The organism is Nostoc sp. FACHB-110 (genome assembly GCF_014697425.1).
Taxonomy (GTDB): domain Bacteria; phylum Cyanobacteriota; class Cyanobacteriia; order Cyanobacteriales; family Nostocaceae; genus Nostoc_B.
The window spans coordinates 576,716-634,386 of sequence record NZ_JACJRU010000001.1 but is presented as its reverse complement, the minus strand read 5'-3'; the positions used below and the strand labels follow the sequence as shown (position 1 = coordinate 634,386).

50 protein-coding genes, 1 tRNA gene, 1 pseudogene and 1 CRISPR repeat array (2 of these 53 running past the window's edge) are annotated in these 57,671 nt (G+C 40.7%); of the genes and pseudogenes, 32 read left to right on the top strand and 20 right to left on the bottom strand.

The window, feature by feature from the left end; all coding sequences use genetic code 11:
- Both H6G69_RS02420 and H6G69_RS02415 read left to right on the top strand, forming a co-directional pair.
- On the top strand, window positions 1-713 hold the 3' portion of the coding sequence (locus H6G69_RS02420) for a glutamate-5-semialdehyde dehydrogenase (protein WP_190681127.1). Its footprint begins 598 nt before the window's first position; 713 of the gene's 1,311 nt are visible here — the last part of the coding sequence; its start codon lies beyond the left edge, outside the window; it ends in the stop codon at window positions 711-713.
- Window positions 714-779: 66 nt separating this feature from the next.
- Entirely contained in the window at window positions 780-2,969 is a 2,190-nt protein-coding gene (locus H6G69_RS02415) for a pentapeptide repeat-containing protein (protein WP_190681126.1), read from the top strand.
- 190 nt (window positions 2,970-3,159) lie between these two features.
- Here H6G69_RS02415 and H6G69_RS02410 read toward each other — a convergent pair whose 3' ends face one another.
- Complete coding sequence (locus H6G69_RS02410) at window positions 3,160-4,359, bottom strand: Vps62-related protein (protein WP_190681125.1); 1,200 nt, start codon at window positions 4,357-4,359, stop codon at window positions 3,160-3,162.
- 808 nt (window positions 4,360-5,167) lie between these two features.
- On the opposite strand from H6G69_RS02410, the gene hisD reads away from it, so the two are divergent.
- The 4 genes from hisD to H6G69_RS02390 all read left to right on the top strand — a co-directional run bounded on the left by hisD (window position 5,168) and on the right by H6G69_RS02390 (window position 8,114).
- Window positions 5,168-6,457 (top strand): histidinol dehydrogenase, encoded by a 1,290-nt coding sequence (gene hisD, locus H6G69_RS02405; RefSeq protein ID WP_190681124.1) that lies wholly within the window; start codon window positions 5,168-5,170, stop codon window positions 6,455-6,457.
- A gap of 140 nt (window positions 6,458-6,597) precedes the next feature.
- A complete protein-coding gene (locus H6G69_RS02400; RefSeq protein ID WP_190681123.1) occupies window positions 6,598-7,368 on the top strand; it encodes a phosphatase PAP2 family protein in 771 nt (256 codons plus the stop codon).
- Between the two features lie 73 nt (window positions 7,369-7,441).
- A complete protein-coding gene (locus H6G69_RS02395; protein ID WP_190681225.1) occupies window positions 7,442-7,756 on the top strand; it encodes a hypothetical protein in 315 nt (104 codons plus the stop codon).
- A complete protein-coding gene (locus H6G69_RS02390; RefSeq protein WP_190681121.1) occupies window positions 7,746-8,114 on the top strand; it encodes a pentapeptide repeat-containing protein in 369 nt (122 codons plus the stop codon). The genes H6G69_RS02395 and H6G69_RS02390 overlap by 11 nt, the downstream gene beginning before the upstream one ends.
- On the opposite strand, the gene H6G69_RS02385 is transcribed toward H6G69_RS02390, so the two are convergent.
- The 5 genes from H6G69_RS02385 to H6G69_RS02365 form a co-directional block, all read right to left on the bottom strand.
- Complete coding sequence (locus tag H6G69_RS02385; protein WP_190681120.1) at window positions 8,111-8,923, bottom strand: DUF1838 domain-containing protein; 813 nt, start codon at window positions 8,921-8,923, stop codon at window positions 8,111-8,113. The genes H6G69_RS02390 and H6G69_RS02385 overlap by 4 nt on opposite strands.
- A gap of 21 nt (window positions 8,924-8,944) precedes the next feature.
- On the bottom strand, window positions 8,945-9,805 hold the full coding sequence (locus H6G69_RS02380) for a GGDEF domain-containing protein (RefSeq protein ID WP_190681118.1): 861 nt from the start codon (window positions 9,803-9,805) through the stop codon (window positions 8,945-8,947).
- A gap of 157 nt (window positions 9,806-9,962) precedes the next feature.
- Window positions 9,963-12,671, bottom strand: coding sequence for a CHAT domain-containing protein (locus H6G69_RS02375; protein WP_190681115.1), 2,709 nt, complete (start codon window positions 12,669-12,671; stop codon window positions 9,963-9,965).
- Window positions 12,672-12,942: 271 nt separating this feature from the next.
- A complete protein-coding gene (locus tag H6G69_RS02370) occupies window positions 12,943-13,959 on the bottom strand; it encodes a glycosyltransferase family 2 protein (protein ID WP_190681113.1) in 1,017 nt (338 codons plus the stop codon).
- A gap of 14 nt (window positions 13,960-13,973) precedes the next feature.
- The gene (locus tag H6G69_RS02365) at window positions 13,974-14,678 is read right to left on the bottom strand and encodes a C40 family peptidase (protein WP_190681111.1); all 705 of its coding nucleotides are present in this window, start codon (window positions 14,676-14,678) and stop codon (window positions 13,974-13,976) included.
- 6 nt (window positions 14,679-14,684) lie between these two features.
- Here H6G69_RS02365 and H6G69_RS02360 point away from each other — a divergent pair, with 6 nt between their 5' ends.
- The gene (locus tag H6G69_RS02360; protein ID WP_190681109.1) at window positions 14,685-15,623 is read left to right on the top strand and encodes a serine hydrolase; all 939 of its coding nucleotides are present in this window, start codon (window positions 14,685-14,687) and stop codon (window positions 15,621-15,623) included.
- Window positions 15,624-15,939: 316 nt separating this feature from the next.
- On the top strand, window positions 15,940-16,764 hold the full coding sequence (locus tag H6G69_RS02355) for a hypothetical protein (protein WP_190681223.1): 825 nt from the start codon (window positions 15,940-15,942) through the stop codon (window positions 16,762-16,764).
- A gap of 60 nt (window positions 16,765-16,824) precedes the next feature.
- Here the strand turns inward: H6G69_RS02355 and H6G69_RS02350 are convergent, their stop codons facing one another.
- From H6G69_RS02350 to pds, 4 genes are all read right to left on the bottom strand, one after another.
- A complete protein-coding gene (locus H6G69_RS02350; RefSeq protein ID WP_190681107.1) occupies window positions 16,825-18,138 on the bottom strand; it encodes an ABC transporter substrate-binding protein in 1,314 nt (437 codons plus the stop codon).
- Between the two features lie 192 nt (window positions 18,139-18,330).
- A tRNA-Ser gene (locus H6G69_RS02345) sits at window positions 18,331-18,422 on the bottom strand.
- A 257-nt stretch (window positions 18,423-18,679) separates the two neighbouring features.
- Entirely contained in the window at window positions 18,680-19,612 is a 933-nt protein-coding gene (crtB, locus tag H6G69_RS02340; RefSeq protein ID WP_190681105.1) for a 15-cis-phytoene synthase CrtB, read from the bottom strand.
- The gene (gene pds / locus H6G69_RS02335) at window positions 19,596-21,035 is read right to left on the bottom strand and encodes a 15-cis-phytoene desaturase (RefSeq protein ID WP_190681103.1); all 1,440 of its coding nucleotides are present in this window, start codon (window positions 21,033-21,035) and stop codon (window positions 19,596-19,598) included. Before pds ends, crtB begins: the two co-directional genes overlap by 17 nt.
- 213 nt (window positions 21,036-21,248) lie before the next feature.
- On the opposite strand from pds, the gene H6G69_RS02330 reads away from it, so the two are divergent.
- From H6G69_RS02330 to H6G69_RS02300, 7 genes are all read left to right on the top strand, one after another.
- Window positions 21,249-22,334, top strand: a complete 1,086-nt coding sequence (locus tag H6G69_RS02330) for a glycoside hydrolase family 3 protein (RefSeq protein ID WP_190681102.1) — start codon at window positions 21,249-21,251, stop codon at window positions 22,332-22,334.
- A complete protein-coding gene (locus tag H6G69_RS02325; RefSeq protein ID WP_313950116.1) occupies window positions 22,322-22,711 on the top strand; it encodes a hypothetical protein in 390 nt (129 codons plus the stop codon). Before H6G69_RS02330 ends, H6G69_RS02325 begins: the two co-directional genes overlap by 13 nt.
- 127 nt (window positions 22,712-22,838) lie before the next feature.
- Complete coding sequence (locus tag H6G69_RS02320) at window positions 22,839-24,485, top strand: radical SAM protein (RefSeq protein WP_190681100.1); 1,647 nt, start codon at window positions 22,839-22,841, stop codon at window positions 24,483-24,485.
- Between the two features lie 11 nt (window positions 24,486-24,496).
- Window positions 24,497-24,688, top strand: coding sequence for a CPXCG motif-containing cysteine-rich protein (locus H6G69_RS02315; protein WP_062287893.1), 192 nt, complete (start codon window positions 24,497-24,499; stop codon window positions 24,686-24,688).
- 19 nt (window positions 24,689-24,707) lie between these two features.
- Window positions 24,708-25,172: an SRPBCC family protein gene (locus H6G69_RS02310; RefSeq protein WP_190681099.1), complete on the top strand. Its 465-nt coding sequence runs from the start codon at window positions 24,708-24,710 to the stop codon at window positions 25,170-25,172.
- Window positions 25,173-25,359: 187 nt separating this feature from the next.
- Window positions 25,360-25,767, top strand: a complete 408-nt coding sequence (locus tag H6G69_RS02305) for a phage holin family protein (RefSeq protein ID WP_190681097.1) — start codon at window positions 25,360-25,362, stop codon at window positions 25,765-25,767.
- A 102-nt stretch (window positions 25,768-25,869) separates the two neighbouring features.
- A complete protein-coding gene (locus H6G69_RS02300; protein ID WP_190681096.1) occupies window positions 25,870-26,055 on the top strand; it encodes a YqaE/Pmp3 family membrane protein in 186 nt (61 codons plus the stop codon).
- Between the two features lie 181 nt (window positions 26,056-26,236).
- Here the strand turns inward: H6G69_RS02300 and H6G69_RS02295 are convergent, their stop codons facing one another.
- The gene (locus tag H6G69_RS02295) at window positions 26,237-27,019 is read right to left on the bottom strand and encodes a histidine kinase (protein WP_190681094.1); all 783 of its coding nucleotides are present in this window, start codon (window positions 27,017-27,019) and stop codon (window positions 26,237-26,239) included.
- A gap of 220 nt (window positions 27,020-27,239) precedes the next feature.
- Between H6G69_RS02295 and petJ the strand changes: the two genes are divergently transcribed.
- Window positions 27,240-27,617: a cytochrome c6 PetJ gene (gene petJ / locus H6G69_RS02290; protein ID WP_190681092.1), complete on the top strand. Its 378-nt coding sequence runs from the start codon at window positions 27,240-27,242 to the stop codon at window positions 27,615-27,617.
- A gap of 18 nt (window positions 27,618-27,635) precedes the next feature.
- Window positions 27,636-28,655 carry an aldo/keto reductase gene (locus H6G69_RS02285; RefSeq protein ID WP_190681090.1) on the top strand — a complete coding sequence of 340 codons (1,020 nt, stop codon included), beginning with the start codon at window positions 27,636-27,638 and terminating at the stop codon, window positions 28,653-28,655.
- 30 nt (window positions 28,656-28,685) lie between these two features.
- On the opposite strand, the gene H6G69_RS02280 is transcribed toward H6G69_RS02285, so the two are convergent.
- Entirely contained in the window at window positions 28,686-29,156 is a 471-nt protein-coding gene (locus H6G69_RS02280) for a DUF4385 domain-containing protein (RefSeq protein ID WP_190681089.1), read from the bottom strand.
- Between the two features lie 82 nt (window positions 29,157-29,238).
- On the opposite strand from H6G69_RS02280, the gene H6G69_RS02275 reads away from it, so the two are divergent.
- A complete protein-coding gene (locus H6G69_RS02275) occupies window positions 29,239-29,682 on the top strand; it encodes a VOC family protein (RefSeq protein ID WP_190681087.1) in 444 nt (147 codons plus the stop codon).
- Between the two features lie 52 nt (window positions 29,683-29,734).
- Window positions 29,735-30,010, top strand: a complete 276-nt coding sequence (locus tag H6G69_RS02270) for a hypothetical protein (RefSeq protein WP_190681085.1) — start codon at window positions 29,735-29,737, stop codon at window positions 30,008-30,010.
- Window positions 30,011-30,491: 481 nt separating this feature from the next.
- A CRISPR array of direct repeats spans window positions 30,492-31,345; the repeat unit is 29 nt; unit sequence AACCTTTTACCCCGCAAGGGGACTGAAAC.
- Between the two features lie 49 nt (window positions 31,346-31,394).
- Here H6G69_RS02270 and H6G69_RS02265 read toward each other — a convergent pair.
- The 3 genes from H6G69_RS02265 to H6G69_RS02255 form a co-directional block, all read right to left on the bottom strand.
- The gene (locus H6G69_RS02265; RefSeq protein WP_190681083.1) at window positions 31,395-36,719 is read right to left on the bottom strand and encodes a translocation/assembly module TamB domain-containing protein; all 5,325 of its coding nucleotides are present in this window, start codon (window positions 36,717-36,719) and stop codon (window positions 31,395-31,397) included.
- A 136-nt stretch (window positions 36,720-36,855) separates the two neighbouring features.
- On the bottom strand, window positions 36,856-38,028 hold the full coding sequence (locus H6G69_RS02260; RefSeq protein WP_190681081.1) for a sugar MFS transporter: 1,173 nt from the start codon (window positions 38,026-38,028) through the stop codon (window positions 36,856-36,858).
- Window positions 38,029-38,237: 209 nt separating this feature from the next.
- A complete protein-coding gene (locus H6G69_RS02255; protein ID WP_190681079.1) occupies window positions 38,238-39,410 on the bottom strand; it encodes a hypothetical protein in 1,173 nt (390 codons plus the stop codon).
- Window positions 39,411-39,735: 325 nt separating this feature from the next.
- On the opposite strand from H6G69_RS02255, the gene H6G69_RS02250 reads away from it, so the two are divergent.
- Both H6G69_RS02250 and H6G69_RS02245 read left to right on the top strand, forming a co-directional pair.
- Window positions 39,736-41,124, top strand: coding sequence for a CHAT domain-containing protein (locus H6G69_RS02250; RefSeq protein WP_190681077.1), 1,389 nt, complete (start codon window positions 39,736-39,738; stop codon window positions 41,122-41,124).
- Window positions 41,125-41,593: 469 nt separating this feature from the next.
- Window positions 41,594-42,391, top strand: a complete 798-nt coding sequence (locus H6G69_RS02245; protein ID WP_190681076.1) for a sulfite exporter TauE/SafE family protein — start codon at window positions 41,594-41,596, stop codon at window positions 42,389-42,391.
- 308 nt (window positions 42,392-42,699) lie between these two features.
- On the opposite strand, the gene H6G69_RS02240 is transcribed toward H6G69_RS02245, so the two are convergent.
- Window positions 42,700-43,353 carry a cadmium resistance transporter gene (locus H6G69_RS02240; RefSeq protein ID WP_190681074.1) on the bottom strand — a complete coding sequence of 218 codons (654 nt, stop codon included), beginning with the start codon at window positions 43,351-43,353 and terminating at the stop codon, window positions 42,700-42,702.
- Window positions 43,354-43,376: 23 nt separating this feature from the next.
- Here H6G69_RS02240 and H6G69_RS02235 point away from each other — a divergent pair, with 23 nt between their 5' ends.
- Complete coding sequence (locus tag H6G69_RS02235) at window positions 43,377-44,051, top strand: cadmium resistance transporter (RefSeq protein ID WP_190681073.1); 675 nt, start codon at window positions 43,377-43,379, stop codon at window positions 44,049-44,051.
- Window positions 44,052-44,080: 29 nt separating this feature from the next.
- Here H6G69_RS02235 and cysK read toward each other — a convergent pair whose 3' ends face one another.
- Both cysK and H6G69_RS02225 read right to left on the bottom strand, forming a co-directional pair.
- Window positions 44,081-45,043: a cysteine synthase A gene (gene cysK, locus H6G69_RS02230; protein WP_190681071.1), complete on the bottom strand. Its 963-nt coding sequence runs from the start codon at window positions 45,041-45,043 to the stop codon at window positions 44,081-44,083.
- A 173-nt stretch (window positions 45,044-45,216) separates the two neighbouring features.
- A complete protein-coding gene (locus tag H6G69_RS02225; protein WP_190681069.1) occupies window positions 45,217-45,672 on the bottom strand; it encodes an Rrf2 family transcriptional regulator in 456 nt (151 codons plus the stop codon).
- A gap of 308 nt (window positions 45,673-45,980) precedes the next feature.
- Between H6G69_RS02225 and cysE the strand changes: the two genes are divergently transcribed.
- Window positions 45,981-46,709: a serine O-acetyltransferase gene (gene cysE, locus H6G69_RS02220; RefSeq protein WP_190681067.1), complete on the top strand. Its 729-nt coding sequence runs from the start codon at window positions 45,981-45,983 to the stop codon at window positions 46,707-46,709.
- A gap of 214 nt (window positions 46,710-46,923) precedes the next feature.
- On the opposite strand, the gene H6G69_RS02215 is transcribed toward cysE, so the two are convergent.
- A complete protein-coding gene (locus tag H6G69_RS02215) occupies window positions 46,924-47,844 on the bottom strand; it encodes a ParB/RepB/Spo0J family partition protein (RefSeq protein ID WP_190681065.1) in 921 nt (306 codons plus the stop codon).
- A 590-nt stretch (window positions 47,845-48,434) separates the two neighbouring features.
- Here H6G69_RS02215 and H6G69_RS02210 point away from each other — a divergent pair.
- On the top strand, window positions 48,435-49,118 hold the full coding sequence (locus H6G69_RS02210) for a Uma2 family endonuclease (RefSeq protein ID WP_190681221.1): 684 nt from the start codon (window positions 48,435-48,437) through the stop codon (window positions 49,116-49,118).
- A 105-nt stretch (window positions 49,119-49,223) separates the two neighbouring features.
- Here the strand turns inward: H6G69_RS02210 and H6G69_RS33735 are convergent.
- Window positions 49,224-49,362: pseudogene (locus H6G69_RS33735) on the bottom strand (CRISPR-associated endoribonuclease Cas6); the annotation flags it as partial.
- Window positions 49,363-49,595: 233 nt separating this feature from the next.
- Here H6G69_RS33735 and H6G69_RS02205 point away from each other — a divergent pair.
- The 8 genes from H6G69_RS02205 to cas4 form a co-directional block, all read left to right on the top strand.
- On the top strand, window positions 49,596-50,204 hold the full coding sequence (locus H6G69_RS02205; RefSeq protein ID WP_199335659.1) for a DEAD/DEAH box helicase: 609 nt from the start codon (window positions 49,596-49,598) through the stop codon (window positions 50,202-50,204).
- 2 nt (window positions 50,205-50,206) lie between these two features.
- Window positions 50,207-52,249: a CRISPR-associated helicase Cas3' gene (cas3, locus tag H6G69_RS02200; protein ID WP_190681062.1), complete on the top strand. Its 2,043-nt coding sequence runs from the start codon at window positions 50,207-50,209 to the stop codon at window positions 52,247-52,249.
- Window positions 52,250-52,567: 318 nt separating this feature from the next.
- Window positions 52,568-52,876, top strand: a complete 309-nt coding sequence (locus H6G69_RS02195; RefSeq protein ID WP_190681060.1) for a hypothetical protein — start codon at window positions 52,568-52,570, stop codon at window positions 52,874-52,876.
- A gap of 132 nt (window positions 52,877-53,008) precedes the next feature.
- Entirely contained in the window at window positions 53,009-54,829 is a 1,821-nt protein-coding gene (locus H6G69_RS02190; protein ID WP_190681059.1) for a hypothetical protein, read from the top strand.
- Window positions 54,822-55,799 carry a DevR family CRISPR-associated autoregulator gene (locus H6G69_RS02185; protein ID WP_190681057.1) on the top strand — a complete coding sequence of 326 codons (978 nt, stop codon included), beginning with the start codon at window positions 54,822-54,824 and terminating at the stop codon, window positions 55,797-55,799. The genes H6G69_RS02190 and H6G69_RS02185 overlap by 8 nt, the downstream gene beginning before the upstream one ends.
- A complete protein-coding gene (locus H6G69_RS02180) occupies window positions 55,780-56,517 on the top strand; it encodes a hypothetical protein (RefSeq protein WP_190681055.1) in 738 nt (245 codons plus the stop codon). Before H6G69_RS02185 ends, H6G69_RS02180 begins: the two co-directional genes overlap by 20 nt.
- Window positions 56,495-57,508 carry a CRISPR system precrRNA processing endoribonuclease RAMP protein Cas6 gene (gene cas6 / locus H6G69_RS02175; RefSeq protein WP_190681053.1) on the top strand — a complete coding sequence of 338 codons (1,014 nt, stop codon included), beginning with the start codon at window positions 56,495-56,497 and terminating at the stop codon, window positions 57,506-57,508. Before H6G69_RS02180 ends, cas6 begins: the two co-directional genes overlap by 23 nt.
- A 136-nt stretch (window positions 57,509-57,644) precedes the next feature.
- Window positions 57,645-57,671, top strand: the start of a protein-coding gene (gene cas4, locus H6G69_RS02170) for a CRISPR-associated protein Cas4 (protein WP_242071948.1). It continues 585 nt past the right edge of the window; 27 of the gene's 612 nt are visible here — the first part of the coding sequence; its start codon is at window positions 57,645-57,647; the stop codon falls past the right edge of the window.

The window sequence follows — 57,671 nt, the reverse complement described above, 5'->3', positions numbered from 1 at the left end:
TAGATTTAATTATTCCTCGAGGTTCTAATTCTTTTGTGCGGTTTGTACAAGAAAATACTCGCATTCCTGTACTTGGTCATGCTGAGGGCATTTGTCATGCTTACATAGATAAAGCTGCTGACATTACCAAAGCAATTGAGATTACTGTTGATGCCAAAATACAGTATGCTGCGGCTTGTAATGCCATTGAAACTTTATTAGTTCATCAATCAATTGCGAGTGAATTTTTACCTAAGGTAGCAGCCGCTTTACAAGCTAATCATGTGGAATTAAAAGGCGATAACCGCACCTTAGAAATATTGCCAGAAATTAACCAAGCCAGAGAAATCGATTGGGAAACAGAATACAGCGATTTGATATTGTCGATTAAAATTGTAGACTCTTTAGAAGAGGCGATCGCACATATTAACAAATACGCTTCTCGTCACACCGACGTAATTATTACTGAAGATATCGCCACTGCTGAAACATTCTTTGGGTTGGTCAATTCCGCCGGAGTATTTCACAATTGTTCTACACGCTTTGCTGATGGCTTCCGCTATGGTTTTGGTGCAGAAGTTGGCATCAGTACCCAACAAATGCCTCCCCGTGGCCCTGTTGGTTTAGAAGGGTTGATAACTTATAAGTATCAAATAACTGGTGATGGTCACATTGTCGCTAGTTACACAGGAGCCAATGCCAAGCCTTTTACTCACAAGGATTATCCTTGTTAAATAACAAATGTTCTTTGTGTCTTTGTCGTTAAATTCTGCTGACAAAGACACAAATGCTATGAAATTATGCAAAGCTGTATTCACAAAGCTTGGCAATTAATCTTTGCGTTTTGCCTAGTTTTTTCAACCTTACTTATTCCATCGTCAGTTTTAGCTGCACAAACACTAGAACGCACACCTCTAACTCTCGAAATCTTGCAAGAAAAACTCCGCACACCCATACTCCGCGAAGGTAATTTAACTGTGGATTTGCGGCAAATGGTGATTGATTTGCGTCCTGAAAATGCCAGTTTTCGTGATAGTTTTTATCAATTACTCAGAAAAGAGTTACAAAAAGCTGGGACTAAAGCTTTAGGTTTAGATATTAGCAATTCTTTAATTCAAGGGGATTTTTTAGGTAGTGAATTAGGTTTACGAACGCCTTTATACATTCAAGCGATCGCACCAATTTTCACCCCAACAGAACAAGCACAATTAGAAAGTCTCCGTTTAGTATGTTTACAATCTCTCGCAATTGCTTTACCTACATCTAAAGATTGTCGTTCGCTATTAGCAACTGATTCAAATATATCGGGAGAAATTAATGTTTTTCGCGGTGCTTTAACTCTAGAAAACACTCGTTTTAACGGACAATTACAGTTTGCTAATACTTTTTTTCTCCAGTCTGTAGATGCTCAAAATGCTATATTTTTACAACCTACTAATTGGAGTGCAGCTAGATTTAGTCGTTTTGTAAACTTTACGGGGGCTAATTTTCGCCAACCGAGTAATTTTCAAGGTAGCATTTTTTTTGAGAAAGCTAATTTTAAACAAGTGCAATTTCAAGAACTTGCTGATTTTCATGGCAGCATTTTTCAGGATTCAGTTAGTTTTAATGAAGCTATATTTAAGCAATTAGCTAAATTTAGTCAGATTCAATGGCAAGGTAATTCTGATTTTTCGGAAGTGCGTTTTGCCAATCAAGCACAATTTACCAAAGCCAATTTTCAGCAGACTTTTTCTGTCGCAGAGTCTACTTTTGAACAAGCTGTAATTTTTCGGGAAGCCCAATTTAACCAACCTCTAAATCTTCAAGGTGCAGCTATTCTAAATTTAGCAGATTTTAGCGATGCCAGTTTTAGCAAAACTGCTTTTTTAAACGTACCGAGTTTAAGCTTTAATTCTAATCAAGCCAGAATTTTAGGTAACGTGGGACAGATTGGTAAAATGTTTTATGTGCCTAATTTGCAAGGTAATCAAAACGTCTTAAGAAATTTAGGGCAGAATTTTCGTCAGCAACAACAAATAGCCGATGCTAATCAATTAGAGTACACAAAACAAAGACTGAGATTAACACAATTAAGTCAAAAGCTAATTAGAACAAATATAAATAATGCTTCAATAAATCGGTTATTACATTTAGGTTTTTCGCCAACTCAAGTAGAAGCAATATTGAATCGTCGCGTTGTCCAACCTTTCCTTAATAGCAGTGAGTTACTAACTTTAGCCGATATCGATTTAGAAATATACAATAAATTAAAAAATAGCCTCAGTTTTGGTGAACCGCTTTCGTTAGGTAATTGGTTATTGCAAGCTTGGAGTTGGCTAGCTTTGAGTTTACTGCTGTTATTAAGTGGTTATGGGACAAATTTTTGGTTAGCTTTGGGTGTGGGTGGTGTGGCGATCGCTTATTTTGGTTTACTATTTTGGCTAGTAGACCGTTATCGTCGGCTGCGTCCTGTGGCTATTATTCCCACATATTACGAAACTGTCTCAATATTCATTGGTTTTAGCTGCTTAGAATTTTTGAGTTTATTGGCAATTTTTCGCAACGCCGAACAGCCTTGGCTAACGCTGGGATGTCTATTGATAATTATTATCCCTGTACCAATCACTTTAGTAATGCGGCTATATCAACAAGGACGCTATCACGATTTAATGGATGTTTCTTACTTTACTGAAGATGGCACATTTCGCCAATTGCGATTATTAATTGGACGTTTACCAGTGATTCCCAGAAACCAAACATTTCGGGAAAGATATATGCCATTGTTAGGCGATCGCAAATGGAACTGGCTGAATTATTATGACTTTAGTTTGAATAACTTAGTCAGATTAGGCTTTAATGATATTCGTCTGCGCGACCAACATTTGCCAGGAATTGTAGCAACTCTAGCTTGGTATCAATGGAGTTTAGGCATATTGTATATTACCTTAATTTTGTGGACACTTTCGCGCACTATCCCTGGATTGAATTTGTTGATTTATCTCAAATAAATACCAATTAGAAAAATGATTGAGACAGATGGATGGGTAGAACCCAGACTTAGACAGCAATTCCTCATCTAAAATTCAAAATGGTATAATAGGATATACTCATATCGAAATTTTAGTTGCACTGTCAAAGCAGAATTCAACAGTGCAACATTTTAGAACTTGATTAGCTTAGGGATTGATGATACTTTTCCTAGTCTGGATATTGGTCTTTTACCGTACTGTTAGCTTGGATTTCCCAAGAATTGCCTACTACTGACCCGTCTGATCTTCTTAAAGTAAATCGATTGGTTTTTGTCCATAAAGCTATAGCTTTATGTGGCGGTATATTATAAGTATCAGTGATTGTGTCCTCTCTCATTTGAGTAAAAGAAGAACTAGATTCAAAACCCATTTGTATACTGAATGTAGCTGACATCTTGGTTGAAGCTACACCCTCAATCCCTGCACTCGCTTCTGTTGTGATTGATATACCTGTCTGGACACTAAATGTTTGCGTGTCTGTTTTAGATATCCCAATTTTGACAGAATACTCTTTACTATCAGTGCTATCAGTTCTGTTAAAGACGTGCCACTGAAGAGTGTAAAATTCTTCTCTATCAAGACGATAAAACGGAGAATAATTTACTTTCCAAATTAAATCATGTAGATCGTCTTTAATCGCAAAGAAAGGAATCCAAACATAGTTTGCTAGCTGAGGTTCAGTTCTTGCAGCTGGTTCTTGGGTACTTACTAAAGTTGGCTGGCGATTGTCTATTTGATACTTCTCGAAAGGCAGTTTCAGTTTTAGGCAATTCATCACAGGATGACTATTTGGGCGAGTGTGAGAAGCCACACCATAAAAAGTACCTGGTGCTATGTAAGAATATTCTTCATATCCAGAAATAGGAGGAGAGTTAATTTCCCACGACCCGAAATCTGCATCTGCTTCTGTTCCCTTATCTATCCATATTTGGCTACCTGGTTGCCCTTGTACGACTAAATCTTGCCGAACACACCTAACTTCATCAAGGCTGGGTTCATTATAATTTAGAGTTGCAACTAAGCCTAATGCTACATAACCATTAGGTGGAATAGGTCTCCAAAAAGCCCCATCCAAATCTGCACCTGAACCTTTATCTTTCCAAACTAATTCATAACCTGTAGGACGAGCTAATGCTCCACTTTTTAATTCTTTGACAGCTACTACTACTCCTGTTGGAGTATTGTAATTAGCTTGTCCATAATGCCCAAGATTATAATATCCTGCTGGCACAACAGGTTTATAGTAAGCTCCATCATAGGCTCCACCACTTCCTTTATCCCACCAAATAAGTTCAAATTGATTTACAAGCTTAATAGCTAAGTCACCACAATTTAACTCTGTCTGGACTTTTACAGGTATAGCTACCATGATTTAGACTCCTAAATTAGTAGACTGTGAAAATGCTTGGTAATTTTCGTGGATTTCTGTACAAATTCACTATCAATAATTCATCTCCAGCAAAATATCATCACAGCACATACAGCCACTAACTTGAAGATTCTAGTGTGACTTGTACTTTTTGATAAGTTGCTTTCAACGTTTAGTGATGTTTGTACTTTTAGTCTTCGGAAATTTTTATGAGAAGACTAGAAAATTAAGCTGAAAATCTAACGGCAAGCAGATAACAGCTTGTTTACTGCTTATAAACTTTATAGTAAATGTACATTTGCTGTAGAAATAACTGACGCAATATTTCTTAATTCTGTAATACAAGTACTTATACTTTGCATAGAAACCTACCAAGAGCGGGCTTTCTGACCCACCCACCCCACCAGATGAATAATTGATTTCTGGGAAATGCTTGCTACCCTATTTTCAGAGACTTCCAACTAAACAAATATCCAATCATCAGAGCTAGCAGAGAGTTCAGAGGTAGACAAATATTTGTTTCAATATCTTTTCTTTGATGGTTGATGTTGCATCATTTAATTTCTGGCAGTCCTTAATTACCCAATAAAGGGTCGATGACCAAGCCCTGTTGGGGCAGGGTGTGGAGGAAGAGAGAGCATCGAACCACCCTTAGAAGCCCCCTCTTTCAGGATGATTGCACCATCTGGAGGTTCAAGCCCCGACCAATGCAGTCTTCACTACACCCAACACCCTGTTTTTGACACTAGGGGTAAACTAATCCTCTACACTAAATAAATATTGACCTTACTGCTAAAAAGTACTGTCCATGCTATTTCTACAAACTACCAACCAAGATTTTTCAGTTAAATTTCAAGCCCTAGTGAGCGATCGCCGCGAAGCAACGGTAGATGTTAGTGGTACAGTACATGGTATTCTCGCCGATGTCAAAGCGCGGGGTGATGCCGCAGTTAAGGAATATACGACGCGTTTTGACCATTTCAGCCCCGAATCTTTGCATCTGAGTGCCGATTTTATTGCTGAACAAGCAGCCAAATGTCCGGCTGATGTGAGAACTGCTTTAGAATTAGCAGCCGAACGCATCGGTACTTTTCACCAAAAACAATTGCCCCAAGATATTGGCTACACCGATACCGTCGGCGTAAAACTAGGGTTAAATTGGGTTTCGCTGTCCCAAGTCGGAATTTACGTCCCCGGAGGACGCGCCAGTTATCCGAGTTCCGTCCTGATGAATGCCTTACCTGCCAAAATCGCGGGTGTAGAACGCATTGTGATGACTGTACCCATGCCGCGCGGTGAAATTAACCCGGCAGTTTTAGCGGCTGCCCAAGTTGCTGGTGTGACGGAAATATATAGTATTGGTGGGGCGCAAGCCGTAGCCGCCCTCGCCTATGGTACAGAAACTCTTAAGCCTGTAGATAAAATTGTTGGCCCTGGGAATGCTTATGTAGCCGAAGCCAAACGTCAGGTATTTGGGACTGTAGGTATTGATAGCATCGCTGGGCCTTCCGAAATTTTGGTTGTCGCTGATGATAAAAATAATCCTGAGTGGATAGCCTGGGATTTATTATCGCAAGCCGAACACGACCCCAGCGCCCAATCAATTTTAATTACTGATTCTGAAAGTTTCGCCCACCAAGTTATCGCCGCCGTGGAAAAAGTTCTCACTAATTTGCCCAGCAAAGAAGTAGCGAGTGCTAGTTGGCAAAATCACGGTGCTGTCATTGTCGTGAGTGATTTGACACAGAGTATACCACTATTGAATCAACTGGCTCCCGAACACGTTGAGTTGTGTGTTGATAACCCGCAACTATTAGCTAGTCAAATTAAATGTGCAGGAAGTTTATTTTTAGGACGCTACACCCCAGAAGCTATTGGTGATTATTTAGGCGGGCCGAACCATGTCTTACCAACTTCCCGTTCGGCGCGGTTTGCTTCTGGGTTGAGTGTGTACGATTTCCTCAAACGCATTACTTATTTAGAATGCAATCAAGCAGCGTTGCACGAAATTGGCAAAGCGGCGGTGACATTGGCAGAGGCGGAAGGTTTACCAGCCCATGCAGGGAGTGTGGCTGTGCGTTTACAATCACCTAAATAGTGCTGAGTGCTGAGTGCTGTTAGCGGTAGCGGGGCGTTTAGCCCGTGCTGAGTAAAAAGCAAAATTAATTGTACTCAGCACTTTCAACTCAGTAATCTTGAAAAGGTTGGTCATTTCTTGTACAAAACACAAAAATTGATATGGAAGCAGAGAAAACATCTCCTACTCAGAGTAAGTCACTGGTTTCTTTTATCAAAAATCTGCTGGTTGCCCGTTGGCGATCGCTTTTGTTATTATTTGCTGCTATATATTTACCATTGCAGATATTTCAAATCCTTGCTACCCAGGTTTGGCAATATCAAGCTGGCTTTCCTTGGGATGTGCCAGTGCTTTTGGCAGTTCACTCTACAGCTAACCCCCAATTAGATGCGGTGGCGGTGGTGCTGACTAAGTTAGGTTCGTTTTGGACTGTGTTGCCAATTTTATTAACCATTGCCATCATTTTAATCTGGCAAAAACATTGGCGATCGCTAGTTTACCTCCTCATCACTGCATCTGGCAGTGCCTTTATCAATCGCACCGCTAAGGAACTATGGCATCGCTTACGCCCAGATTTATGGAAATCTCTCGCACCAGAGTTAGATTTTGCTTTTCCTAGTGGTCATGCGATGACGAGTACAACTTTGGCTGTGATTTTATTAGTATTAGCTTGGCGGAGTTCCTGGCGTTGGGCGGCACTAATTTTTGGTAGCTTATATATGTTAGCTATTGCGTGGACACGTCTATATTTAGGTGTTCACTTTCCCAGTGATATTATTGCTGGTTGGATGGTGGCGATCGCTTGGGGAACAGGGGTGAGTATGATTATTAAACCCTATCTGGTGAAAACTGTACCCGTTGTAGATGTGGAACCTGCGGGTGAAACATCGCTGTTAGCGGAAGAGAAAGAAGAGTTAGCGGCTACAGAATAAAAATATCTTAAGCACGATCGCACCTTTGCCTACCACGCAGTATCTTAAAAATATCAGTTGTGGGATAGCGATCGTGAATGTACAAGAATTCCTGCGATTAATCGATAAACTGGGTCAGTGTCCGCAAACCTTATCAAAACCACTACAAGCCTTATGGTATGACAAAAAAGGTAATTGGCATCAAGCTCATGAAATTGTCCAAAGTCTCAGCGATGCTGATAGTGCTTGGGTTCATGCTTACCTGCATCGCAAAGAAGGCGATATAAATAATGCACGTTATTGGTATCACCGTAGCAGTCAGTCGGAGTTTATTGGCGAACTCCAGCAGGAATGGGAACATATTACTTCTCAATTATTGCAGAAAGCTAACGTCACTCATGGATGCTGAACAATTACAACAACTTTACTCCGCCGGAGAAAGGTATTTTCCCGCCGCTAATTTAGCTAGGGTTAAGTTAATTGCTGCTTATTTACCAGGAATTAATTTATGGGGAGCAGACTTGAGTGGAGCTAACCTCGCTAAAGCTAAACTTTGGGGAGCAGACTTAAGTCAGGCTAACCTTGCAAAAGCGAATTTAACCAGAGCGAATTTGTCTGGGGTGAAATTGAAAGACGCAAATTTGCGCGGAGCAAAACTCAACTTTGCCAAGTTCTATGGCGCAGATTTAACTGGGGCTTATTATGATGACAGCACGCGCTTTTCTCGAGGTTTTGACCCAGTTAGCTATAAAATGCGGAAGTTTTAATCTTCGGCTGCGGGGAGGGGAAAAATTTCCCCAGCTAAGTAAGCATCAAAATTCTGCTGAAAGTACAGCCAAGAAGTCATATCTTCCCCATCGATAAATGCTTTTGGTGCTTGCTTATATAAAGGAACGCGGTGATTAATTTCCTCTTGGAGTAGTGGCGGTAATTGGTTGAAACCAGCAACTTTACTCCCATAAGCACTATAAATCAAATTACCAGGGCGATCGCTCATTTTCATCCACGGCAACCACTGACCAATGCGATCCCAACTTAACCTCAGTTGCGAAACTGAGGTTAATTCAGTATTAAATAAATCTGCGGTGGGAACGGTTAATTTAAATAATTCCGCCGCTTGATAAGTTGTAAAAGGACTATATTCACGAAATTTTGGATCTTCCGCCAAAGGGTTTGGATATGTAGGAAAAATATCAAAGACAAAAGTTGTACTATCGCCTTCAACTTGTGCCGGAAATTTACCTTGAAAATGACCTTGCACGGGATTATTAGCTACGTGAAGTACAGGGACAATTTCTCCAGTCCAAGGATTTTCCCACTTTGGCAAAATCTCTTCTGTTTCTGGATGTAAATAATAAGTCAATTCCCTAGAGGTAAAATCCCAACTACCTGCTTCTATCGGAATACATCTACTGACACTGACACCCAGCATTTTAAATAATAGTTTTCTTTTCTCACCTGGCACAAAACTATAAATTTTACCTTTCCAAGTTAAAAAAGTAGATTCGCTAGGCTCAAGGGAAGAACGAGTTTTTACCCAGCATTGAGCATCTAATTCTTGGACTTGTGACCCCATCTGATATCTCCTGACCAATAATTAACTTTCATCCACTAAGTTGGTGGAAAGTTCATGATGTAATAAATTTTTACCTTTTTTCTTAGCACTATACATCAAATCATCTGCCTTCTCTATCATTTGACTGACTGATGTGGGTGGTTTCAAAAAAGTAATTGCGCCCATACTAAAAGATACAGGCCAATTTTGTTGTTCCATAGAACCTGTCAGCGTATTTTTTAATCTATGTAATACTACTTCTGCGGCATCATAATCAGTGCGCGGTAGTAAAATGGCAAATTCATCGCCGCCAATTCTGGCAATTATATCTATTTTCCGGAGATTATTTTTAGCAGTATCAGCCACAGAACACAGCAGGCGATCGCCAACAACATGTCCAAACTGATCGTTAACTGTTTTAAAATTATCTATATCAAAATATGCAATCGTCAAAGGCTCTTTATGTCTTAAAGATTTATGAATTTCCAGATTGGCTAAATCTAAAAAAAACAACCTATTATTTAGCCCGGTTAAAGCATCAGTTCTAGCTAAGTTTTCTAAATTTTTTAAGATAGTTTTTTGTTGAGTCAGCAAAAAATTGGTAAATAAAAAAAATACTAAAATGACAATTGTATTCCAATAAGGTACTAAAGGATGTAAATAGTGAATATTTGATTTTGGATAGACAATTAAATTTGTAATCGCACTAATAATTGATATGGTTATCCCTGAACACTGATCGGAAAACCATGTGGCAATCCCAATCGGAATTAAGTAAAATATTGCTACAGAGATTTCTGGCGGTATGTAATAATCAATCAAACCAATAATAGCGGTTAATAAAATGCTGAGAAATATTGATAAGAATTTAGGTTGATTCTCTAATATTCTAATTAACTTCATATTTCCCCTCAGCTTAACTGCAAAAATTGTATGCAGTTCCTTGTGGGTAAAAAGCGTACCTTATTTTAGTTATTTTTTCACTAGCACATATATTGTCTAGTTTGTCAATAAATTGATAACAATAAAGTTTGGCAAATCAGCAATAACATTTAACTTCCTATTGCCAGTTTCCTACCAAAACATAAGGCGACCAATAATAAGGATGGGGTGGTAAATTTTGCAACTCTGGAAAAGGAGGATTTGTCTTCAAAGATTCTAAGAGCGAGACTTGAGCTTTTCTTAAAGCATCAGCTTGCGTGCTGCCTGATAGTTTCAGATTTTCGTAAAATTCACCCATAAATTGAGCGGTGGAAGCATCTCCCACTGGCCACAAAGTTGCAAGAGTGCTACGCGCACCGGAACGTACTGCTACTCCCGCCAAGCCTAAAACAGCCCGTTCATCACCTGTGGCGGTTTCACAAGCACTAAGTACCAACAATTCTATAGTTGTACCTGGTTCTTTTAACAAAGCACTTAACTCATTAATACTGATACTTTTACCATCGCCGGTAATAATAAAATTCTTTTCAGGATTAGAACTAAATAGCCCATGTGTGGCTAAATGAATTACCGGGAAATTCAATTTCAATTCTTTTTGAATAGTTTTAGCCGTAAACTGTTGATTAAGTAGCTTTTGCGAAGCCGGAAAAGTTGCTTTAATTTGAGCTAACTCATTCGGTACATTAATTAAGGCGGCGAAAAATGCTTCTCCTACTTGAATTTGTTCGCTGACTCCAGCCGCTAAAACTTTAAGTGGTTTTCTGGCTAATTTTTGCGGTTGAATTAGTTGCAAGCTAGGCACTAATGCCACACTATATTTTTCAATTAAATATTGTTTACCATCATATAGTGCGGGTATTGGCACTCTTTGGAATCTGCCGTTTAAGACAAATACTAATCTCTTAATTTGGCTATTTTCTAACTGTGGTTCAAAAGGTAAAATTAGCCAATTATAAACTTGGTTAAAAATTGGTAATAATATTTGCAGATTATCTCGCAATTCTCGAGGATTGGGGTTAGAAGTAGATAAAATATTCCGTGCAGAATTGTTGATAGTAACATTATCTAAATAATCATAGAGTTGATCGAGTGTCTCATTAACTGATTTTTCGTTAACCGGAATCACCACTTCCTGTAAAGGTTTACCTGATAAAGAAAGAATCACTTCTAAGCGGTCTGGCAAAACAATAGGATATATAACGGCAGCACGAGAATCAATATTATCAATTTGGACTGAGACATTTGTGGCTTCCGAACAAGGGTCTTGAAAGAAGTTATCCAGTTCGGCTAATTGCAAAGACTCTATGACTTGTCGGGCTAACTCGAGACGATTTTGAGGTTTTGTTGCTGGCGATTTTTGATGTTTAAAGTTCGGATTGGAGATAATGATAGAATTTAATTCTTCATCACTAATATTGGATGATAAAAGCAAATCTACTAACTCTATATAGACAGGTTTAACTTCTTGTAAAAAGTCAAACTGCACATCCTGATTGTTAGCATTTAAATCGCTACGCAGAGATTGAAGAGTATTAAAAGCAGCAGAATAAGCTGCGATCGCACCTTTAAAATCTGTTTGTTTACGTAATAAATTTCCTAGCTGAGATTGCCACAAATATGTAATTTCTCTCGCATCCCCATTAATATTTTGTTCTTGAGCCAATATCAATGCTTTTCGCGTTACCTGGGTGGCTTGGGTTAAATTGTTTTGTTGAGCATACAGTTTGCCTAGATATCCTAAGATGTATGTCTCAGCACGTTTATCTTGGATAGTTTGTGCTTGTTGCCAGGCATTGTTTAAGATAGGTTCAACTTTGTCTATTTGCTTACTTTGTAATAAAGATTCGGCAAAGTTAATTTGAGCATAAATGGCAGCGCGGCTAGGATTTAAACTCCCTAATTGTGGTGCAATTTGACTTTGCAATAATTCGGCATCTTGATTTAACTGCAAATCTAACTGCGCCAAAAATTCTTTAGCTCGTTGAATTAATTTAGATTCCCGAAATCTCGTCCAAGAAGCAATGCGCCGATTAGTTTGTTCACGCCACCATTTTTGTGTTTCTAGTAATAGTTGAAAGTGATTTAGTCGCGCTTGAATTTGTGGAATTATTGGTGCTGATGTGATTTGTGTAGCTTGGTTATAGTAGTTAATAGCTTTTTGATATGGTGCTAGGGCATCGGTTACAGATTTAGCGTCAATAATTTCTGTGACTACATCATAATCCCAGCGATCGCGAGTTTGATTACCCAAAGTGCGTTCGGTGTTGCCTAAACTTAGCAGCACAGCACTTTTTTCTGGTGATTCGGGTATGGATGACAGACTTAATTGTAAAATTTCTTGAGATTTTTGCAATAAACCTTGGCGGCGTAAAACATCTCCTAAGCTACGCAAGCCAATGGCTTGAACGAGAGTAAGGGAATTTTGCTGTTTTGCTAAGGTGTCGCGCAGTTGGGTGATTTGAGTGGAACTACAATCAGGATTGGCAATTGCAAAAGCCTGGAGTAAAGTTTTGCAAGCTTTGGGATATAGCCCTAAATCTTGCAAAGCCTGAGATTGGTTGATCAGGCTTTTATTCATACCTTCCTGATCGCCTATTTTCTCATAAGCTGCCGCCGCCGCTTGCCATAACTTGGCTGCTGCTTCTACTTCGCCGGCATTGTAGCGTTGTTGTCCTTCTCTTGCTAGTTCTAAGGCACTAGTTCCTGTATTCGCAGCTTGTCGCTGGGGATAATTTGACCAAGCTGGAATCGTGAAACTAGATAGTAACCCTAATAAAGCCGAAAAAATTAAGATAAGTAAGCGACGGCGCTGTTTAGCAATTCGCATGAGCAGGAAGCCGATATTAGTAGTAATTTAGAAAAATTGGCGTTAAATATAAATATTTTTCTTTTTGACTATTGGCTCAAATTGAGATTTTTGAGAGTAACTCTGTATTAATCTACCACTGCTAGGTAGTATGTTTGACTATTTCTCCAAATTTCTGAATGTGGAATCGGCCTTAAAAGACAATAGAGAAATCCCCATAATTAAAATTAGGGGCAGGCAAACCATATTCTTCGGGTCTGATTCTTTCATGCTTTGCCTGTTCCCTGATTAGTTAGTTAGGCTTTTTTGTCACGACTTCGCGCACACGATAGATTGGTCTACCTTGGGATTCGTGATAGGTACGCATCAGCAACTCAGCTAACAAACCAAAGCAAAATAATTGCACACCAGTTACTAGTAGCAAAACTGCCAAAATTAACAAAGGGCGATTACCAATCATCTCACCCATTGCCAACTTGATAAAAGTCAAGTAAATGCCAATTCCTAAGCCCAAAACCATTGAAGTCAAACCCAACAACCCAAAAACATGCATCGGGCGGGTGAGGAATTTTTTCATAAACAAAATTGTTAACAAATCCATTAACACCCGAAAAGTGCGGGAGATGCCGTACTTACTCCGACCAAACCGCCTAGCATGGTGACGCACTGGCATTTCGGTAATTCTTGCCCCTTCAATATAAGCCAGCGCTGGTAAAAATCGATGCAATTCGCCATAGAGGTGCATATCTGCCACTAATTCTGAACGATAGGCCTTTAAAGAACAGCCATAATCATGAATATAAACGCTAGTTGTTCGCCGAATTAGCCAATTAGCAATTTTAGATGGTAACAGACGATTGACCGCGCCATCTTGGCGTTTTTGCCGCCAGCCACTGACTAAATCGTAACCTTCATCCAGCTTTGCCAATAACATCGGAATATCAGCCGGATCATTTTGCAAATCAGCATCTAAGGTCACAATTGCTTTGCCAACTGCATAGTTAAACCCAGCAGACATCGCTGCCGTTTGCCCGTAATTGCGCCGCAAAATCACCGCTTTTAAATCACTGCGGCTTTGCGCTTGTGTTTTGAGAAATTCTGCCGAACCATCAGTAGAACCATCATCAACACAGATGATTTCATAACTAATGTGATTTTCTGATAATGTTGTAGCGATCGCCTCTAACAACAAAGGTAAACTTTCCACTTCATCGCGGATGGGTACAACTACCGACACATCCGGCACATTTGCCGAAATCGCCTCATCCTCCTCCTGTGCCATTCTCTCCCTAATTAACCCGCTCCTCATAACTCTCTGCGTCCTCAGCGTCTCTGTGGTTCGTAACTTTGTACAACTCTGCCAGCACCTCGCAGCTGCTGGTAATATGACCGACTGACCTCATCTCCCTGTTCCGAGAGAACGTCAATTCCAATCCCATTGCGTCCTTGAGCTTTTCCCGAACTATGGATGTAAGCGTTCTCCCCCAAATACAGCCCAACGTGGGTAGCTTTTTGGGGAGTACCAAAAAAAACTAAATCCCCTGGTTGCAACTGGGTAATATCAATTGGTGGCAAAAATGCTTCTTGCTGATAAGCATCCCTGGGTAGCCAAATTCCTACCGATGCAAACGCCGCCTGCATCAACCCGGAACAATCATAATTTGGCCCCAGCGTCCCGCCCCAGAGATATTCGTTAGCTTGCTGCATAGCTTGATGGGTAAAGGCAATGACCTGTGGCAGAAGTTTTTTAATCTCATCTTCCGACCATCTTGCTGCTTGATAAGGTACAGTAGCAGGTTGTAATAAACCCAAATCGGCAACAGATACCCACCCTGGATAATCATCCTCACACAAATACACCTCAACTGCGGCATCTTGATGATTTGATGTTACCTGTAAATGTCGCCCATTGGCGGCTTGAGTTGCCAAGCGGGTGCATTCAGGCGAATCATATAAATTGAGGTCAGCAAGACACTGATATTCATCCTCGGTCAAATTGAAGATTTGGGATTCTGGATTAGAGAGCATTATTCAATGGTTTTCTTCAAAAAAGACGAACAACTAGAAAATCTCGGTAATGGCATTTTAGAAGCAACTTGGGCAACCTTTCCGACCTTAGCCCGTAATCAAATTGCCCTGACTTGGATTGTGTATGATCCGCCTGTACCCGTAAATACTGGTGGTGCTTTAACTCCAGATGCCTTTTGGAATCACCCAGTTCGGGGATTTACTTATCGCGGCGTTGAGCGAATTTACCCCGCGAGTGTGGTTAAGTTATTTTACTTGGTGGCAGTTCACGAGTGGTTAGAAAAAGGCATGATCCAAGCTTCTAAAGAATTGGAACGCGCCTTGGGCGATATGATAGTTGATTCTAGTAACGATGCGACAAGTTTAATTGTAGATATTTTGACTGGTACGACATCAGGGCCAGAGTTACCGCCAGGGCCATTTGAAACTTGGAAGCAACAGCGACATATTGTAAACCGTTACTACCAATCTTTGGGTTGGGATGAGATGGAGACAATTAACGTTTGTCAAAAAACTTGGGGTGATGGCCCTTATGGGCGAGAACGGGCATTTTATGGCGAGATGTTCGAGAATCGCAATATGTTAACGACCAACGCGATCGCGCGTTTATTACATAGTATCGTCGGCGGTGTCGCCGTTGCGAGTGGGCGATCGCAGTCTATGATGAACATTCTTAAACGCAGCATTAACCCTGAAGATTTACCCAAAGATGTGGAAGAAGACCAAATCACCGGGTTTTTGGGTGGTGGACTGCCGCAAAATTCCCAAATTTGGTCAAAAGCAGGCTGGACAAGTCAAGTTCGCCACGATGCCGCGTATATTGAAATACCCAATCAACGTCCTTACCTACTGATAGTGTTTACTGAAGGTAAAGCCAATGCCAAAAGCCGGGAAATTTTACCCTTTGTCTCGCAATCAATAGCCCAAGCCATTAGCCAACTTTAAAATAATTCAACGAATCAAAATTGCTACTAGACCCACAAAATTTACCTACGTGTCTTTCCTGCAAAAGTCACCCCCGCAGGTGATTTTGGGTCGTGTAGCTGCGATTTTGCATCACTTCTGAGCAGTTCACTGCTCGTTAGTCCCCTAGCATCTACAGAAAAGCGTTGAAATCTTTAACATTTTCCTTTCCGTACCTACGTCCTTCTCAGGATGTAGGAAAGATTTTCTGATGTTAAAGTCGAAGTATTGCCCAATTTTGCAGTTTGATTCCGCAAAATTAGCGACTTTTGGCGGCAATATTTTGTTAGGAGTGAATGTGAATACTATTTTTTTGCGTAATGGTGTTGTTTTATTGCCAGGATTAGCTGCTTTTGCTGTTCTGTTCAGTAGTTTTGCGGCTATGGCTCAATCAGTAGATACTCAGCAGTTAACCGAATCTTCTACTACCGCCACGTCTCCCCATCAGACAAACGCGGAACTAAAGGTTACATCTGAAAATTTATCAATACTAACAGCCACAGAGTCAGCCAAAGCATCAGACTTAGCTGCACCACAGCAATTTCCTAGTGTAAATACTCAAACAGCTGCTAGTTCAACCCTGACACCAATTCCTGGGACAGTAGCAACCTCATCAGCATCTCTGACACCTGAAGCAGTTGAATCTAAAACTGAACCTGCGGATGTCAAAGTTGCCCAATCAGATATTGAAGTTGGTAGACCTACCCGTGGCGGCAGAAGCTATATCGGAGTTGGCTTTAATGTTGGTTTAGGGGGTGGAGACTCATCTTTAGGAGATGGCAACTTTGCTGTTCTCAGTAAAATTGGACTGACTAATGCTTTTTCCTTTAGACCTTCAGCTGTGTTTGGGGACAACACTACAGTGTTAATTCCCGTCACCTACGACTTTTCATTGCAACAATCAGATCCATTTAGCGAACCATTAGCTATCGCGCCTTATGTGGGAGTAGGGGCTGCAATTAAAACAGGCGATGATTCCAAAGTTGGTTTCTTAGTCACCGGTGGTCTTGATGTACCACTCACCTCACGCTTTACCGCCACAGCTGGTGTGAATGCTGGCTTCTTTGACCAAACCGATGTCGGTTTATTAGTGGGAGTTGGTTACAACTTTAGTAACTACTAATTAAGTTAAAAGTTAAAAATCAAAAGGCAAAAGAATTTTTTCTTTTGCCTTTTTCAGGAGCTACTTAGGTGTCACTTTATCAATCACGGTAATTTTACCGTCATCGCCTACACTCCAAACATCATAGACACCAAGCACATCACCATTAGCATCGATATCTACGTTGCCGCTAGCACCTTGGTAGTTAATCGTCTTCCCTTCTTTGAGTAACTTTAAGCCTTCACAAACATCTGTAACTTCTGTACCTGGGCCAGCAGAAACTTCTCGAATTTTACTAGCAATGCCAACACCTGTGTCGTTTTTAGCTGCTTGCGCTGCTAAAACTAGCAATGCTGCTGCATCCCAGGCTTGGGGTGCGTATTCTCCTGGGGAACCACCTTTTTTCTCTTTCCAGAGTTTGTTAAAGGCTTCTAAGGCTTTGCCATCAGAACCAGGTACTGTCCCTAACGCCCCAGTTAAGATGTATTTGCCATCGCTACCTTTACCAACTTGTTCGGGGAAGGTAGGTGATTTCACGCCATCGGTGAGCAGAATTTGGACTCCTTTGGTCAACCCTTGTTGATAGGCAGCTTTTAACAAAAGACTACCTGTTTCGGCGTAGAGTACAGCTACTACTGCATCTGGCTTACCAGCAAAAGCGGCTGCGGCTTCTGTATCAAAGGTTTGGGCTTTGGGGTCATACCGGACAGGATTATTTTTATTAACTACCGTACCACCTAATTTTTCAAAAGTTTCGACAAAAGCTTTTTCAAAACCAACACCGTAATCGTTGTTAATCACAACTGTGGAAACGCGTTTAAAACCTTTTTTGTTAGCTAATTGGGCTAATGCTAAAGCCTGATAGGTATCGGGGGGTGCAGTCCGCGCCCAATACCCTTTAAAGTCGCCTTTTTTCGCTTTATCAGTAAATACGGGACTAGTGCTACCAGGAGACACCAACATCACTTTATTGGGTACAGCAACGGAAACTGCCGCAGTTGAGACACTACTTGCAAAGGAACCAACTACACCAGCCACTTTATCCAATGTTGCTAGTTTAGTCATACCAGCAGCACCAGCTTTCGGGTCAGTTTGATCGTCTACTTCTACAAGTGTGACATTCTTACCATTGACTCCACCGCAGGCGTTGACAGTATCAACTAGCAAAGGCACAGAACCGACCATTTGCTGACCGATAGAAGCTAAGTCTCCGGTTGTGGGTAGTAAAGCACCAATTTTTAATCCGTCACCACTGCTGGTGGTAGTGGTTGTATTAGCGGCTGGGGTGGCTGTAGTGCCAGCATTAGGTGAATTAGGGTTGTCACAAGCTGCCATCAGGAAGCCTGTTGTTATGGTAACGACACTCAAGGCTAAGGCAGCAGTAATTCTTGGCATAATTTACTTTCACTCCTGTGATGTTCAGGAGCCTGAAAGTAAGATTCAAACTAGATTTCGGGTTAGCTCGATCTTAACAGACTCCAAGTGATAAATAATAGCATCCACCATAAGGAGTAGCCGTGTTTATGCCGACATTAATATTTATTTACAGACACACTATACTTTGAGTGTGTAGAAATCTCTCGAAAACGGAGAGGGAGGGATTCGAACCCTCGGTACGGAGTTGCCTGCCGTACAACAGATTAGCAATCTGCCGCTTTCGACCACTCAGCCACCTCTCCAGGGTCACGAATATTTATGATAGCAGATTTTTTGGTAAAGTCAAACAATTTTTAGAAGTCAGAAGGCAGGAGGTAAAAACATTACTGTTCCTAGATATTTAAGCTCTGAAAATGTCTTAATTTATGTGACTACAGGTATATGGTCAATAGTCATGAGAACAACTATTAACCATTGAATAGAAGGGCTGAAAGAAACTAAAAGCCTCTTCACTTCTGCCTTCTGCCTTACCTGAACGAGAAATATTCACGCCAACCACTTATAGTACTTGCGATCGCATCCAAGCTAAGGGTAAGGTACTTAATTTTTTGAGTTGCGGCACATAAGCCCGTTGGCTGAAAACATCATAGTCATTGCGTTCTATGGCATCCAAAATCTGTCCGTAGAGCATGGAAGCTGCCCAGACTGGCCAACGAGCGTCGGGTGCTAGATGGGTAATACCCTGTTCGGCTTTTGTATAAAACTGCCTCGCCCGGTCAATTTGAAATTGCATTAAGGCACGCCAACGGTCATCAACTACGCTTTGAAAGAACTCTTGCTCTGTGTAGTTAAATCGCGCTAAGTCTTCTAGAGGTATATATATGCGTCCGCGTCGGGTATCTTCGCCCACATCCCGCAGAATGTTGGTGAGTTGATTGGCAATGCCGAGGGCGATCGCTTCTTCTGTGGGATTATAGGGTGGTTTTTGTTTATCCCAAGGTGCTGTCTTAGCTTCAGTATTTACACCCATAATTGCTGTTGACATTAACCCCACAGTGCCAGCCACACGATAACAGTAGAGGTATAATTCCTCAAATGTCTCGTAGCGACTGCGGTATAAATCCATACGTTGCCCAGCAATCATATCCCGAAAGGGCTGAATATCTAGTGGAAACTTTTGTAAACTATCCACTAAAGCGACATCGTAATTTTCTTGTGGGTGTCCTGCAAAAATCGATTCTAGTTGCTGCTCCCATAGGTCTAGGGTTTCTGGCGTGGTAATTGCAGATGCAGGCCCATCTACTAATTCGTCTGTACGGCGACACCAAGCGTAAATTGCCCAAACAGCTTGACGCTTTGCCGGACTCATCAGCAAAGTACCAAGGTAAAAGGTTTTGGCATACTTGGCTGTAAGTTGCCGGCAAAGTTTATATGACTCGTCTACAGAGACCAGCGTTTTCATGCGCGCTTTGGAATCAGGCAGTTGCAGCATTCGTTGCAGGCGGTCGGGTTAGCGTTTGTAGGTTTGAGGCACTAGCCTCTGGCAGCGATTCACAAATCGCCTGCGCTGTTAGCTTACCAGAAAGTACGGCCCCTTCCATACTGCCTAGGTAGCGTTGCATGGTGTAACTCCCACTCAGAAAGAAGTTGGCGATAGGAGTTTTTTGGGACGGACGATACTGTTGACGACCAGGAGTCGCTTTGTAAACTGAACGCGGCGTTTTCACTACATGAGATTTCAACAGTTTGGCTGGATTTTCTTTTCCAAAGTGGTCGGGGAAAAGTTTTTCCAACTCAGTCATAGTTGCAGCCACAATTTCCTCGTCAGATTTGCTGACCCAATCTTTAGCTGGTGCTAGAACTAATTCCAGCATTGAGCGGTCTGGGTTAGCATATTCTCGACAAGTGTTGCTCATATCAGCATAAACGCTGAGGAGGGGCGATCGCGAGAAAAGTAGATGATCAATGTCTGTTAATTTGCGATCAAACCAGAGATGGAGGTTGACAACAGGTACACCTTCTAAGCCTTCTAGCTTTTGAAAGAATTCCATTTGCTGCCAAGGTTCGGGCAACATAACTTTTAAAGGATCAACTGACATCGCTGATACGTAAAAGTCTGCTGTGACAACTTCATCGGGTTCGCCGTTTAACCCGCGCAGCCAGAATTCTTTGACTGTGCCATCAGGGTTCAGCACAATTTCTTTGAGGGGGGCGTTGAGTCTAACTTCGCCACCACGCTCGGTAATGTAATCAACTATGGGTTGACACAATCTTTCTGTAGGTGAACCATCTAAAAAGGCAATTTTGGAGCCGTATCGCTCTTGCAAAAAGCGATTTAGTGCTGTTAATAAAATTGTCGAAGAAACTTCATCAGGGTTGATAAAAGTTAAAGCTTTAGAAGCAGCAATAAACACGTCACTTGCTACACGTTCGCCAACGCCTTGTCTTTTCAGCCATTCAGAAAAGCTGTATTTATCCATCTCTTCAACATACTTTTGACCGCGCACGATGGCTGGAAGCAGGCCAATAGCAAAGCGAATTTTCTGCTCCCAAGTCAACATATCATTGTTGCGCAGAATCGAGGCAATGATGTTGAAGGGAGATGGAATATCAGGAACATCAAATCGAGAAAGTGTTCCGGGTTTTTCTGGTTGATTAAAAATTAGTGTATGCTCTTTCCACTGAAGACGGTCTTCAATGCCCAACTCCTTGAGCAATTGCAGCATATTGGGGTATGCCCCAAAGAAGGCGTGTAACCCGGTTTCGTACCAGTCGCCGTCAGAGTCTTTCCATGCCGCTACTAGGCCACCCAATACGTCTCGACGTTCCAAGACAATGGGAGTGTGACCTGCGTCTACAAGATATTTCGCGCAGGAAAGTCCTGCTAGACCAGCACCAGCGATCGCTACTCGCATTTAAACCTACTGTTCTTCAATATTTCTTAATGGTTTTGTCGTTCTCATTATACGTTGCAATCCGTTACATTTAGCAGTGATTGTGCGATCGCTTGGGGAAAAAGTTCCTATTTTAGGGAATAGGGTTGTGGCAACAGGAAACAGTTCGGTAACTTCTGGTTACGTTAATTAATTTGTATAAAAAATAATTTAAAATTTAAGTAGAATCTTTTTATGACAGAATCACAGCAGCTAGAATTATTTGGCAATCACCTGATTATGGGGATTTCCGGGACGACATTAAACGATGATGATAAACAAGCTCTAAGTGAATTAAAACCAATTGGTGTCATATTTTTTGCCAAAAACTTTATAGATAGCGTTCCTTATGAGGTTTGGTTAGCCAGCTACAAACAACTAATCGACCAAATTCGAGAATATGCTGAACGCGATTCGATGTTTATGACTTTAGACCATGAAGGTGGACGCGTAGTACGCGCACCTTTACCTATTACGAGATTCCCTTATGCAACGCTTTTGCGATCGCAATCTCGTAAAGTAGCTAAAGCTACAGCAACCGAACTAAAATCACTGGGAATTAACGTCTCTTGGGCCCCTGTAGCAGATATTTACTCTAATCCGCGTAATCCTGTCATTGGGCCGCGTGCCTTTGGTAACATACCAGAAATAGCAGCCCAAGGTGCTGTGGAATATTATTTAGGGTTACAAGAATCGGGGGTTTTGGGATGTGCCAAGCATTTTCCGGGACACGGAGATACTAGCACAGATTCTCATTTAGAGTTACCAGTGCTGAATTTAACTGTACAAGATTTGCGCGATCGGGAATTGATACCTTTTAAAGCTTTAATTGCCGCGCAAATTCCCTTAATTATGACCACTCATATATTGTTTCCCAAAATTGACCCAGATGTGCCAGGAACTATCTCACAACCTATTCTGAAGCAGATTTTACGAGAAGAATTAGGGTTTGAGGGCGTGGTTGTGTCTGATGACTTGGATATGAAAGCAGTCTCAGATATGTTTACGCAAAGTGGCACTGTTGCACGCGCCTTTAATGCTGGGTGTGATTTGTTTATTGTGTCGCGCAATATCCACTCATCGTCTATTGAACGGACTTATTACATGGCGCAAGATTTTGCTGATTCTCTTACTCAGGGTAGTTTGCAGGAAGATGTAGTTACAGCCGCTAGGGAGAGAATTGAAAAACTGTTAGCACAAACACCACAATATATGGTTCATGCTTTAGATAAAGCTACATTACTACGACACGCGGAGTTAGCGATCGCTTGTACTTTTTAATAAAGCAATTACAAACTCTTTACCCTCTCTGCGCAACGACAGTCGCTACAACGGGACTTTCTCCTGATAACCCATTCCGAAAAGCGGCGTTAGAATTACTGTACAACTTGCAACAAAATTTACAATTTACGCAAAATCAAGATGAAGAAGATAGGGAGTTAGTTATGCGGTTAACACCACTTTATCAACAAGATAGAGAACAGGCGATACAGCAAGGTGAACGCTTAGTTGTGGAGAATTTGCTGAAGGTTCGCTTTGGTGAATTAGATAATCAACTACAAGCAATTATTGAACCTTTATTAGCTTTATCACCGGAAGAATTTACTCCTTTACTGTTGCAATTATCGCGGGAAGAATTAATCACTAGGTTCTGTTAGGTTATACTAGATAAGGCTTGTAAATTTACTTTTAAACGCAGAGGCTCGCGGAGGTAAACGCAAAGGTACGCAGAGTCTTTTTTTCGGTTTTTTAAGATAAAAATTGGAATCTAAAATCTAAAATTGCATGACATCATCTGTATTTGCTGCTGAAAGACTTTTATTTACTCCTACTACTCCTGATACTGATGCGATACCTTTAATTTTTGCCTTTCCTAATGAGTACAATGTGGGTATTACTAGCCTTGGTTATCAGATAGTTTGGGCAACTTTGGCAATGCGCGATGATGTGCAAGTGAGTCGCCTATTTACTGATATTCATGAACAACTTCCTAGACAGCCGGAAATTGTGGGATTTTCGATTTCGTGGGAATTGGATTATGTCAATATTTTAAATTTACTGGAATCTTTAGATATTCCGATTCGGGCAAAGTTACGCAATGATACTCATCCGCTAATTTTTGGTGGTGGCCCAGTTTTGACGGCTAATCCTGAACCTTTTGCAGATTTTTTTGATATCATTTTGTTAGGAGATGGGGAAAATCTGCTAGGTAATTTTATTGAAGCGTATCAAGAAGTAAGAAATGCTGATAGACAAATTCAGCTTCAAAGATTGGCACAAGTACCAGGGATTTATGTTCCGAGTTTGTATGAGGTGGAATATCACACACCGGATGGTGAGGTAAAGTCAATTCAGCCAATTGATGCAGATGTGCCGACAATTGTGCAGAAGCAAACTTATCGCGGCAATATTCTCTCAGCTTCAACGGTGGTAACTGAAAAAGCTGCTTGGGAAAATATTTACATGGTGGAGGTGGTCAGAAGTTGTCCGGAAATGTGCCGCTTTTGTTTGGCAAGTTATCTGACTTTGCCATTTAGAACTGCTAGTTTGGAAGGTTCATTAATTCCCGCGATTGAAAGAGGTTTACAAGTTACAAATCGCTTGGGATTATTGGGTGCTTCTGTAACACAACATCCAGAGTTTGAGGAGTTATTAAATTATATTAGTCAGCCAAAATATGATGATGTGCGGCTGAGTATTGCTTCGGTGAGAACTAATACGGTAACGGTGCAGTTGGCAGAGACTTTAGCAAAACGCGACACGCGATCGCTTACCATTGCGGTAGAGAGTGGTTCTGATCAACTGCGGCAAATTATCAACAAAAAGCTGCAAAATGAAGAAATCATCCAAGCGGCGATAAATGCCAAAGCTGGCGGACTCTCAAGTTTGAAACTCTACGGGATGGTGGGTATCCCTGGGGAAGAGGCGGAAGATTTAGACGCAACTGTGGCGATGATGCGGAGTATGAAAAAAGCTGCGCCTGGACTAAGGTTAAGCTTTGGCTGTAGTACCTTTGTCCCAAAATCCCATACACCATTTCAATGGTTTGGGGTAAACCGTCAAGCAGAGAAGCGGTTGCAGCTTCTACAAAAACAACTCAAACCGCAGGGAATCGATTTTCGCCCAGAAAGTTATAACTGGTCTATCATACAGGCTTTGTTGTCGCGGGGCGATCGCAGATTATCCCAACTTCTCGAACTTACCCGCGACTTTGGCGACTCCTTGGGTAGTTATAAACGCGCTTTCAAGCAACTTAAAGGACAAATTCCCGACTTAGATTTCTACGTCCATACTAATTGGTCAACATCTCAAGTCTTGCCTTGGAGCCACTTGCAAGGGCCGCTACCGCAGTCTACACTACTAAAGCACTTGGATGAGGCGACAAGTCATTTCCGTTCAGCCTCTAAGGAACTACAACCGTTAAATTCGTAGTCAAAATTTGAATGCAAACCACTGCTGAGTATTACTGCGCCTTTTGCGGCGAACCAAACTTAACCTTTATTGACTTGAGTGCGGGGGGACAACAATCTTATGTTGAAGACTGTCAAGTTTGTTGTAACCCCAATATTTTGTATATCAGGGTTGATGAAGACACCTTAGATATCGAAATTGATACCGAATACGACGAAGGCTAAATTTTAGGTTTTGCTGTTCATGCTGCACTTCAACCATTCATCTGTAATTAATGCGCCAATAGAAGTAGTTTGGCAATTTCACGAAAGACCAGATATCCTGCAAATGCTAACTCCACCTTGGCAGCCAGTCCAAGTAGTCCGGCGGGAGGGAGGGCTGGAAAAAGGTGCTATTACAGAGTTTCGTTTGTTTCTGGGGTTAGTACCTTTAACTTGGTTAGCGCGTCATACCCAATGCGAACCATATCACCTATTTGTTGATGAACAAATATCTGGCCCCTTTGAAACTTGGGTACATCGCCATGAATTTCAGTCGGAAGATGGCAAGACCAAGCTAACAGATGTGATTTCTTACTCCATGCCAGGGGGAGATGCGGTTGATTTGATTGGTGGCTGGCTAGTGCAAAGTCAACTAGAAGCAATGTTTCGCTATCGCCATTATGTCACGAAGCGAGAATGTGAAGGTAAAGGCGGCAACTGGTGGTGAAAATTGGGATTTGAAGCTAAATACTAGAAGGTAAAGTGAGTTTCCTGCTAATTTGTTGCAGTTTTGCCAAAATACGTCAACTGGTAGAAGCCTAATCTATCTTGCAAGAGAGGCTTAATCTTCCCACATTGTTCATGATAGTAGAAAGACATTCAAACAAACTATCACTGATTTTTAGGTAAAAAAAATGTTGGGAACATTTCTAATAACTCTAGCTACGGCACTCAGCTTACTAATTGTTGATTTAGTTGTGCCTGGTGTTAATATTGCTAACTTTCCTTCTGCTTTAATTGCTGCTGTAGCAATTGGCTTAATTAATAGTTCTGTGAAGCCAGTTTTATCAACCTTATCTTTACCTTTAAACCTTGTAACTTTCGGCGCATTTGCTTTGGTTGTTAATGGTATCTGTTTCGCGCTAGCAGCATTTTTAGTACCTGGGTTTAGCGTACATGGAATTATCGCTTTTATTTTAGGCCCAGTTGTTTTATCCTTGGCTAACACCTTTATTGGTAACTACTTTGCTGAAAGAAACTTGTCTTTAACTGGCAACACTACCAAGCCAGGTGAATTACCTCAAGGTAATCCTCAGCAATAGTAGCAGGGTCATTTTCTCGAAGGAAACCTCAGAATTAACATAATTCCTGAGACATTTCTAAACAATGTAAATTAATTAGTTTGTCAAAGTAGTAGAAAAACCATGAAATTAGTTCGTTATTTACTTGCTCTGTTAGTACCTCCTTTAGGTGTTTTTCTAACTGTTGGTATTGGCCCAACTTTAGTAATTAATATCTTGTTAACTCTTTTAGGTTGGCTTCCTGGCAGTATTCATGCAATTTGGGTACTGGCAAAAAGAGAAGAAGCATTTAATAGTGGTACTTATTAATATCGCTTCTACTCTCGAACTCTAGATACAAGCTTGCCATTAATCTCCTAGTACACTTCTCTCAATAAGGACAAAATTCAGGGTGGACTACACAAGTCCGCCCTTTTTATATAGTTAATATCACCGACTTCTTAAAAAAGTCGGTGATATCTTTTTCAGGAATTAATGGAGGCTGCTATATCTAGTTTTTATCTGCTGTGTCCTTTTCTTTAAACAAATCAGCAGTGGCGAGTAGTAACTCACGCAAAGTTTGTTTAATTTGCACTTCTTTTTTAGCTATAGCCGTACCTGCTTTACCTAGTTTATCTTCTAACTGCGATCGCTTTTGAGCAACTTGGGTAGCAACCACTTCAGCTTGTGGACGCGCTTGGTTATACCAAGTTTTTGCTTCTTCGAGATAATTTTGAATTTCTTCAGAACGTCCGCCATAACGCGCCGCTAAATTAGCACGGACAATTGCTAATTGGGCTTGCAATTGGGCGTAGCGTTTTCTTAATAAAGAAACTTCATCACTATCTTTGAGCGCGTTCACAGCCGAGTCAATGATGTTTTTGGTATCAGTAGTTGTTCCTGTATCTGTTTCTTGAATCTCTGCTAATATCACATCTACATCTTGTTGCAGCTTTTCTTCTTCACTATCGAGTTGCGCTTGCAGTCTTTGAAGTTCTGATTGAGTTTGAATGATAGTTTCGTGTCTTTTGCGGTTAACACCTTCTAAAGCACCTTCAATGGAAGCTGTTACTTCTTCTTTAATTTCTGTGCCTTTTTCTTGGAAGCTTTCAATTACAGCAGAAACCGCATCTTTTACAAGTCCACGTATTTCAACTGAACCTTCTTTGAATTCCGAAGCAACTTGAGAAACTGCTGATTTGACAATTTCTCGAATTCTTTCAGTCCGTAACTGACCAGTTTCTTTGGCTTGATTGAGGTCAGTTTGAATTTGTTCTTTGATATTTCTAACCATTTTCAACTCTGGGTATTTAACTAATTTGGATAAGTTTATTTAGTTTAGATTAGACATGGTGATACACTCATATTGTGGCGTACTCTTTAGGTATTAGGCACTTCCTTTAGATAGAAAGGTGGCATACCTAGTGGCAGTTTTATTCAGCCTAAATATTTTGTGTATCAATATGTGCATATTTATGAGAAAATTCATTTTGATTCATCGTTTATATAGAACAATGAGTAATGCTAAAAAAATAGTGATAAGACGGTCAAGCAACTTGGTGAAAAGCCTACCTTTGTTATGTTTGATTCTTCTATTGTTGACTACTACTTTTACTGCACCCGCTTTTGCTGCTGATACAGCGAACGGCGCACAAATATTTAGTGTTCATTGTGCTGGTTGTCATATTAATGGTGGTAATATCATCCGGCGTGGGAAGAATTTAAAAAAGCAAGCGCTCAAGAAATATGGTATGGATTCAATAGAGGCAATTACTAATATTGTCACCAATGGCAAAAGTAATATGTCTGCTTATAAAGACCGCCTCAATGAAAAACAAATTTTAGATGTTTCGGCTTACGTTCTTGAACAAGCTGAAAAAAATTGGCGTTAATCTATTCAAAAATAAAACATGACACTACCCGAACAAAGCCGTCTACAATTTACTGCTGATTTAAACATTTGCCGGATATTAAATGGGATGTGGCAAGTGTCTGGTGCACATGGCAGAATTAATCCCAAAGCTGCAATACAAGCCATGTTTCAATATGTGGATGCAGGTTTTACTACCTGGGATTTAGCTGACCATTATGGCCCGGCGGAAGATTTTATTGGGGAATTTCGCCGTCAGTTAATTGCTACTAGAGGTCAAGAAGCTGTAGCAAATATCCAAGCTTTTACAAAATGGGTTCCTCGTCCTGGCAAAATGACGAAAAAATTAGTTGAGGACAACATTAATATCTCTTTGAGGAGAATGGATGTTGAAGCTTTAGATTTAATGCAATTTCACTGGTGGGACTATCAAGATAAAAATTATTTAGATGCTCTCAAATATATGGCAGAATTGCAATCTGAGGGTAAAATCAAACATTTAGCTTTGACTAATTTTGATACAGAACATCTGCAAATTATCACAGAAGCAGGTATTAAAATTGTTTCTAACCAAGTACAATTTTCTTTAGTTGACCGTCGTCCAGAAGTGGCGATGGTGAAATTTTGTCAGCAGCATAATATTAAACTATTTACTTACGGCACAGTTTGTGGCGGTTTCCTTTCAGAAAAATATTTAGGACAGCCAGAACCGGGAAGCTTTAATTTAGGTACAGTCAGCCTACGCAAATATAAAAATATGATTGATGGTTGGGGTGGCTGGCGTTTATTTCAGGAATTGCTGGCTACACTGCAAGAAATTGCTGATAAATATCAGGTAAGTATAGCGAATGTGGCTGTACGTTATATTTTAGATAAACCAGCTGTCGGTGGTGTGATTGTTGGTGCGAGACTGGGTATATCTGAACATATCGAAAATAACGCCAAAGTCTTTAGTTTTATTTTAGACCAAGAGGATTGCGATCGCATCGAGCAAATCTCGCAAAAATCACGAGATTTATATCAGCTAATAGGTGACTGTGGCGACGAATATCGCCGATAATTCTTCCTTTCAGACTTCAGACTTCATACTTCATACTTCATACTTCTGTTTATGCTTGGCTAAAAGTTGGAGATATTTCTCATTCGTCTTCGCCTGTAACCATTTAGCTTTAAAAATAGCTGCTGATTCTGCTTTTACTTGGTCTACATCATAGGGCAATATTTCTTTTTTTGAACTTCCTTCTGCGGAAGTTTTTTTGTATTTTCTGCCGCTTTTGTGGTTAGCATAACGACGGGAACGAGTATAACCCATTTGAATAAACTTCCGCGCCATATCTGCCCCCACAAAATCTTCTTGTTCGAGATAATCTAGAAAAAGTGCGTAGATTTTTTCACTCGACTCTTTGGCAATTTCAGGTGTTTTAAACCGCCAATATGGTAGAATCTCTGACTTATATGGTTCTACCAATAGTACACCTTGCTCACCCTTACCAACACGATATAATTCAGGATGTTGGCGAAAATCGATTTTTTGGAAGTCTAAAGAATAATCAAAAGCCATAATAATTAAAGATAAACTCTTGCTTAGAGTTCACCTTCTACCTTAGTAAGGAATTTATTCTGCCCTCTTATCTAGCTGCTGTATGAAAAATATCCTTGCTCCTGGACACTTGCGAAAAGTGCATCATATTGCCCTCAATGTCAAAGATATGCAAGCTTCGCGCCACTTTTATGGTAGTGTTTTAGGCTTGCACGAACTAACAGGTAAGCAAGTCCCCGAAACTTTGGTGGAACTTGTCGCTGAGGGAAAAGTTGCCAACTTTGTTACGCCAGATGGTGTCATTTTAGATTTATTTTGGACACCAGACCTTAACCCACCCCATCCAGACCCAGAACAAAGTTTTACTAGAGCTTATCATTTAGCCTTTGATATAGATCCGCGATTATTTGAGCAAGCTTTAGCCGTTTTGCAGGAAAATAATATAGCGATCGCTCATGGCCCAGTTACTCGTCCTACAGGTAGAGGTGTCTATTTTTATGACCCTGATGGTTTTATGATAGAAATTCGGTGCAATCCTCAGCCTTGAAAGTGCTAAGTGCTGAGTTAGTAAATAAAATTTGTTCTCCTTTTATTTAGCAATGCAGATATATCAAGTTATCGAACAAGCCATCACAAAACCACCAATTCCCCACGAACCATACAAACAATCTTTAAAAGCCTGGGCGATGTATTGTCTACGTGATAGAGGTTTCAAAGTTGTTTATGCGCAAAATGCTGACTTTGCAGTAGAACTTAAAAGTGGCGATAAGCTGTATTTTAAAGTTACAAATAATTCTGAAGATGTAAACAGTTTATGTAATTGGATAGTTTGGGATAGTGGAACCAAAAATGTCAGTTTAATTCCGCAAACATAACCGTATTTAAAACTGTAGAGCAAGGCGTTGCTGATTAATGGGATGATTTATGTTTCGCGCATTCGCCGCCAGGCGTTCCGCTTGCGGTAGGCGCAAAAGCGCAAAAAAGCGGTAGTTTACTTTGTTAAAAAAGCTTAATTTATCCCGCGTTTATGCAAAGCCTAGAGCAAAAGCTGTTGGGTTTGATTGAGCGAGAGTACGGTGTTAAAGATTGACTCGAACTATAAAAAACTCGACAATCAAGGATACTCATCTTATGATTGAGTTATTAACTTGATGTTTGACAAACTGAAGCGGGGTCAAAAACCCTAGGAGGTTTGCCAAAATCGCCAGAACCTTGACAACATAATAAGTACAGCTTGTCTCTATTTCGAGAAGATGAGAATTAGTCGCAATAATCGCGGCTGAAATCGACCTATTTTTGAGGTTCGTCAAATCGCTTCTCAGGAAGCTTGCCCTGATTAAGTTTCAGCACCGGGCTGTTTCCATAACCTTTTACCCCGCAAGGGGACTGAAACGTTGAGTTGATTTAACCCTACTATCAATAGGAATATCAGGTTTCCATAACCTTTTACCCCGCAAGGGGACTGAAACATGAAGGTCTTAAAGTCATCATGGGACTTAACATCACGGAAGTTTCCATAACCTTTTACCCCGCAAGGGGACTGAAACCCTCAATGTCAAATACGCTATTGAGGATTTTATAAGTTTCCATAACCTTTTACCCCGCAAGGGGACTGAAACCCTTCCGCGGGCAAGTCTCCAGAAGTGACAACACTCGCAAGTTTCCATAACCTTTTACCCCGCAAGGGGACTGAAACGTCAATTGGATAGACTCACTAGGCAAAGAGTTAGGTTTCCATAACCTTTTACCCCGCAAGGGGACTGAAACAAGTAGAAATCCAGGTAACACGGCTCAGATGACGTTGTTTCCATAACCTTTTACCCCGCAAGGGGACTGAAACTACCCCAAGATATTCTTGATGGTATGCGTTTAGGGTGTTTCCATAACCTTTTACCCCGCAAGGGGACTGAAACGGATTTTTAGTAGCTTCAAATACTCTGAATAAACTCAAGTTTCCACAACCTTTTACCCCGCAAGGGGACTGAAACCACATTTTATTAGAACTAAGGGAAACTCAGGATTAAGTTTCCACAACCTTTTACCCCGCAAGGGGACTGAAACAACGGCAGCAATTTTATGAATGGGCAAGCTCACAAAATGTTTCCACAACCTTTTACCCCGCAAGGGGACTGAAACATAGAGAGAATGTATTCCTCGCACATATAATCTTGAAGTTTCCACAACCTTTTACCCCGCAAGGGGACTGAAACAATTTGATGAATACCCAATTTAAATGCTGAACGGCTTTTTTATCAACAACTAAAAGCGAGTTTCATAGTTCAACAATAATAGACTGTCATTATTTAAATCAGTCGAACCACGCAAGAGAATTTCGTCATTGAGGCGATAAAGCAAATTGTAGTTGAACGAATCATTAGTAGAAAAAGCCCGTGATAGAGAGACAGATAAGTTACGGTTGACGTTAAATACACCCTCTGCTGACAAATTGAGAACTGAAGAATTTCTGGAAGCGTCACTAGTTGCAGGTGTAGGATATATGCGAAATTCATTAAAGCCAATAGCTTGACCGATCGCCGTAATAGTGCCTTGCAAACCACCTAAAATAGTAGAACTGGCGAAATTCGTGAGTCCTTGGGTTGCATCTCCTGTTTGCGCGAAATTATTCAAAATTGAACCACCCAATAAAGCGACAATTTCGCCTCGACTACGCGCAGGTTCACTTGTTAGTTCTAAATTATTTCCTAATTCACTCGCCCTACCTGTCGCCGTGGCACGGACGCGAACGGTGCGTAAAGTGCCAAAGTTGTAAGCAGAAACATCGCTAATTTCCGCAGATGTAGGGGATTCTAAAATGCGATCGCTTGTGGCTGAAGTTTCCGGTACAATCGCCAACAGTCGGACATTGAGAGTAGGGTCAAGCCCTTGGCTGGGGGTAAAGGTCGCTGTTTGTTCGTAGCCGCGCTCTAAGGTAAACTCAGTTGTAAATAAACTGACTCGTCCGCCTGTTAAACGAATGGTTCCTTGGGGAAGGGGCTTGGCTAATGTACCATTAATTGTTAAGCCACCTCTGGCTTGAAAGTTAAGTAGAGGTTGACTAAAGGCTGCACCTCCCGGTAAAAAATTCAGTAGGGACTGAGTGCCGACACTCACATCGTTGCCTAAAACTAGGCGTAAATCGGCAAACTCTACAGGTAAGTTAGGTCTAGTTACAGCGTTATTTGTAGCGTTAGTGTTAGCGGCTGTTGTGGTTGTTGTAGCGTTATTCGCTTCTGCTAAAGTGATAGTTCTAACGTCATTTTCTGTGGTTGCTGGTTTTGGTGTGGTTGTTGTATTACCAATGGTGACTTGTCCATCACGGAGGGTAATTTCTCCAGCAATTACAGGTCTAAGTGCTGACCCTCGAATTACAGCATCTCCACTTACACCACCTGCATACAACCCTGGAACTTGAAAATCTAGTTGCTTTTCTATAGAAACTGTCAAAGGATTTGAGACAGTTTGTCCAGCTGCAAAAATCGGCAGAATTCCCGAAGCCGCAATTAACCCTTGATTATAATTGCCTTGAATGCTTTCGACATTTAATGTGCTGCCATTAAATTGTACTGTCCCGGTGACATCTGTTAGGGGAGCCTCTAAAGCTTGAGCGCGGAAAGTCGCATTATTCACAATGGCATTGCCATTAATAATAGGCTGGCTAAGAGTACCCGCAACGTTAACATTAACTTGCCCTTGTCCGTCTACCCAACTAACTTGATTATTGGTTAGCAGATTTAATAACCTTAAGCCTTCGTTACTAACACTAGCGTTAATGTTAATTTGATTACTTGGTTGCACTGCGACAAACGGCAACGGCGCAGGGACACTACCTGTAATTGCCACTGGTTGGGTTCCCGTTAGCAGCAATGTGCTGTTAAAATTCACCCGGGCATTGTTGTAGTCAAAATTGACTTGTCCGGTTTGCACAGGTTGTTGGTTAACTGTGGCATTTGCTAAGGAGACTTGCCCATTGGCACTAGGATTATTTAAACTGCCTTGCAAATTCGCTACCGCATTTACTTGTCCGGTGACATCTACAGGATACTTATCAATGAAGGGCTGAAAGAGTGATAGAGGTAGACTGGCAACATTCAACTGTCCATTTAGCTCTTCAGTGCTTAACTGTCCGGAAAAAGCAATTAAGCCTTGATTTATGCCTAGACTTAAAGGCGAAAGTGTCACCACACCATCGGCAAAGTTACCTCTAGCAACAACTTGATTAATTGAATATTCGCCCCATTGCCAATTATCACCTTGAAGATTAAAGCCAGCATTTAACCCGGTTTTTAACGAACCACTGGCGGTAAGTACACCACTCAAAGCCCCAGTTAATTCGGACAGGGAAGGTAATTGGGCTGTTTGTTTTTGTTCTTGTTGCTGTTGTTGTGTGTTTGCGGTGGTAATTTTAGAGAAATACTCTAATTGTGTGAGTAAATCAGCATTGGGTAAGTTCCGAGATGTGGTATCAAGTGCCTCCGCACCCGCTAATGTTGGCGGTTCCAAGCCAGTACTCAAGTCGCTAAAGTTAAAGATATTAAAGGCTTGTAAGAGGCTTTCAACTCTAGTTTGATTTAAGTTAGCTTGAACTTGAAATTTAGGGTCGTTCCCAGTTTGCAAACTGCCACTGACGGCGATGTTGCTGCCGCCTAAGCGCAATAAACCATTAGTTAAGCTGGCAGTACCATCGGCATAGTTGATACTACCGCGAAATTCCTCAGCTGAGACTCTGGCAATCCGGGGTGCGGCGATCGCTACATCCCCATCTACGGCATAATTATTTAAATTGACAACTAAATTGCCTGATAGTTGCCCTGCCAAAGGTTTCAATCTATTGTTAGGGACAAAACTACTTACTAGCGCGATGGGGAACTGTTGAGCATTAATAATTAAATTGTCGCCTACAGTTCTCCCTGTAGTGACAGCCTCATCACGCTTAACCAAAAACGAAGTTGGACGATAATTGGCATTAAGGTTAAGTGCTATCCTATCTTGTCTGCCAGATAGTTGCAGACTTGCACCCTGTCCGCCTTGAAAGTTGACATTGCCAGTTAACAGAGGGTCAAATGCTAAGTTACTGACCCTGAAATTCCGTAGGCGAATATTACCGTTGGCTTGGGGTGTATCTAATGTGCCTGTAACTCGCCCATTAAAATCTAGTAAACCTGCTACTTGGGTGTCTCCAGGTATTTGAAAACCAGTGTTTTGCAAATTGAAATTCTGGGCGATGACATTTAAATTAAAACCAGCAATTTGCGGTGTCCCACTTTCTGGTAAATTGAGGGCGATCGCACCATTAGCACTAATTCCCGGTGTAGTCGCACGCTGGACTATAATTTGCTTGCCATTCCATTGAAATTGGGCGGTGAGTGGCTGCGCTAACTGTGCTACCCCTTGCGATGCGCGAATTTGTCCAGCAGCACGAATATCAGCAAGTTGGAAAGATGCCGTAGTACCAGCCACCTGCACATTACTACTAAGTCGGCCTCGCAGTTGGGGCGAAAAACGATTGAGTGCAATTCCCTCAGCGTTGGCGACTGCTTGCCAGCGACCATTATTCAGACTAATATCTCTAACGTTGACTCTCCCACCTGCAACACTCAAATTTGCTTGTCCTGTAGCTTGAATAGTCGCAGGTTGAAAAGAAGTTGTGCTGCCTGACAAATTCACCGACGCACTATTTAAAACTCCTTGGAACTGGGGCGGAATTTGCTGAAAACGGCTTAACTGAACTTGCCCAGTATTAACAAAAGCCTGCCAGCGTTGTTGTACAACTCGACCTGTGGCTCTGATTGTACTGCCTGCCACATTGAAGACAGCACTAGGTAAGAGAATATTCTGCCCTTGTTGCGTAATTACAGCTTCTCCTGTCGTCGGATAAGTTGCATTCGGAGCTTGGACTTGGGCAACTGTCCGCCAATTGCCAACAGAGCCAGTCACCCTAGCATTAGCAGAGATATTGCCCAGTTTGATTGTAGATGAATCAGTGTTGGTCTTAGCTAAAACATCTCCCGGTAAATTTTGGGCTTGTAAATTCAATAACACATTGCCTTGGGGCGCAAGTTGCACCTGACCACTCCCCACAATTTGCCCTCCGGCTGGCGGACGCACCTGTACACTGGCAATATTTAATGCTAGGGCTTTACCAAGGGAACCCGTAATATCTGCTTTAGCTGCGATATTGCCTATATTAATAGGTGGTGTAACGCCATAGGTGCGTGCCAGTATATCTCCTGAGACACCCTCCGTTACAACATTAAATTTTACTTGACCGCCCAGGGTAGCTTGACCGCTACCGATGATTTGACCTCCGGCGACGGGGACTAATCTTAAATTGGAGACAGTAACTTGAGTGCCAGTTTTTGCTACATTCAAGCGGAAGTCAGTATTGACAGCTTGAAACTGCACGCGGTCAACTTGAATAGGTGTGGTATTGCTGGCTGTGCCACTAAGGACTGGCTGCTGTAGGGAACCTTGAACTTTAATGTTGGCTTGGACTGCACCACTAGCAAAGACAGGTGATTTGACGCGGAAGGTATCTAAGAGATTTTTTGCAGTGGCTGATTTTACTTGTGCAGAGAGGTCAAACCCAGTTTGAGTATTAACTGTCCCATTGGCGATTAAGGGAACTTGACCAAAGTTAGTGGTGAGATTATTTAGCGCGATCGCCTGGCCTTGAAATGTTAATCTGCCATTAGAGTTAGAAAATTTTTGCGGCACATTTTGAATTTGCGCCGTCACTTGATTGGCAACAGCCGTTCCTGTAATAGCGATATCTGATGCTTGGGGTGGAATTTGTACTGCTAAATCTGCATCAACGCGCCCTGCTTGTAAGACAATGGGTAATTGAATTAATCGACTCACATCAGATGCAACTAAAGATTGGGCTTGCAGTTTAAGATTAGTTGTTTGAGCTTTGGTTTGCGTTTCACCAGATATTGTGACTGCGCCGCCTCTGGTGAGTTGTCCATTGATGTTGTAACTAATCCTTTGATTATCTGATGACAACCGAGCTACACCTTTTAAGTTATCTATGATGACAGAACCTTGCGGTTTCGTCGGTGCAGGTGCAGGTAATAACTCTACATTGGCATCAACAATTCCCAGTGATTGCAACTGAGTTTTAACAAAACCTTGACCCTCTTGCGCCTTCACTTGGGCATTTATCCAACGACCTTCTTTATCTTGCTGGATGTAAACATTCGGCTGAACTATGATGACATTTAATGGTAGAGTCCGGCTGGTAATCAGGGGTAATAGGGAAAAATTTACTTCAACAGCTTTGGCTTTTAGTGTGTCTGGGTCTGTTGCTGTTGGCGGTATTGATAAAGAGCTAAATCTCAAACTAGAAACTGAAAAAGCGTCAACTCTGCCTAATTGGATAGGTCGCCCCAACAACTGCTCAAGATTAGTTTCAACTAACGGTGCTAATTCAGTATATACATATCTTCTTGCCCACCAAACACCCGTGGCAATTCCCGCAAGCAAAATAACTGCGATCGCAACCAGGGTACGTCTTAACAGCAGAAGATGTAATAAACTATGGTTAGTTGGCTCTTGGTCGTTTCCTGAGTTGGGAGAGCGCGTCATTAGTCGTTACCAATACCACTATTGAGTAACAATAATTCATTACTCGACTACAACATAGTGGTTTTGCCTAATTTGTAAAAACTTTTCTTAGATAGATTAATATTTCATCCTGATAACAGTTGACAAAAAATAGGGGCTAACCTCTAGTCAACCACCAATGTATACCCACCATGACAAACGCCAAAGGCAGCATCAACATGGGGATGATTTCTAAACCTGCCCAACTAGCAATCCAACCTGCCCCAGTGGGAATGGCTGCTGCACCCACACTGGCGGCACTAGTAGCAAAACTCACACCTGCAGGGACTAGAGTTTCTGGGAGTCTTTGCGGAATTAACCATATTGTGGCAGGAAAGATTGCTGCTAAAGCAAAGCCAATCAACGGTAAGCTAATCAATTGATTTGGCAGTTGCCACCAAGCTAGCAATCCAATTATTAAAAGAGTTAGGGACATACTGATTGTACGAACTGCACCCAGCCGTTGCAGAAAATAGCCTAAGATGAAACGCCCCACGGTTAAACCCAGCCAGTAAGCACTAATGCTATAACCTGCAATGAGTGTGGGAGTATCACGCGCAACAGATTGCACCGTATATGCCCAGTTACCAATCGAAGCTTCCGTGCCAACATAAACTAACAAAAGTAGTCCCGTGAGCAATACTACCGGAGTTTGCAGCGATCGCCCCAAATTTTTCAATTCAGTTGTATGCGATGCCTCTACCCTGACTGTCATTGGTGTGTAGTTATAAATAATTACGCCCAACACACTGACAATTAATAGGCTAACAATCCCAGCTAATACCCAGTAAATTTGTCGCCAATTCAAACCAACGGCTAACAAAGTAGTTGCTATCCCTGGGCCTGTAAGTGCGCCAATGCCATAAAATCCATGTAGCAAACCAATCAAATTGGCACTACGTGAATCTTGCACAATGTAAGTATTAATACCTGCGTCAATTAGCCCAATACCCAAGCCCAGCACCGTACCAGCAGCAACCATCAACAACCAATCAGGGGAAGTGGCATAGATTAACAGTGCCATTGTCAACGCAACCGCAGCAATTAACAGCATTCGGGCTAACCCCAACCGACTACTCACGATACTGCTAGTTAATGCTGCCAAAATATAGCCGCTAATTTGACTGATAAAGAGTAAGGTAACGGTAGCTGGAGTTAAGTTATAAGTAGACAGGATAGAAGGCAGCATAACCCCTAATCCTGCTTCAGCGATACCAATAGCAATAAAAGCATAAAAAGCGATCGCTACGCCAATCCACTGCGGCGGTAGCGTGCGTTGATACTCTCCCATCAGCTGAAATGCTCCTGGATATAAGGGTTTTACTACTGAGATTTACTCAGTTAATCGTCCTCAAAAATCACTTTACACTCATCCGTCTAAAGTGATGTACAGATCCAGGCTCAATCATTTATAAAAAAGTGCTGTTAGCGGTAGCGGGGCGTTTAGCCCGTGCTGAGTCAGAAATAATTACTTCTTGTTCTTCCTCTACCCCCTGCCTCCTACTTCCGGCTAACCTTAGGTAACAACTTAGAATCCCAAATATATAGTCCTTTTTCGTCAGGAACTTTTGAGAATCTGCCTGTACGATAACCCCGTGACAGTTCATTTAGTACCTTAGACCTGACTTCTTGAACTTCTTCATCACTGAGTTTGCCGTACAGCTTATTAATTACTTCTGTGACATCAAAAACTTTTTTGGGATTTTTCTGTAGCAATAAAGTAATCGCATCAATCAAAAACTTCCCTTCATACTCGCCTTGCATGGGAATGCTATTAGTCTTCGCTTCAGGGTCAGGCTTTTTGTTATTGATTTTACTTGGCTTAGAAGCACTGTCTTTACGGGGAGAGTTCAGCAATTTTAAGTCTAGGGTGTAACAGCCAGGCTTACCAGGAATTAAAGCCCATTTACCGCTTTCTTTGCCGTAAGTCAGTGTTGATTGCACTCTACCTTTTGCCACTTTAAAAACATCCGGCTTTAAATCACCATAGAGCGATCGCACAATAAAATCTATATGACAGACACTGCCAAGATGATTTTGTAACAGTTTTTCTACCGCCTCGATCCGCCTGAGAGATTGATACTCACTCAGCATTGGAATATCCGACCACAATAATGATTTAGTTCCTGTTTGTGCAGCTTGTTCTGGCTCTGATGGTGTCGCAGCTGAATCTTCTAATTCACTTGCTTCTTCTATATCTTCTTCGCTGGCAGCAGTTTCTTCACTGGTAGCTAGCGGTTCATTCGCCTCAGAATCATCAGATTCAGTCTCAGCAATATCCTCGCTATCATCTGACGAGAGATTTTCTAAGGTGGGAACTGCTGACTCACTTTGGTCTAATTGTGGGGAAGATAAATTTTCTTCTGTTTGTGGGACTTCAGTCGCCTCAGATTCGATTAATTCTGGCTTACTTACCAAGATATGATTGCGATCGCTTGCATCTAAGCTTTGGCGAATCAGAGAAGTCAATATTTCTTCACTTACTTTTTGGTTTGACCCATTTTTTTCCACATCTAAGGTTACAGACCAGTTAGATAGTAACGCTTCTACATGGTTGAGATTGTCTAAAGCTTCCCTATATAACTTTTCATACTTTTCCACAAGTGGAGCGTAATAGTCTCGGACTTCTAATAGTGTAGAGAGAAATTTTTTTGGAGGAGGCTGTAACTGCATTTAACTATTCATCAAACTTTAGATCCCCCCATTATAGAAAAAAAATACCTGATTCAGGTACAAAATTTGCTATTTCAGTAGTGATTCGCAAAACTTTCAACTGTTGACGCACCAAAAAAATGTTAAGAAAAATAAACTGCTTTCACATCATTTTTCATCTTTTAGTGGCAATTTTAGGCGTGTAATTAACAAATTCAAAATCCTTACACCCAATCTCCACAGATAATCTTTGTGCGTAAGTAAGTCCTGTATTTGTATTCAACCATAATCATCAGTCCAAAGGGTGTAAAAATAATTAATAATTACGGTGTGTAGATCAACAGACATGAACAAAATTAAGCTGATTTGCTTGGCTTTTTCAACCCTCAGTTTATTGACAATAGGGCTGAAATCGCTCAATTTTACCGCAACAGAAGTTAAAGCTGTTAATCCACCAGTCAAATCTAATACATTACCTTCATCTCGGTTACAACCAGAAGTTATCAAGAACTTCCTGGACAGTGAAAATATTAATTCTGCTGTTATCTATATTGAACAAGGTTGGAAGCAGCAGTATGAAGAATATATGCAGGGAAGACTGCGTTCTAATCAAGTGTTTGAAGTTAAAAAAATCAGTCAAACTCTCAATCAAATTAGCGCGAGAGTTGGAAAAAAAAGTGCCTTAATATATGCAGTGCCAAGTGATAACCAGCTAGACTTGATATTAATACCACCGGATAAACAACCAATTCATAAGCGTATTTACCGTGGCAAAAAAGCAGTTTTGAGTAGCCTAGTGACTAAATTTCGTGCTGATATTGTTAAGCAAACCTCTTCTGGTGGTGAATACCACAGTTCTGGTAAAAAAATTTATGACTTGCTAATTGCACCTTTAGAACCAGAATTGCGATCGCAAGGTATTAATAATCTGATATTTTGCTTAGGTAGCGGGTTAAGAAGTGTACCTTTAGCAGCAATCTATGATGGGGAAAAATTTTTAGTTGAAAAATATAGTATAGCGATAATTCCGGCTTTTAATCTTTTAGATTTTCAATTTGTAGATATTACAAAAACCCAAGTTTTAGCGATGGGAGCATCGGAATTTAAAAATCTAGAACCCTTACCTGCGGTTCCCTTAGAATTATCTAATATTATTAGCAATAAATGGGTAGGCAAATCACTATTAAATAAAGATTTTACTCTCAAAAATCTCAAAAAAGAACGCGCTAACAATTCTTTTGGAATTGTACATTTAGCTACCCATGCAGAATTATCTCCTGGTTCAGTTCAGCAATCTTACATTCAATTCTGGGATACCCAAATTCGCTTAGATGAATTAAAAACATTAGAACTAGATAAGCCACCTGTGCAGTTATTAGTGTTGAGTGCTTGTCGAACTGCGCTAGGTGATGTGAAAGCCGAATTGGGTTTTGCCGGGTTGGCTGTACAGTCAGGCGCAAAAGCAGCATTAGCCAGCCTTTGGGCAGTGAATGATAGCGGGACTTTGGCATTGATGATTCAATTTTATGAAAAACTCAAAGCTTATCCACTCAAGTCGGAAGCCTTAAGACAAGCTCAAATTGCCATGATTAAACAGCAGGTAAGTTTAAAAGATAATCCTATAGTTCGGAGGAGTACTGCATTAGATCCCAAAATTGTCGAGGAGCTTGATGAGGATGAATTATCTCATCCTTATTATTGGGCTGGATTTACCTTAATTGGGAATCCTTGGTAATGCAGTGTTTGATTGCTGTCAGCAAGTCGCTGGCAAAAAATAGCACTATATAGAGAAATATTATAGCCTTTCTCCTCATTTTTCGCTCAAAATAATCATACTGCGTCTTTACAATAATTTTTAGAAATTGCGATCGCTTGTTAGCGGTAGCGGGGCGTTGAGCAGCGTGCTGAGTAGATTTTCACAAATATCTTTTTTCTCTATGCCCCTGTTTCCTCGACAAGACAGGTGATGCAGCCCATACATAGAGTGTTTAGCCTCAAGCAGTACCAGTAGGCTAGACGTTTTGCAATGTTTCTGTGTAAAATACGGTAAGTCAGTCGGCTTATAGGAATTTATTCTAAATATCAAGAGGGTTAACTGCTGACGACCAAGAGCTTTATTCGGCCTTTGGCGTTACTTGATCTTGCGTTGCTGTTTTTGCCAGGCTGAGTTGATTTTACTAGAAAACCGCATCTTGGGAAGGAGTATGGATTACTTATTGCTGCCATTTTTAAGCTTCTTGGTGGGCATCATCGTTGGTTTAACAGGAATTGGTGGAGCTTCTCTCATCACCCCTATGTTGATATTTATTTTTCAGGTTCCACCATCAATTGCTGTGAGTTCTGATGTTGTAGCAGCTACTTTAATGAAGGTAGTTGGGAGTGTGAAACATTGGCAACAAAAAACGTTAGACACCGAAGTTGTTAAGTGGCTGGCATTTGGTAGTGTTCCTGGTTCGCTGTTTGGGGTGGGAATACTGCACTATCTCAAAAGTACTGGCGAACATAACCTAGATAGTATTTTGTTACGCCTGTTGGGAGTGACAATTTTATTAATTACTGTACTGGCACTTGTACAGCTGTTACTATTAACTTTCTTTCCCAAGTTTAGTTTGCCAGAACTGCCAAAACTAGATTTGACAAATCATTTCGACCGTTTTCTGACTATGCTGCTGGGAGCAGTTTTAGGCTGTTTGGTTGGTTTGACTAGTGTCTCTTCTGGCTCTATGTTTGCTTTGGTACTAATAGCTTTTTTCCGCCTCGATGCACGCAAGTTAGTAGGTACAGATATTTCTCAAGCAGCAATTTTGTTATTGTTTACTTCCCTCGGACACCTCAGCTTAGGTACAGTGAATTGGCATTTGGTATTACCGATATGGCTAGGTTCTGTCCCTGGAGTATTATTAGGCGCGAAAATCTGCCAAATTGCACCGCAACGTCCACTGCGGTTTATTATCTATGCGATTTTAATGATGGTGAGTTGGAAGTTAGTTTATCAAGCTTAATGGATGAAAGCGATACTAGTACTACACCACGTTAAATTCTACAAGTAAGAGAACGAACCGCATAGACGCGATAGCGGTGAAGCAGTGCGTTGGGCAGGTTCCCCGACTCCCTCACTGCTGAACCCGTTAGCGAAGCGGTAGCGAGTCTTCGAGCGTCAGGGCTTCCCGCAGGGTAGAACACATAGACCGCGAAGTAAGTTATCAAAATCAACTAGGTCAAGTGTAGTGACTCGCATTTTGACTGTAAGAAGGAAAAGTATATTAAATGGGTTGTTAAAAATGAAATGGCTGATTAACTATTGACTATTTCACCAAGGTAGTAAGTTAAAAGTACCCCGTTCATACATAATGAATAAACCTAAGCCAATTAAGACAAAAGGTACAATAACTTTACCGTAGCGGCTGAAAAGAGAACCTATACCTGCGTGTTGACTTAAGAGGTAAGCAATAGTACACCAAATGCCTACCATGAATAAAAACACACTGAGAATTATTCCCAAGCTGGTAAGATTTTGACCAGCAAATAAGGGAATATAAATACTGATATTATCCCCGCCATTAGCAATTGTGACTGCTGCAACTTTATAAGTTTGGGGATGTAAAATACTTAAAATTACAGACAATAAAGAATTAACTGGTGAGGACTGTTTAAATTCAGTTGTTACTTCCTGAACTTCTATAGTTTCTTGTTCTCGGTTGAGCAATTGCATGATACCAATTGCTATTGGTAATAACCCGAGTAAGCCGATCCATTCTCGCTGTATAATCAGTCCACCAAAAAATCCTGGTAAGCTAGCGATGATAATAGCGACAAAACCAAGATATTGACCAAATACAATATGCCTACGGCGAAATTTATCATCTATCTGGGAGAAGAGAAGTAGCAAAATCATGATGTCATCAATGTTTGTCGCACTGAAGGCGATAATTCCCTCAATCAAGGATGTACCGAAGTTAGTCATACTGAATTTTTAGCCAAAAGCAAATGAATGAGTTAATTACGGCAATTAGTACAGGTGTAGTTGCATTTATCGCCACTAATATTGATGATATTGTGATTTTGCTATTGTTTTTTTCGCAAATCAATGAACAGTTTCGACCAAAACATATATTTTTGGGACAGTATTTAGGTTTTATTGTACTATTAGCTTTAAGTTTATCTGGGTTGTTTGGTGGTTTGATTGTAGAGTCAAACTGGATTGGATTATTGGGGTTAGTTCCCGTGGCGATAGGTATTAGTAGTTTAGTTAATCCTCAAGATGACTCTCAAGAAGATGTATTGGGAGAACATACAATATCTACACAAGAAATATCGACTAGTTTAATTTCACCGCAAATTTATGGTGTGGCAGCAGTAACAATTGCTAATGGTGGAGACAATATTAGTGTATATATCCCGTTATTTGCTAGTAGTAATTTAAGGAGTTTTTTGCTAATTATTAGCGTATTTTTCTTACTATTAGGCGTTTTATGCTATGTAACATATAAGTTAACCCATCAGCAAGCGATCGCAGATGTCTTAACGCGCTACATTAATCATCTCATCCCTTTTATACTGATGGGTTTAGGTACTTTTATTGTGTTAAAAACAGGAGCTTTAAGTCTGATAAAATTGCTGGCAAGTTGTTGCTGTTTAATAGTACTAGTGAAAAAACCCTGATCTTAATAATATTTATTTACGCCGACTACTTAAACTTTATTTAACCATTCATTCTCATCTGGTTGTTTAAATAGTGGAGTGCTAAGATAACGTTCGCCAAAGCTCGGCTGTACCATAACTATTAAGCGACCAGCATTTTCTGGCCTTTTAGCAACTTCAATCGCTGCATATAAAGCCGCGCCAGAAGAAATCCCAGAAAGTAATCCTTCTTCTTTGGCTAAACGTCGGCTGTAAGTCATCGCCTGTTCATCAGTGACTTGAATTACTTCATCTACGAGTTCTAATCGGAAAATTGCGGGGATAAATCCAGGGCCGATTCCTTGAATTTTGTGCGGCCCTGGCTTACCACCGATTAATACAGGACTGTTGCTTGGTTCAACTGCGATCGCTTGAAATGTCGGCTTACGTTGTTTTAAAACCTCTGTGACTCCGGTAATTGTCCCACCTGTACCAACTCCCGCCACGAGGATATCTACTTTTCCGTCAGTATCCGCCCAAATCTCTTCGGCTGTTGTTTGGGCATGAATTTTGGGGTTAGCTGGGTTGTGAAACTGCTGCAACATATAAGCATTCGGAGTTTTTGCCACAATTTCTTCTGCCAGTGCGATCGCGCCTCGCATTCCTTCGACACCAGGCGTTAACTCTAATTGTGCGCCATAGGCTTTGAGCATTGCCCTCCGTTCTTGGCTCATAGTGTCGGGCATCGTTAGAATAAGATGGTAGCCCTTAGCCGCCGCCACCATTGCCAGCGCAATTCCTGTATTACCAGAGGTAGGCTCAACTAATGTCGTTTTTCCAGGGTGAATTAAGCCTGCTTCCTCTGCGACAGTCACCATACTAGTACCAATTCGGTCTTTCACAGAAGAAGCCGGATTCATACTTTCTAGCTTCACCACAATCTCTGCAACCGCACCTGAAGCCTGGGGAATCTTATTTAATCGCACTAAAGGTGTTCGTCCAATTAACTCCGTGATATCTTTCGCTATTCGCATCAGGGAACTCCTGTGTATTAATGTTGTTGTTTTCAAAGAAGTAACAATTTCAGCCCAATTACCTGATGGCTAAAGTAATCTCACACTTCACACTTCATCCTTCACACTTCATCCTTCACACTTCATACTTCATCCTTCACACTTCACACTTCATACTTCATCCTTCACACTTCTTAGATGTAATACATTGGACTCTGCTGTAAACGAGCTTCTCTTTCTTGGCATAAATCTTGAAGAGTATAGCGTCCTAATACCTCCATCGCGGCGACGTTAGCTTGATCCCAAATTTCATATACTAAGCGTCTTTCTAATGTCGGAGCTTCGGAGTTTTCTTTCTCTTTGCGTTCACCTTCAACTAAAGTGACAATCTCCAACACCGTAATCTGCCAAGGCTCACGGACTAAAATGAAGCCCCCTTTCGAGCCACGTTGACTTTGGACTACACCGGCACGTCGCAAATTAGTCAAAATTTGCTCTAGATATCGCTCAGGTATAGGTTGCTTGGAGGTGATTTCGCTCATGGTTAGAGGCACTTTTTTTTCGTGGTTGCTGGCCAGTTCCAAAAGTGCTAAGAGCGCGTATTCAACTTTGGAAGACAGATCCAGGAGAGCGTAATTTTGGCTGTTCAAGATTTGCACTCAATAAAAATACTACGGTTAATCGACTGCTTTTTCGCATTTTATGCGAAATTAATCTTGTCTTGGTATTTGGATGTGATAGCATCCCACTTATCAACGACAAATAACCATAAGGCTATCGTTTTACCGTAGATTATCCTACAAAATGAGTCAAGTAATTTGATAGTTCACGACAATTATTTTGGTTTCTTGATATCCACCATCTACGAAAAATCAACAGTTAAACAATGAAGCAGCAAGAATCAAGCTTGTATTGACGCACTAAATTTCTTAGTCCACAAAAACAACCCCAAAAGAGTATGCTATTAACTGACTTGCGCACAATTTATGAGCGAGATCCAGCCGCCCGCAACTGGTTGGAAATTTTATTTTGCTATCCTGGACTGCAAGCACTAGTTTTGCATCGGTTATCCCACTGGTTATATAAAAAAGGGATGCCGTTTATACCCAGATTTATCTCTCATCTCAGCCGATTTTTCACAGGGATAGAGATTCATCCTGGGGCAGTTATAGGTAAAGGCGTGTTTATTGACCACGGAATGGGCGTAGTCATTGGAGAGACAGCAATTGTCGGTGATTATGCGTTAATTTATCAAGGTGTCACCCTGGGTGGGACTGGCAAAGAAAGCGGTAAACGTCACCCGACATTAGGTAATTATGTAGTTGTTGGGGCTGGTGCAAAAGTTTTAGGCAATATTAATATAGGCGATCGCGTCCGCATTGGTGCAGGTTCTGTAGTGTTGCGCGATGTGCCTAGTAACACTACCGTTGTGGGCATTCCCGGACGAATAACTCGTCAAAATAACCTCAATGTTGATGCTTTAGCTCACAACAAAATTCGAGATGTTGAAGCCGAAGTAATTCGCGCCTTATTTGAACGCGTTAAAAATTTAGAAAAACAGTTAGCAGAATTACAAACTCAGCCGACATTAGCATTACCAACTGAAATAGATAGTGAAATATTGGAAAATAGTCAGAAAAATAGCGATTCCGTAATTGAAGACTTCCTCGATGGTGCTGGAATTTAACTATAGTCATCCTCAGCAATTCAGCCAAAACGAGGCTACACAAAGTCCACCTATGTGGACTTGATCAAATAAGTAAGTCGGTGGGAAAAAACCTAACTATGTGTTACGCAAGATTAACTAAGCTAAAAGCCTCTTCACTCCAGCATAGCTACCTTCTACCTGATCCTGAGGATAAATATTCACGACGACCTACTTATATTGTCAAATCTTAGCTTCAGCTTTTAGCAATGATTTGCTCTAATTCATCTAAAAGCTGAGTAATTTTTTCTCTGTTTTGCGGATTAATTAAAGCATTCTTCTTTTGTAAAAGCTTATTGAGTTCTTTAAATCGATCTGTAACAGTATTTTTAGGGTGCGGATTTGATTCAGCTTTCAGTGCTTGAATTCTCTTCTTAATTTCGCTCAGAGATAAATCTTCGGCAATTGCTACTTTGAGTAATTCAGCCCGCTTTTGTTCTGACTTAACTCGCGCAATAGCTTGAGCCTTAGTATACTCAATTTCACCACGGCGCAATACAGATAAAATATCAATAGGAAGATTCAACAAAGGTAGCCGACTCGAGCGAAAACTACCAGCATTAAACTTACCAATTTCTGCGAGGATTGATTCTATTTTGGCAATTTGAATCAAAGCATTTTGATTTAGACTTTGGCATCTTTGTTTAGCATTAAACGAAAGGTGAATCAAAGAAATCACATCATGAATCGAAATTTCCAGAGATAAAGATAGGAGTTCTAATACAGCCTCCGTTTCTTCAACAGCATTGAGTTCTTCTCTTTGTAAGTTCTCAATTAGCGCAACTTGCAAAGCTTGTTTTTCATCGAGTTCCATCACAACAATAGGTACTTCAATTAATCCAGCTTCCCGTGCTGCTCTAATACGTCGTTCTCCAGCCACTAGTTCATATTCTCCATTATTCAGTGGACGAACTAGCAAAGGTTCTAAAATTCCGTGTTTTTTTACCGATTGTATGAGTTGAATCAGCTTGTTATGGTCAAAATAACGACGTGGTTGTTGAGCAGGTAATCGAATGTCATCAATCGAAACTGTAGTAATATATTGTTTAGTACAATTATTACGCTTGACTTCAGCTATACAGTCTGACTCTAATTGAAAAATTTTTTCTGATAGCATAAAATTCCCCTAAATTTATCAGTAATTAATCCTAAGATTTACACACACATAATTGAGGCTTAAAATATCTTGCACGAGAGCGGCTAGTAGTCACGGCTACACAGGCGAAAGTGCGTGTGTCGAGCCAAGATGTCTAATTCTTAGGGCTAGGTGCAAAATGAGAGTTGACGGAATACGCTTATATGCTTATGTGCTTAAAATTAATGTAAAAATATGAGGAACTTGTGATGATCATAAGTATGATTACTTAACATCTATTGCAAGATGTTTTGATGATTGGAATTATCTAAGTAGGTCGATGTTAAAAATTGTCGTTATGACAAGGCAGACGACAGACGGCAGAAGGTTTTAAGACGTTTTGTTATCCGAGTGTGGGACTTGTGGCCTTTTAGGGGCTATCGCAAGAAGGCTTTCTTGCAATGCAGATGTTCTATAGAACCCATTTGACATCTAAGAAAGTGCTGCAAGTCTCTTAAGCATCAGCCGAATAAAACAAAGATTAACCTTGATAGAATAGGGGAATGTAGCTGCTAAGTTTACATTTGGCGTGAACTTTGCGATCACCTCTACATTATTCTATCCTCACGATGATGTTCAAATACAATCCATTAGACTGCTTACCGTCATCGGCAGAATTACCAGATTCAGACGATACACCAGTGGATAACGAACTGCAAATATTAATTCCCAATTTGTTGTTAGCCATTTTAGCGGCAATCTGGCAAAGGCGTGATGATTGGTTTTTCGGTATCAATATGGGTATATATCATACGCCGAATCAAGGTGCGATCGTTCCAGATGGATTTTTGAGTCTGGGTGTAGAACGTTTCGTGGGTGAAAATGGACGTTCTAGTTATGTTTTGTGGGAAGAAGAGGGTATTGAGCCAATTCTAGCTTTAGAAGTAGTTTCCCAAACTTACAACGGTGAATATGAACAGAAAAAAATCGACTATGCCGAATTAGGCATTTTGTATTATGTCATTTACGCACCAACAAGGCTACGGCGTAAGCGTCAACGTTTAGAAGTTTATCGGTTAGTTGAAGGTAAATATATTTTACTATCAGGTGATAAAGTCTGGATGCCTGAAATTGGCTTAGGTATTGGACGCGAACGGGCGACTTATCAAGGTATGACACGAGAATGGCTGTTTTGGTACGATGAACAGGGGCAAAGATATCTCACACCAGAAGAGGAAAAATTTCAGCAACAGCAACAATTACAAGAACTTTTAAAGAAATTACAACAAAGAGGAATTGACCCCAACACACTTTAACAGTTATCAGTTATCAGTAAAATAGTTGGGTGTTCACTAGACCTCTTACAAAAGTCATCATTTTAGCGTCTTTCTTTGCGTCTTTGCGCCTCTCGGCGAAACACATCACTCTACCTTCAAAGCACGGCGCGCCAACTTCGCATAAGTATTCACCGTTTCATAAGGCATTTGTAAATCATTGGCCCATTTCCCGGCGTGCTGAGATATTAGCCCACTTTGATGCTACCTCAGAAGCGCGATCGCCTTACTCTTCCCTACTCATCTGATAGCTTGTCGGAAAACTCGTCTTCCTGCCATACGGTATCTTTCAATAAGTGAAGGAATTTATTGAATATTCAAATTAGGAAACACTAAACTGTTTTCTGTTTGGATATATTCTTCACTTTGCAATTGGTAAATTTTGATTTCTCCAGCTTCATAGCACCAATGGTATAAATTTCAAACTTCCCAAATTTATCTTATTCTATTTTATCAATCATGATTGATGAATATTTCCAAACCCTAACTACCTTCTCTCCACGCAACTTTCAACGAGAAGCGATCGCTAAACTGCTCAATCATCAAAACATTATCCTCCGCGCACCCACGGGTTCAGGAAAGACCGAAACAGCGATCGCACCTTTTCTTTTCGCCAAACACCTTAACCTTGATTTTCCCAACAAACTAATTTACGTTGTACCTCTGCGAACACTAGCTAACAGCCTGCGCCAACGTGCTGAAACTTTAGTTACAAACTGGGAAAAAGCTTATCCATCGTCCCGTTCCCCTGTAGTAACTTTGCAAACAGGCGAAAACCCAGAAGACCCAAGATTTGAAGGTGACATTGTTTTCTGTACCATTGACCAAATGTTGAGTAGTTTCTTGAATATTCCCTATTCAGTTGGTCGTGGTTCTGCCAATGTGAACTCAGGAGCAATTTTCGCTTCATACTTAGTGTTTGATGAATTACATTTACTTGACCCAGACCGTTCTTTTGCGACTGTTCTAAAAGTATTGCAACAGGTCAAAGGTATCGCACCATTTTTACTAATGACCGCCACTCTCACAAATGAACTAGCTACCCAAATCAAAGACTTGATTGATTAGTCATGGAAATTATTCAAATTGAAGACGCAGACTTACAAGCCATAGAAGCCGACCGTTTTCGTACTTTTCAAGCTGTATCCCATCCGCTAAATGCTGCTGTCATCCTAGAGGATATTCGAGCTTATGGGCGTAAACGAGTGATAGTCATCTGTAACACAGTCTCTCAAGCGCAGGGATTATTTAGGGATTTAGAAGAACTCAACAACGAGTCAACAGTAAAAGTGACACTACTGCATTCTAGATTTTTACCAGAACACCGCGCCCAGAAAGAAACCAATCTAAAAGCTATATTTGCTCAAGACTGGCAAGATGATGATAATTGCTATGTTTTGATATCTACACAAGTCATTGAAGCAGGAATCAACATTACCTGCCAAGTTATGCACACGCAACTGTGTCCGATGAACTCACTATTACAACGGGCTGGACGTTGCGCGCGATTTCGGGGTGAGAGAGGCGAAGTTTTTGTGTATCCTACAGTTGAGGTTAACCCAAATTCTACTGTTATAGCGATCGCAGATATAGAAGAAGATGAATCCGAGCCTAAAAAACAAAGTTTTCTACCTTATCCGAAAGAAACTTGTGAACTGACATGGCAAGTATTAGAAGCACATACCCAATCTGCACAAGTTAACGAAAATGTGGGATTTCGCACTGAAGAAGCTTGGATTAATCAAGTTCACACCGCAGAAGACTTTTTGCAACAGCAGCGCCGACAAAATAACCAAATGCAATTTGAACAACATTTTGAAACTGCATATTTTCGAGGCTGTCAATCTGCTGCAAGTGAGTTAATTCGCTCAGTAGATAACCGCAGTTTGTTTGTCTGGGAACAAACGCCAATGATTGATTTTCAAGAAGAAATTATTGAGCTGCGAAAGCTACTGGCTTTTTCAGTTCCTATTTCTACTCTCTGCAAAGCCTGGCGAGAATTTCAAAGTGCAGGTTTTGGAGGAGATTGGATTTTTAAACGCATTGAACTTCTAAAAAATAAAACTGAAACCTACAGCCAACCTGTTTGTACTCCTATTACTTCTCGTGCGGGATTGGTTAGCAGTATTCAGATTTTGGTTAACCAACGCTATCTCTACTATGACGAATATATAGGTTTATTAATTGGTATCAATGAGTTTGGGAATGATTTTGCATCTCCACCAAAACCACAACGCTTCATTAAAAATGAGTACCGCTATCACATGGATACTTATGTAGGTCACTTGGGCTGTATGTGGACTTGTTGGGATAAATCATTTACAACTACCCGCTTAAAAAATGGAGAATCTGAAAATACTATTTATACCAGCGTTAGAGATGAACTTTTAACAGCAGGAGGACAATTAATCAACAGCAAAATCTTTCCTCATATCCAACAGCAACAAGCAGAAGCATTATTTGAATTGTTGGTATTGTTAGCTATTTTCACTCACGACTTAGGTAAACTTCAAATTAAATGGCAACAAGTAATGCGAGGATGGCAAGCTCTTGCTCACACATCATTCCCAGCCAAAAATCCCAAAGCACATTTACTCGCGCACACTGACTACAACCCAGAGTCCGAGGAACAGAAAGCTGCACTCAAGGATTACGAGAAAAAACATCAGCGTCCCAACCATGCTGTCGAAAGTGCATACTTAGCGCGAGATATTCTGCTTCAGTCTCTAGCTCCTTTGCTACGTGATTATTATCATGCTGATCAAGAACAAATTACGTATATTTTACATACGGTTATCTTAGCCGCAGGCCGCCATCACTCTGCTTGGGCTGGAGGATGGGAAGAATCAGATTTAACTCGCATTAAAACTATACAGCTACACCCGCAAGCACAACAAGCGATCGCTCAAAGTTGGAAAACCATGCTGCGGTATCTGCCCTCTAGTTTAACTCTACCGCCAGCCAATCTCAGCAAAAATATTTATCCCGTCAAACACAAATTTGAGTTGAATCGATTTACAACTGACCAAATTGAATATTTGCAACTTTACCTACTTGTTGTCAGAGCTTTAAGACTGTGCGATCAGCGATCGGTACAGCTTCTTAAAATCTGATTATCATCAAGTTTTGGTTTAAGAACAGACAGATGGACTGAATGGAAGACTTCAACCCATAAGAGTAGTTTCAGTCCCGTTTGTTTTTCAGGATTAGCCCCGTTACCAGGATTCGTTAGCATCCAAACAGTGCTTATTCATCTGTCTGCTATTACTAGAATACAATACTCAGAATCTAACTAAAAATTTAAAGTATACTCATATGGATTGAAAATAAAATTCTAGTATGTTAGATTCTGTTCATACTGAAAAGCGTCTCTGAAGTACCAGTTCAGAGACGCTTGATTGTTAAATCACCTGAACGGCTAAACTTTTTGATTGAGCCGTATCAGATTTTTGTGTCCTTATATTATGCCAGAAGAACTACCAACTTTAAACCTCAGTCAATCAAGATGTGTTTTGGCTGAAGGTTTATTCACCAACAAAGTCACAAAACTTATCCAAATGCTTGCAAACAAGCGAGTTTCAACCATAGAAATTCGTCAACAAGCTAAAAAAGGTAATCTTGAGTTTCCCTATTCACACGGAGTCTTACTTGTAAGACCCTCACGCCAGGGTAAATGCGGCAAGATGTGGCGATGGGATGTCATCTTCTCACCAATAAGTTGGACAAAGATTTCTTGTTGAATTAGTTAAACTGAACAGCTTTTTCATTCGTTGCTTTTTGTTGGAGAGGTGTAATTCCATTTTGGAATACACCTCTTCCAACGAGGTATAGAATATGATTCAGTACACCACTCTCATCGGTCACACGTCCAGATGATAGAGCAACTATTTGTTACTAAAAAGTATGGAAATTACGCTGATACGTTTCTTTTACTGGGTTTGGTGCAACTTGTCGAGTATGCGCTAAGACAAACAAATCAAAAAAGGGATGTTGGTCTATTTGATGAAGGTACACGCTACCGCATCCAATTAAAACAGGGTGTAAATTTAGGAGCGATCGCCAAACTTAATTATACTGATCCTTTCCCACCAGTTAAAGGCCAAAAAACGGACATCAGCAAAATTCCCCCAGAGACAAACTTTTTTGACACAGTAGAGAAGAGTGAAAAACGCAAACTATACAAAGATTATGTATTTCAGCAAAAAGGTAAACCTCAACCGGGTGAAGATGCACCACAGCCACCTCATCCCAGTACCCAAAATGGCGTGATTCTCACCTCTATGCGTCACGATCGCAATCATAACGAACTGTGGCACTTAGGATATCAACTTAAAGACCATTATGGTGCGTTTTTGGTGGCAATATTTCAAGCATTTAGTCAAGAGACTCACTCCCAACTCAGCACACAAACTCAACATTGTCAGGAATTATTTGCTCAAACTACTAACTCTAAATTGCCAGAAGTCGCTAGCGCAGTCAAAATTTATTTACCCACATCTGTTCAAGGAGTTAACCGAGTTAAAGCAGATAGTAATAAAGTAGACTCTCAAAAAGCAGATTGGTTAAGCTTATGGCTAATTGCAGGCGGTTTATTTAGCTTTGGAGTCTCTGAACGGATAAAAATAGCTGACCGTATTTTTGACTGGCGTGTAGTTGTTTTAGAACCTCAAGATATTCAATTAAGTAAATATCGAGAAGTGCTAGATAAACTTCGCAAATATAATCCACCCTCTGGTGGACATGGTATAGCTCGGTTTGATGCCGAGTTAGTATTGCGATTTTGCCAAGAACTGTTGAATAATCATGCTTCTCAAGCTGATGCAGAAGTTGATGAATTTGAAATTTGGGAACCTATCAATCATTTTGTTAAGAGCTTTCTTGGCACTCATTTTGGTTCTAAAGGTCAAGTATACGGAGTTAAAGAAGTTTTTAGTTTAGGGCTTCCTGGTTGGATTAGTCCTCAAAATTCTGAAGAACTCAAAGACTATCAACAAGTTTTGCAAGAACATCTTTCGGTAATTAGTACCTTGTCAGCAGAAGAAGGGCATAGCGAATTACTATCTGCTTATCGAGACTTTATTACTGGCACAAGTTTGCGTCAATTTTTTCGGTTTCAAGTCAGTTATGCAGATTATGTTGTTAAACATCTGGCAGATCCTCAATCTAGACCACCGCGTTTATTTTCCGTTACAGGGTTAAACACAATGACTAAAAAGGATTCAGACTTTATCAAAATTACCCAAGACCCCAGTTTTTTACGCATAGCCAAAGCCATTAACCAAGCAACTGTATATGCAGGAAAAGTCCGCACTAAAGATGGAGTAAAAGAACTAGAGTGGCAGCGCACTTATGGGTTAGCACAGCGTTTGAGTAGCCAATCTGGGTCAAAGAACGATTTTTTAAAAGAAATTACTGATTTTTTGGCAAAATATGAAGCTGAAAATTTACGCCTATCTGAGCAATTACAAAAAGAAGGTAAACCCCTTAAACGAGTTTGGACAACGAAAGAAGACCTGGATCGTTTAGTGGAATTAGTAACAGAAAATGACACGGTTTTAGTTGCCAATCTGCTCATTGCGTATGGATATGCGCGGTGGAACAAACCCAAAGATAACGATTTAGCAATTGACCAAGAACAAGATATTGACGACGTAGAAGACACAGCAATTTTAGGAGAATCTAACGATGACTAATACACAATTTCCCGTTTACTCAATTTCTATTAGTGGTTTATTATCCTGGCAGCTTCATGCTTTAAATAATGAAGGTAACGAAGGTAATCAAAGTTTAACCCGTCGTTATTATATTATTCAAAAAGGCATGAATGAGCCTGAATCTGTTAATGGTGTTTCTGGTGATATGCTCAAGCACATTCAAGCAGAGCATTTACATCGAATTGCAATTGAATCAGGGCTAAGTTTATCAGAAGGTGGTAAGCAATTTAATCCGGATCGTATCAAGTACGATATTGATGAAAAGCGTTTTGAAATTATTAAATCTAAAAGCAAAGATGGAAAAGAAGAAGTTGACTTAACTGCTAATGTTGATACCATTCTCAAGCTTTGTACAATTAGTGATTTAGAAGGCTTCATGTTTGCGGATAAAAGAACTATAAAACGCGAGTCTGTAATAGAATTTGGTGCAGTTGTCGGCTTACCAAATTTTGTCAAAACTCAAAGTTATTTCCATGCAAAGTATGGTGTTGATAATCCGACTCCTTACAACGTGCAAGTTAGCTCTGGGTTATACGCGACAGTTCTGAATATCGAGGCATTTCGTATTGGTTACAACCCTCATAATTTCAATTACAGTATCGATATTGCTGAACGCAAAAAGCGTTTAGATGCTTTATTAAAAAGTGTTTTGTATACCTACCTCCAACCTAATGGAGCAAAACGCAACACTAATTTACCTCACCCTGACCATTTTGAAGGTGTGATTACGGTTAGTACTCGTCGTTGTCCTGCACCGATGGTTAGTGCGTTAGAAGCAAGTTACACTCGTCAGATTCATAGTTTGGCTGATACTTTAAATAACCTCAACGGCGCAGATACAATACTTTGCTTTGATTTTGAGAATCTTGCTCAGTTTGCCGCACAAATTGAAACTTTAATCCAAAGAGTGCAACCTTGGGAGAGTGAAAATGCCGAAGCAATTGAATAAATCAAACACGACTCAACAGGAATGGCTAACTGTTAGCTATCAACCTGTTAGCCTATTTTCTCTCAAGCGCTCGGATGCAACTAGTATGGCGGCTCGGTCAAATCTTGTGCCTACTCCTTACGCTATCAAAATGGCTTTGTTAAAAGTTTTGCTAGAAAGTCAAGGCGGACAACATCAAAGAGACTTTGAGCAGTGGATGAAAAGCCAATTTACCTGGATTCGAGACTTAAATATCTACATTTGGCCTCCGGAAAAATTGGTGGTGAATCGCAACGGCTACAAACTACGTTATTATGACCAAACTGCTGATAAAGCCGATAAAACTCGTTCCACTTTACCAATGCAAGATGGTTTTGTGTTTCGAGAATGGGTATATATGCAAGGTCATTTGCAAATTTGTTGCGGCCCTAGTGCTTGCATAACACAATTAGAGCAACTGTTTTCTCTCATTAACTACTTCGGCAAACGCGGTTGCTTTTTTCAATACCTGCCCCAGTACAGCCAAAAAACTCCTGAGCCGCTATTTCAACATAATTCTAGTTGTGGTTTTACAGTGCAGCCAATGGATGACTTGGGCGAGAAAACCACCTTTAATCGCATTAATCCCTATTCCACAGATAAAGCACAACTAGACAAAGACCGAGTAATCAAACCGGGATTTCTCCCGGTGCAACTTACAACTAGCAGCGCTCGTTATGACATTTATCAAAGATACTGAAGCTGTTTTAACTCGATTAAATTTAGTTCTCAAACGCACAAAAACCGTAACTAACCTCACACCATTAAATTCTTGGCTGTCAGAAATTCAACCCACACCAGCCTTGATTCCACTCAAAACTTATGCTGGTGTCTCGAAAATTATGCCTGTAATGCCAGACTTGAGTTTGTATCCCCAGCTGATGGAACTCATTTGTGGGCGTATAACTCAAAATAATTACGTCCTATGGCAACAACAAGCCTATGAAATGACGGGAGTGGAAACTGATACTAATACTCTGCACGCAGTTGAGATTTATCTTACCTCTGCTGCACCATTACCACCAACATTAGGAAGAGCTATTCATGCTCAATGTTTTCAATGGTTTGCTAATGCAGATTCTACCTTAGCCCAAGATTTGCATCAGCAAGAAAGCGTGCCTTTTACCTTGGGAATAAAATATTTTTCGGCAAAAAAGATACAGCTAAGAATTACTTTGTTGCAACAAGAACTCTTAGCACCTTTACTTTGGGGACTACATAGGGATTTAGGGAGCGAAATAATTTTAGCTGGTGTTCGGTGTCGATTAAGCGAATGGCTAGATATATCGCAAGCTAGTAGTTTTGAAAAATTGCGACAAATTCCATTTCAAAACACTATCAAACTCCAATTTCTTTCTCCTACGAGTTTTAAACAAAGTGGTGCAATTCAGCCTTTTCCATTGCCCGATTTAGTTTTTAACGGACTGCTGCGGCGTTGGAACCATTTCGCCCCAGACCAATTAAGGTTTCCTGAAATTAAGTGGAATACTTTTATTTCTGCTTTTGAACTGAAAACTCATACTTTAAAACTAGAAGCTGGTGCTGAAATTGGAGCCGAAGGTTGGGTAAAATATCGCTTTGTTGACTCCGAGCAGGCAAAAATTGCGACAGTTTTAGCTCATTTCGCCCATTTTGCTGGAGTAGGGCGAAAAACAGCAATGGGGATGGGACAAACGAAGTGTGAAGGATGAAGTGTGAAGTGTGAAGTGTGAAGTGTGAAGTATGAAGTGTGAAGTATGAAGTATGAAGTGTGAAATTATTGCAGTCATACATTGATGGGGTTGATATGTAGGGATTTGGCAAGTAATTACCAATAACCAATGACTAATGACTAATGAAATGAATGAGGATTAT

What these genes read in the sequence shown, in the direction of transcription:
- H6G69_RS02415 (WP_190681126.1), top strand. Translation starts at nt 780, where the DNA reads ATGCAAAGCTGTATTCACAAAGCTTGGCAATTAATCTTTGCGTTTTGC.
- H6G69_RS02410 (WP_190681125.1), bottom strand. Translation starts at nt 4,359, where the DNA reads ATGGTAGCTATACCTGTAAAAGTCCAGACAGAGTTAAATTGTGGTGAC.
- hisD (WP_190681124.1), top strand. Translation starts at nt 5,168, where the DNA reads ATGCTATTTCTACAAACTACCAACCAAGATTTTTCAGTTAAATTTCAA.
- H6G69_RS02400 (WP_190681123.1), top strand. Translation starts at nt 6,598, where the DNA reads ATGGAAGCAGAGAAAACATCTCCTACTCAGAGTAAGTCACTGGTTTCT.
- H6G69_RS02390 (WP_190681121.1), top strand. Translation starts at nt 7,746, where the DNA reads ATGGATGCTGAACAATTACAACAACTTTACTCCGCCGGAGAAAGGTAT.
- H6G69_RS02385 (WP_190681120.1), bottom strand. Translation starts at nt 8,923, where the DNA reads ATGGGGTCACAAGTCCAAGAATTAGATGCTCAATGCTGGGTAAAAACT.
- H6G69_RS02380 (WP_190681118.1), bottom strand. Translation starts at nt 9,805, where the DNA reads ATGAAGTTAATTAGAATATTAGAGAATCAACCTAAATTCTTATCAATA.
- H6G69_RS02375 (WP_190681115.1), bottom strand. Translation starts at nt 12,671, where the DNA reads ATGCGAATTGCTAAACAGCGCCGTCGCTTACTTATCTTAATTTTTTCG.
- H6G69_RS02370 (WP_190681113.1), bottom strand. Translation starts at nt 13,959, where the DNA reads ATGAGGAGCGGGTTAATTAGGGAGAGAATGGCACAGGAGGAGGATGAG.
- H6G69_RS02365 (WP_190681111.1), bottom strand. Translation starts at nt 14,678, where the DNA reads ATGCTCTCTAATCCAGAATCCCAAATCTTCAATTTGACCGAGGATGAA.
- H6G69_RS02360 (WP_190681109.1), top strand. Translation starts at nt 14,685, where the DNA reads ATGGTTTTCTTCAAAAAAGACGAACAACTAGAAAATCTCGGTAATGGC.
- H6G69_RS02350 (WP_190681107.1), bottom strand. Translation starts at nt 18,138, where the DNA reads ATGCCAAGAATTACTGCTGCCTTAGCCTTGAGTGTCGTTACCATAACA.
- crtB (WP_190681105.1), bottom strand. Translation starts at nt 19,612, where the DNA reads ATGCTGCAACTGCCTGATTCCAAAGCGCGCATGAAAACGCTGGTCTCT.
- pds (WP_190681103.1), bottom strand. Translation starts at nt 21,035, where the DNA reads ATGCGAGTAGCGATCGCTGGTGCTGGTCTAGCAGGACTTTCCTGCGCG.
- H6G69_RS02330 (WP_190681102.1), top strand. Translation starts at nt 21,249, where the DNA reads ATGACAGAATCACAGCAGCTAGAATTATTTGGCAATCACCTGATTATG.
- H6G69_RS02320 (WP_190681100.1), top strand. Translation starts at nt 22,839, where the DNA reads ATGACATCATCTGTATTTGCTGCTGAAAGACTTTTATTTACTCCTACT.
- H6G69_RS02315 (WP_062287893.1), top strand. Translation starts at nt 24,497, where the DNA reads ATGCAAACCACTGCTGAGTATTACTGCGCCTTTTGCGGCGAACCAAAC.
- H6G69_RS02310 (WP_190681099.1), top strand. Translation starts at nt 24,708, where the DNA reads ATGCTGCACTTCAACCATTCATCTGTAATTAATGCGCCAATAGAAGTA.
- H6G69_RS02305 (WP_190681097.1), top strand. Translation starts at nt 25,360, where the DNA reads ATGTTGGGAACATTTCTAATAACTCTAGCTACGGCACTCAGCTTACTA.
- H6G69_RS02300 (WP_190681096.1), top strand. Translation starts at nt 25,870, where the DNA reads ATGAAATTAGTTCGTTATTTACTTGCTCTGTTAGTACCTCCTTTAGGT.
- H6G69_RS02295 (WP_190681094.1), bottom strand. Translation starts at nt 27,019, where the DNA reads ATGGTTAGAAATATCAAAGAACAAATTCAAACTGACCTCAATCAAGCC.
- petJ (WP_190681092.1), top strand. Translation starts at nt 27,240, where the DNA reads ATGAGTAATGCTAAAAAAATAGTGATAAGACGGTCAAGCAACTTGGTG.
- H6G69_RS02285 (WP_190681090.1), top strand. Translation starts at nt 27,636, where the DNA reads ATGACACTACCCGAACAAAGCCGTCTACAATTTACTGCTGATTTAAAC.
- H6G69_RS02280 (WP_190681089.1), bottom strand. Translation starts at nt 29,156, where the DNA reads ATGGCTTTTGATTATTCTTTAGACTTCCAAAAAATCGATTTTCGCCAA.
- H6G69_RS02275 (WP_190681087.1), top strand. Translation starts at nt 29,239, where the DNA reads ATGAAAAATATCCTTGCTCCTGGACACTTGCGAAAAGTGCATCATATT.
- H6G69_RS02270 (WP_190681085.1), top strand. Translation starts at nt 29,735, where the DNA reads ATGCAGATATATCAAGTTATCGAACAAGCCATCACAAAACCACCAATT.
- H6G69_RS02265 (WP_190681083.1), bottom strand. Translation starts at nt 36,719, where the DNA reads ATGACGCGCTCTCCCAACTCAGGAAACGACCAAGAGCCAACTAACCAT.
- H6G69_RS02260 (WP_190681081.1), bottom strand. Translation starts at nt 38,028, where the DNA reads ATGGGAGAGTATCAACGCACGCTACCGCCGCAGTGGATTGGCGTAGCG.
- H6G69_RS02255 (WP_190681079.1), bottom strand. Translation starts at nt 39,410, where the DNA reads ATGCAGTTACAGCCTCCTCCAAAAAAATTTCTCTCTACACTATTAGAA.
- H6G69_RS02250 (WP_190681077.1), top strand. Translation starts at nt 39,736, where the DNA reads ATGAACAAAATTAAGCTGATTTGCTTGGCTTTTTCAACCCTCAGTTTA.
- H6G69_RS02245 (WP_190681076.1), top strand. Translation starts at nt 41,594, where the DNA reads ATGGATTACTTATTGCTGCCATTTTTAAGCTTCTTGGTGGGCATCATC.
- H6G69_RS02240 (WP_190681074.1), bottom strand. Translation starts at nt 43,353, where the DNA reads ATGACTAACTTCGGTACATCCTTGATTGAGGGAATTATCGCCTTCAGT.
- H6G69_RS02235 (WP_190681073.1), top strand. Translation starts at nt 43,377, where the DNA reads ATGAATGAGTTAATTACGGCAATTAGTACAGGTGTAGTTGCATTTATC.
- cysK (WP_190681071.1), bottom strand. Translation starts at nt 45,043, where the DNA reads ATGCGAATAGCGAAAGATATCACGGAGTTAATTGGACGAACACCTTTA.
- cysE (WP_190681067.1), top strand. Translation starts at nt 45,981, where the DNA reads ATGCTATTAACTGACTTGCGCACAATTTATGAGCGAGATCCAGCCGCC.
- H6G69_RS02215 (WP_190681065.1), bottom strand. Translation starts at nt 47,844, where the DNA reads ATGCTATCAGAAAAAATTTTTCAATTAGAGTCAGACTGTATAGCTGAA.
- H6G69_RS02210 (WP_190681221.1), top strand. Translation starts at nt 48,435, where the DNA reads ATGTTCAAATACAATCCATTAGACTGCTTACCGTCATCGGCAGAATTA.
- H6G69_RS02205 (WP_199335659.1), top strand. Translation starts at nt 49,596, where the DNA reads ATGATTGATGAATATTTCCAAACCCTAACTACCTTCTCTCCACGCAAC.
- cas3 (WP_190681062.1), top strand. Translation starts at nt 50,207, where the DNA reads ATGGAAATTATTCAAATTGAAGACGCAGACTTACAAGCCATAGAAGCC.
- H6G69_RS02190 (WP_190681059.1), top strand. Translation starts at nt 53,009, where the DNA reads ATGATAGAGCAACTATTTGTTACTAAAAAGTATGGAAATTACGCTGAT.
- H6G69_RS02185 (WP_190681057.1), top strand. Translation starts at nt 54,822, where the DNA reads ATGACTAATACACAATTTCCCGTTTACTCAATTTCTATTAGTGGTTTA.
- H6G69_RS02180 (WP_190681055.1), top strand. Translation starts at nt 55,780, where the DNA reads ATGCCGAAGCAATTGAATAAATCAAACACGACTCAACAGGAATGGCTA.
- cas6 (WP_190681053.1), top strand. Translation starts at nt 56,495, where the DNA reads ATGACATTTATCAAAGATACTGAAGCTGTTTTAACTCGATTAAATTTA.